The sequence below is a fragment of the Hippea sp. KM1 genome (genome assembly GCF_000526195.1).
Classification (GTDB): Bacteria; Campylobacterota_A; Desulfurellia; order Desulfurellales; family Hippeaceae; genus Hippea.
This window is the reverse complement of record NZ_JAFP01000001.1, coordinates 230686-288356: the sequence shown is the minus strand read 5'-3', so window position 1 is coordinate 288356 and position 57671 is coordinate 230686. Positions and strand designations below refer to the sequence as shown.

At 39.8% G+C, this 57671-nt stretch carries 57 protein-coding genes (2 of these 57 only partly in view); 20 read left to right on the top strand and 37 right to left on the bottom strand.

The genetic code is table 11. The features are described 5' to 3' along the window. Positions 1-1042, bottom strand: the 5' portion of a protein-coding gene (locus D891_RS0101500) for an acyl-CoA synthetase (RefSeq protein WP_025209278.1). It extends 638 nt beyond the left edge of the window; 1042 of the gene's 1680 nt are visible here — the first part of the coding sequence; it begins with the start codon at positions 1040-1042; its stop codon lies beyond the left edge, outside the window. Between the two features lie 119 nt (positions 1043-1161). Next, entirely contained in the window at positions 1162-2514 is a 1353-nt protein-coding gene (locus tag D891_RS0101495) for a pyridoxal phosphate-dependent aminotransferase (RefSeq protein WP_025209277.1), read from the bottom strand. Between the two features lie 289 nt (positions 2515-2803). Between D891_RS0101495 and D891_RS0101485 the strand changes: the two genes are divergently transcribed. Beyond that, positions 2804-4036, top strand: a complete 1233-nt coding sequence (locus D891_RS0101485; protein ID WP_025209276.1) for a hypothetical protein — start codon at positions 2804-2806, stop codon at positions 4034-4036. 49 nt (positions 4037-4085) lie between these two features. On the opposite strand, the gene speE is transcribed toward D891_RS0101485, so the two are convergent. From speE to D891_RS0101455, 6 genes are all read right to left on the bottom strand, one after another. Further along, positions 4086-4946 carry a polyamine aminopropyltransferase gene (gene speE, locus D891_RS0101480; RefSeq protein WP_025209275.1) on the bottom strand — a complete coding sequence of 287 codons (861 nt, stop codon included), beginning with the start codon at positions 4944-4946 and terminating at the stop codon, positions 4086-4088. A gap of 88 nt (positions 4947-5034) precedes the next feature. Further along, a complete protein-coding gene (locus D891_RS0101475; protein ID WP_025209274.1) occupies positions 5035-5607 on the bottom strand; it encodes a 2-oxoacid:acceptor oxidoreductase family protein in 573 nt (190 codons plus the stop codon). Positions 5608-5622: 15 nt separating this feature from the next. Further along, positions 5623-6570: a thiamine pyrophosphate-dependent enzyme gene (locus D891_RS0101470; protein ID WP_025209273.1), complete on the bottom strand. Its 948-nt coding sequence runs from the start codon at positions 6568-6570 to the stop codon at positions 5623-5625. Next, positions 6570-7766, bottom strand: coding sequence for a 2-oxoacid:acceptor oxidoreductase subunit alpha (locus D891_RS0101465; protein ID WP_025209272.1), 1197 nt, complete (start codon positions 7764-7766; stop codon positions 6570-6572). The genes D891_RS0101470 and D891_RS0101465 overlap by 1 nt, the downstream gene beginning before the upstream one ends. Positions 7767-7775: 9 nt before the next feature. Further along, the gene (locus D891_RS0101460; protein ID WP_025209271.1) at positions 7776-8048 is read right to left on the bottom strand and encodes a 4Fe-4S binding protein; all 273 of its coding nucleotides are present in this window, start codon (positions 8046-8048) and stop codon (positions 7776-7778) included. Positions 8049-8101: 53 nt separating this feature from the next. Next, a complete protein-coding gene (locus D891_RS0101455; protein WP_025209270.1) occupies positions 8102-10339 on the bottom strand; it encodes an NADP-dependent isocitrate dehydrogenase in 2238 nt (745 codons plus the stop codon). Positions 10340-10539: 200 nt separating this feature from the next. Between D891_RS0101455 and D891_RS0101450 the strand changes: the two genes are divergently transcribed. The 11 genes from D891_RS0101450 to D891_RS0101400 are packed head-to-tail and all read left to right on the top strand — an operon-like array spanning position 10540 to position 21855. Then, positions 10540-11166, top strand: coding sequence for a site-2 protease family protein (locus D891_RS0101450; protein ID WP_025209269.1), 627 nt, complete (start codon positions 10540-10542; stop codon positions 11164-11166). 9 nt (positions 11167-11175) lie between these two features. After that, positions 11176-12192 (top strand): AmmeMemoRadiSam system radical SAM enzyme, encoded by a 1017-nt coding sequence (amrS, locus tag D891_RS0101445; RefSeq protein WP_025209268.1) that lies wholly within the window; start codon positions 11176-11178, stop codon positions 12190-12192. Position 12193: 1 nt separating this feature from the next. Next, on the top strand, positions 12194-12709 hold the full coding sequence (locus D891_RS0101440) for a phosphoribosyltransferase (RefSeq protein WP_025209267.1): 516 nt from the start codon (positions 12194-12196) through the stop codon (positions 12707-12709). Positions 12710-12729: 20 nt separating this feature from the next. Further along, the gene (locus D891_RS0101435) at positions 12730-13722 is read left to right on the top strand and encodes a hypothetical protein (protein WP_025209266.1); all 993 of its coding nucleotides are present in this window, start codon (positions 12730-12732) and stop codon (positions 13720-13722) included. After that, a complete protein-coding gene (prfA, locus tag D891_RS0101430) occupies positions 13715-14779 on the top strand; it encodes a peptide chain release factor 1 (RefSeq protein WP_025209265.1) in 1065 nt (354 codons plus the stop codon). Before D891_RS0101435 ends, prfA begins: the two co-directional genes overlap by 8 nt. Before the next feature lie 7 nt (positions 14780-14786). Beyond that, positions 14787-15878, top strand: a complete 1092-nt coding sequence (gene ychF, locus D891_RS0101425) for a redox-regulated ATPase YchF (RefSeq protein ID WP_025209264.1) — start codon at positions 14787-14789, stop codon at positions 15876-15878. Next, the gene (locus tag D891_RS0101420) at positions 15875-16789 is read left to right on the top strand and encodes a bifunctional riboflavin kinase/FAD synthetase (protein ID WP_025209263.1); all 915 of its coding nucleotides are present in this window, start codon (positions 15875-15877) and stop codon (positions 16787-16789) included. Before ychF ends, D891_RS0101420 begins: the two co-directional genes overlap by 4 nt. Before the next feature lie 9 nt (positions 16790-16798). After that, positions 16799-18253 carry a menaquinone biosynthesis decarboxylase gene (locus D891_RS0101415; protein ID WP_025209262.1) on the top strand — a complete coding sequence of 485 codons (1455 nt, stop codon included), beginning with the start codon at positions 16799-16801 and terminating at the stop codon, positions 18251-18253. Further along, entirely contained in the window at positions 18250-18918 is a 669-nt protein-coding gene (locus D891_RS0101410) for a nitroreductase (protein ID WP_025209261.1), read from the top strand. Before D891_RS0101415 ends, D891_RS0101410 begins: the two co-directional genes overlap by 4 nt. After that, positions 18918-21068 (top strand): ATP-dependent DNA helicase RecG, encoded by a 2151-nt coding sequence (locus D891_RS0101405; protein ID WP_025209260.1) that lies wholly within the window; start codon positions 18918-18920, stop codon positions 21066-21068. Before D891_RS0101410 ends, D891_RS0101405 begins: the two co-directional genes overlap by 1 nt. A gap of 4 nt (positions 21069-21072) precedes the next feature. After that, positions 21073-21855, top strand: coding sequence for a nitrilase-related carbon-nitrogen hydrolase (locus tag D891_RS0101400; protein WP_029951887.1), 783 nt, complete (start codon positions 21073-21075; stop codon positions 21853-21855). On the opposite strand, the gene D891_RS0101395 is transcribed toward D891_RS0101400, so the two are convergent. The 5 genes from D891_RS0101395 to D891_RS0101375 are packed head-to-tail and all read right to left on the bottom strand — an operon-like array spanning position 21852 to position 25320. Further along, on the bottom strand, positions 21852-22181 hold the full coding sequence (locus D891_RS0101395) for a YgiT-type zinc finger protein (protein ID WP_025209258.1): 330 nt from the start codon (positions 22179-22181) through the stop codon (positions 21852-21854). The genes D891_RS0101400 and D891_RS0101395 overlap by 4 nt on opposite strands. A 57-nt stretch (positions 22182-22238) precedes the next feature. Next, positions 22239-23315, bottom strand: coding sequence for a CoA-transferase subunit beta (locus D891_RS0101390; protein WP_025209257.1), 1077 nt, complete (start codon positions 23313-23315; stop codon positions 22239-22241). A gap of 15 nt (positions 23316-23330) precedes the next feature. Beyond that, positions 23331-24563, bottom strand: a complete 1233-nt coding sequence (locus D891_RS09370) for a CoA-transferase (protein ID WP_025209256.1) — start codon at positions 24561-24563, stop codon at positions 23331-23333. After that, complete coding sequence (locus D891_RS0101380) at positions 24517-24948, bottom strand: hypothetical protein (protein WP_025209255.1); 432 nt, start codon at positions 24946-24948, stop codon at positions 24517-24519. Before D891_RS0101380 ends, D891_RS09370 begins: the two co-directional genes overlap by 47 nt. Next, complete coding sequence (locus tag D891_RS0101375; protein WP_025209254.1) at positions 24949-25320, bottom strand: hypothetical protein; 372 nt, start codon at positions 25318-25320, stop codon at positions 24949-24951. A gap of 484 nt (positions 25321-25804) precedes the next feature. Between D891_RS0101375 and D891_RS0101370 the strand changes: the two genes are divergently transcribed. Beyond that, complete coding sequence (locus D891_RS0101370) at positions 25805-27469, top strand: acyl CoA:acetate/3-ketoacid CoA transferase (protein ID WP_025209253.1); 1665 nt, start codon at positions 25805-25807, stop codon at positions 27467-27469. A 31-nt stretch (positions 27470-27500) separates the two neighbouring features. On the opposite strand, the gene D891_RS0101365 is transcribed toward D891_RS0101370, so the two are convergent. The 24 genes from D891_RS0101365 to rfbA form a co-directional block, all read right to left on the bottom strand. Beyond that, positions 27501-27836: a hypothetical protein gene (locus D891_RS0101365; protein WP_025209252.1), complete on the bottom strand. Its 336-nt coding sequence runs from the start codon at positions 27834-27836 to the stop codon at positions 27501-27503. 8 nt (positions 27837-27844) lie between these two features. Then, entirely contained in the window at positions 27845-28039 is a 195-nt protein-coding gene (locus D891_RS0101360; RefSeq protein WP_025209251.1) for a hypothetical protein, read from the bottom strand. Between the two features lie 114 nt (positions 28040-28153). Then, the gene (locus D891_RS0101355; protein ID WP_029951885.1) at positions 28154-29998 is read right to left on the bottom strand and encodes a polysaccharide biosynthesis protein; all 1845 of its coding nucleotides are present in this window, start codon (positions 29996-29998) and stop codon (positions 28154-28156) included. Continuing rightward, entirely contained in the window at positions 29998-31083 is a 1086-nt protein-coding gene (locus D891_RS0101350; protein WP_025209249.1) for a DegT/DnrJ/EryC1/StrS family aminotransferase, read from the bottom strand. The genes D891_RS0101355 and D891_RS0101350 overlap by 1 nt, the downstream gene beginning before the upstream one ends. Next, positions 31080-31712: an HAD family hydrolase gene (locus D891_RS0101345; RefSeq protein WP_025209248.1), complete on the bottom strand. Its 633-nt coding sequence runs from the start codon at positions 31710-31712 to the stop codon at positions 31080-31082. Before D891_RS0101345 ends, D891_RS0101350 begins: the two co-directional genes overlap by 4 nt. Beyond that, on the bottom strand, positions 31690-32637 hold the full coding sequence (locus D891_RS0101340; protein ID WP_025209247.1) for an ATP-grasp domain-containing protein: 948 nt from the start codon (positions 32635-32637) through the stop codon (positions 31690-31692). Before D891_RS0101340 ends, D891_RS0101345 begins: the two co-directional genes overlap by 23 nt. Positions 32638-32840: 203 nt before the next feature. Next, positions 32841-33098: a hypothetical protein gene (locus tag D891_RS0101330; protein WP_025209246.1), complete on the bottom strand. Its 258-nt coding sequence runs from the start codon at positions 33096-33098 to the stop codon at positions 32841-32843. Next, complete coding sequence (locus D891_RS0101325) at positions 33099-33704, bottom strand: sugar transferase (protein WP_025209245.1); 606 nt, start codon at positions 33702-33704, stop codon at positions 33099-33101. It abuts the gene before it with no gap. Positions 33705-33706: 2 nt separating this feature from the next. Then, positions 33707-34807: a N,N'-diacetylbacillosaminyl-diphospho-undecaprenol alpha-1,3-N-acetylgalactosaminyltransferase gene (pglA, locus tag D891_RS0101320; RefSeq protein ID WP_025209244.1), complete on the bottom strand. Its 1101-nt coding sequence runs from the start codon at positions 34805-34807 to the stop codon at positions 33707-33709. Then, complete coding sequence (gene asnB, locus D891_RS0101315; RefSeq protein ID WP_025209243.1) at positions 34804-36615, bottom strand: asparagine synthase (glutamine-hydrolyzing); 1812 nt, start codon at positions 36613-36615, stop codon at positions 34804-34806. The genes pglA and asnB (D891_RS0101315) overlap by 4 nt, the downstream gene beginning before the upstream one ends. Beyond that, positions 36591-38312, bottom strand: coding sequence for an ABC transporter ATP-binding protein/permease (locus tag D891_RS0101310; RefSeq protein WP_232227875.1), 1722 nt, complete (start codon positions 38310-38312; stop codon positions 36591-36593). Before D891_RS0101310 ends, asnB (D891_RS0101315) begins: the two co-directional genes overlap by 25 nt. Continuing rightward, positions 38305-39441: a glycosyltransferase gene (locus D891_RS0101305; protein WP_025209241.1), complete on the bottom strand. Its 1137-nt coding sequence runs from the start codon at positions 39439-39441 to the stop codon at positions 38305-38307. Before D891_RS0101305 ends, D891_RS0101310 begins: the two co-directional genes overlap by 8 nt. Further along, the gene (gene asnB, locus D891_RS0101300; RefSeq protein WP_025209240.1) at positions 39438-41225 is read right to left on the bottom strand and encodes an asparagine synthase (glutamine-hydrolyzing); all 1788 of its coding nucleotides are present in this window, start codon (positions 41223-41225) and stop codon (positions 39438-39440) included. Before asnB (D891_RS0101300) ends, D891_RS0101305 begins: the two co-directional genes overlap by 4 nt. Then, positions 41218-42156, bottom strand: a complete 939-nt coding sequence (locus tag D891_RS0101295; protein ID WP_025209239.1) for a glycosyltransferase — start codon at positions 42154-42156, stop codon at positions 41218-41220. The genes asnB (D891_RS0101300) and D891_RS0101295 overlap by 8 nt, the downstream gene beginning before the upstream one ends. 9 nt (positions 42157-42165) lie before the next feature. Then, on the bottom strand, positions 42166-43074 hold the full coding sequence (locus D891_RS0101290; RefSeq protein ID WP_025209238.1) for a glycosyltransferase family 2 protein: 909 nt from the start codon (positions 43072-43074) through the stop codon (positions 42166-42168). After that, positions 43071-44000: a glycosyltransferase gene (locus D891_RS09365; RefSeq protein WP_025209237.1), complete on the bottom strand. Its 930-nt coding sequence runs from the start codon at positions 43998-44000 to the stop codon at positions 43071-43073. Before D891_RS09365 ends, D891_RS0101290 begins: the two co-directional genes overlap by 4 nt. 2 nt (positions 44001-44002) lie before the next feature. Next, the gene (locus tag D891_RS0101280; protein WP_025209236.1) at positions 44003-45091 is read right to left on the bottom strand and encodes a DegT/DnrJ/EryC1/StrS family aminotransferase; all 1089 of its coding nucleotides are present in this window, start codon (positions 45089-45091) and stop codon (positions 44003-44005) included. A gap of 18 nt (positions 45092-45109) precedes the next feature. Further along, a complete protein-coding gene (locus tag D891_RS0101275; protein WP_025209235.1) occupies positions 45110-46192 on the bottom strand; it encodes an FkbM family methyltransferase in 1083 nt (360 codons plus the stop codon). Continuing rightward, positions 46183-47265: a Gfo/Idh/MocA family protein gene (locus tag D891_RS0101270; protein WP_025209234.1), complete on the bottom strand. Its 1083-nt coding sequence runs from the start codon at positions 47263-47265 to the stop codon at positions 46183-46185. Before D891_RS0101270 ends, D891_RS0101275 begins: the two co-directional genes overlap by 10 nt. Continuing rightward, positions 47262-48413, bottom strand: coding sequence for an ATP-grasp domain-containing protein (locus tag D891_RS0101265; protein WP_025209233.1), 1152 nt, complete (start codon positions 48411-48413; stop codon positions 47262-47264). Before D891_RS0101265 ends, D891_RS0101270 begins: the two co-directional genes overlap by 4 nt. After that, entirely contained in the window at positions 48410-48811 is a 402-nt protein-coding gene (locus D891_RS0101260; protein WP_025209232.1) for a sugar 3,4-ketoisomerase, read from the bottom strand. The genes D891_RS0101265 and D891_RS0101260 overlap by 4 nt, the downstream gene beginning before the upstream one ends. After that, positions 48771-49592 carry an N-acetylneuraminate synthase family protein gene (locus D891_RS09075; protein WP_025209231.1) on the bottom strand — a complete coding sequence of 274 codons (822 nt, stop codon included), beginning with the start codon at positions 49590-49592 and terminating at the stop codon, positions 48771-48773. Before D891_RS09075 ends, D891_RS0101260 begins: the two co-directional genes overlap by 41 nt. Continuing rightward, entirely contained in the window at positions 49582-50646 is a 1065-nt protein-coding gene (gene rfbB, locus D891_RS0101250; RefSeq protein WP_025209230.1) for a dTDP-glucose 4,6-dehydratase, read from the bottom strand. Before rfbB ends, D891_RS09075 begins: the two co-directional genes overlap by 11 nt. Then, positions 50643-51512 carry a glucose-1-phosphate thymidylyltransferase RfbA gene (rfbA, locus tag D891_RS0101245; protein WP_025209229.1) on the bottom strand — a complete coding sequence of 290 codons (870 nt, stop codon included), beginning with the start codon at positions 51510-51512 and terminating at the stop codon, positions 50643-50645. Before rfbA ends, rfbB begins: the two co-directional genes overlap by 4 nt. Before the next feature lie 595 nt (positions 51513-52107). Here rfbA and D891_RS0101240 point away from each other — a divergent pair. The 7 genes in view from D891_RS0101240 to trpA are tightly spaced (each overlapping or abutting the next) and all read left to right on the top strand, a layout consistent with a single transcriptional unit that may run on beyond the window. Continuing rightward, positions 52108-53487, top strand: coding sequence for an anthranilate synthase component I family protein (locus D891_RS0101240; RefSeq protein ID WP_029951877.1), 1380 nt, complete (start codon positions 52108-52110; stop codon positions 53485-53487). Continuing rightward, positions 53468-54040, top strand: a complete 573-nt coding sequence (locus D891_RS0101235) for an anthranilate synthase component II (protein ID WP_025209227.1) — start codon at positions 53468-53470, stop codon at positions 54038-54040. The genes D891_RS0101240 and D891_RS0101235 overlap by 20 nt, the downstream gene beginning before the upstream one ends. Beyond that, positions 54030-55022 carry an anthranilate phosphoribosyltransferase gene (gene trpD, locus D891_RS0101230; RefSeq protein ID WP_025209226.1) on the top strand — a complete coding sequence of 331 codons (993 nt, stop codon included), beginning with the start codon at positions 54030-54032 and terminating at the stop codon, positions 55020-55022. The genes D891_RS0101235 and trpD overlap by 11 nt, the downstream gene beginning before the upstream one ends. After that, entirely contained in the window at positions 55022-55756 is a 735-nt protein-coding gene (locus tag D891_RS0101225) for an indole-3-glycerol phosphate synthase TrpC (RefSeq protein ID WP_025209225.1), read from the top strand. Before trpD ends, D891_RS0101225 begins: the two co-directional genes overlap by 1 nt. Then, entirely contained in the window at positions 55753-56325 is a 573-nt protein-coding gene (locus D891_RS0101220; RefSeq protein WP_025209224.1) for a phosphoribosylanthranilate isomerase, read from the top strand. The genes D891_RS0101225 and D891_RS0101220 overlap by 4 nt, the downstream gene beginning before the upstream one ends. Continuing rightward, complete coding sequence (trpB, locus tag D891_RS0101215; RefSeq protein ID WP_025209223.1) at positions 56322-57482, top strand: tryptophan synthase subunit beta; 1161 nt, start codon at positions 56322-56324, stop codon at positions 57480-57482. The genes D891_RS0101220 and trpB overlap by 4 nt, the downstream gene beginning before the upstream one ends. Further along, positions 57475-57671, top strand: the 5' portion of a protein-coding gene (gene trpA / locus D891_RS0101210; protein WP_025209222.1) for a tryptophan synthase subunit alpha. 505 nt of this gene lie beyond the right edge of the window; 197 of the gene's 702 nt are visible here — the first part of the coding sequence; it begins with the start codon at positions 57475-57477; its stop codon lies off the right edge, out of view. The genes trpB and trpA overlap by 8 nt, the downstream gene beginning before the upstream one ends.

Sequence of the window (57671 nt, the reverse complement as noted above, 5' to 3'; positions counted from 1 at the left end):
TCAAAACGGTCTCCGTCTGACCATAACCATCGTAAATCAATGTGCCTGTTGCATTCTTCCACGCCTTTATCACCTCAGGGTTTATAGGCTCACCGGCGGATGTGCAATGTCTCAAGGATGAAAAGTCATACTGGCTCAAATCCTCCTGAATCAACATCCTGTAAACCGTCGGCGGAGCACAGAAGGATGTTATGCCCTGGGTGGTTAAAAGCTTCAGCGTTATCTTTGGGTCAAAGTGAGCACCCGCATTATGCATAAAGACAGCAGCGCCTATCTGCCACTGTCCGTATAGCTTGCCCCAGACGGCCTTTCCCCACCCTGTATCGGAAATCGTCCAGTGCAGGTCGGTGGGTTTTAGGTCGTGCCAGTATTTGGCCGTAACGATGTGGGCTAAGGCGTATGCCTGATCATGCATCACCATCTTGGGATACTTCGTTGTGCCGCTTGTGAAGTATATCAAAAGCGGATCGGTAGCCTTTGTCGGCTCAACATCGTCCCTTGAGAGTTTATCCGAGGCCATATCCATCTGATTCTCAAACGATAGCCACCCCTCAAGGTCTCCATCTATAATCATTTTGACCTTCAGGCTTGGGCAGTCGCCGTTTGAGCAGGCCTCTTCAACCTTCGAGGCATTGGAGGCGCTGGCTATAGCCATAACGGCCTCACCCTTCCTGATCCTGTATCTTATATCCTCAGCCATCAATATGTTTGGTGCAGGCAGGGCCACAGCACCCACCTTATTAAGCCCCAGCATAACCGCATACCACTCAACGATGCGGGGAACCATAACAAACACATTATCGCCCTTTTTGATGCCCAGCTTAAGCAGAACATTGGCAAACTTGTTGGACATCACCGATATATCCCAAAAGGTGTATTTCTTTATGTTCTTACCCGGGGTATCCGCCCATACAAGGGCCAGCTTTGTCCTGTCTTCGGCCCACTTATCCACAACATCAAACGCAAAGTTGTAATACTCGGGCACCTCAAGCTTAAAGTTCTTAACCTCTTCATCGTAATTCACCATGTTATGCCTTGTCATAATAAAGACCTCCCGTTTCTTTTAGGGGGAATACTTACCAGAAATATAAAAAAAAGTCAATATAGTTTACAAATTAACTTTATTTTTCCTCAACTATTTTTAATGTATATATTACAAAATTACCTTCTTCTTTTGGCCAGATACCCCTTCAACAATTCGGCAAAAAGCTCAGGCACAATCATCATCTTCTCCTCAGGCTCAACACAGGCTATCCTAACCTGCGTATGGCCCGGGTTTCTGCCCTCTATAACATTGTAAAAACCCCACATGGGGCTAACAAGCAGGGTGTATCGCTTACCGTCTATCTCAACCTCGCCCTCTTTTGCGCAATACATCACAAAATCCTCTGCCTCGAAATCCTCATCGACCATATCCCTAAGATCCACAACCATATAGATAGAGGCCTCAGGCTTTGACACAATGGCATCGGGCAGGCGCTTCTTTAGCTCTTCATACATATACTCAAGCAGCTTTTTATAGTAATCCCTCAACGAGGCAATCCATCCTTTTATATCCTCATAGCTCTCCTCATACAGACCCTCAACTATGTGCTGATCGATTATCGAGGGGCATAGATAGGTGGTATTGGCCGCAACAGCCCTATCCCTGAAAGACTCATTGTCGGTAACCAGGGCACCCATCCTCAAGCCACATGAGTTAAATGTCTTAGACAAACTCTCTATGCTTATCCTTATGCCTGCACTCTCAATCCCCGGCACATCCCTATCCGTCACCCGCCACACACTCGGCGGCTCATCGTCTGTATAGTAAAGCCCCCTGTATGCCTCATCGCTTATGATAAACATATCGTTCTCAAGGCAAATCCTGACATACTCGTTTATCGTCTTCTGCCTCATCAGTTGTCCCGAGGGGTTATCATACGGGATGATCAACAAAGCACCCGGCTTATACCTCCTGACAGCCTCCTCTATCTTCTCAACGGCGACATGGTTGAAGTTGCCGCTTCTGTCTAAGGCCCTTTCAACCGCAACAATCCTTCTGCCAAGCTCATCGGCCACCGCCTTGTAATTGGTGTATGTGGGATTCATAACAAGCAACGGCCTATCATCAGCACCGGCATCACCACACAAACCCAAGATAGCCGTCCTCATAGCCCCCGAGCCGCCATCCTGAATTATGGAATAGAGCCTGGGATTTACCCCCTCAGGCAGAAACGCCTTTATTATCTTTATAAAAACCTCATTGGCCTTCTGGGTTCCGGGTGTCTCACCGTATCTCCATATACCGTTGATCAACTCCTCATCTGTTGGATTCAAAAACCTCTGAAGCAATTTGGGGTGGGTTTTTAAAGAAACGCTGCCGATGGCAACATTAACGGCCTCTATAGGCTTTTTACCCTCTGCTATATCCCTCTTTAGCCTCTTTTCGAATACAGTCTGGGCAAGCCTTAAACCGGATGGCTTTACGCTGTTAAAAAAATTTGAGAATTTCTTGTCAGGATTCCCCAACATTATATATTACCTCCCCCTCATTTGTATAAGTGGGTGAATTTTATACATCATATAAATCCTGTCAAGACCAAAAAATCGAACTAATATGCCAGCTAAAAAATTAAATAAAATTAAAATTTTCTATTGACTTGCCGAGAAAAATATATAGAATAGGGAATGTGAATTTCTTAACTAAGGGGGTGGGAGTTAAAGAAAAAGTGAGAAAGGGGCTTGACAAACAAGAGGGTTGGGCTTATTATGTGGAAGCGATGCAGAAAATTTTGAAAAACTTTGTTAGGAGGTTTTAAACATGAAGAAAAGGTTGATTTCTTTGGTAGCAGCAGCAGCATTGGTAGGTGGTATAGCTACTGTATCTGCTCCTGTATCCGCACAGGCTGGCACAGTTGCCGTAAAGGGTGATACCCAGGTTCAGTTGTATGGAGCACTTAAATTCACAGCAGATTGGGCAAGCAGGACAAACGGTTTGACCGCAAACACGGCTTTCAAAAGCAGAAATAACAATGTAAGTGATAGGGCTCAGAATAAGCTGAACTTCCAAGGCTTCACAATGAATGGTGCAGGAACAAAGTTTGGCTTCAACTTCTCCAACAAGGATGCAAACCTATCTGGTAAATTGGAGATAGGAACAGGAACAGCTGGTGTAAACCTAAGACATGCTTATATTAAACACACATTTGACAACGGCCTCTATGTGTTAGTAGGTCAGACCGACAACACATTTGAAGCTAACTACACCTCTTTCAATATGCTACCTAACGGAATAGCGGGTCTCAACGGAGCAGCCCCAAGGTCTCCTCAGGTTGCTGTGGGTGGTAAATTCGACATAGCCGATACAGCAAGCCTTGATTTTAAGTTCGCCTTCATGAACTCTAACTATGCAACTTATGGAGCTGGTTTATCCCAAAATAGAAGAACATTCCCAACAATCGGTTTGAATGTGGGTGTAAACTTCGAGACCGGTTTTGGTGCACCAGCAAGGGTTTACGGTGGTGTTGTAACAGAGAATGATAAGATTCTAAATATAAACCCTGCAACATGGACAGAAACATCGAAAACAGGTGTGGGTTATACTTTTGGCATAGTTCTGCCCGTATCTATGGTAACCGTTCAGAGTGAGTATGCCCATGCAAAGGGCATGAACGCATTAGCTGGAGTCGCAACAACAGGAGCTTTATCAACTCCACCCTCTTACTGGTGGAACGGAACAACTAACAGCATAGAGACAACAAAATATACAGCTTGGAACTTGGAAGCTAAAATTACACCTATGGCTTGTGTTTCTGTGGCTGCAGGATATGGCCATCTAAAATTTAAAAATGGTGGATTCGCTGCAAATCAAATAAAGAAAAATTCGACTGTTTTCGTTAATGCATCTATAAAGACAACAAAATACACAACATTGATGCTTGAGTATGACCACATTAAGACAAAGGCATACGATCCAGCTGCAACAGCTGCCAACCCGATAACGACAAGTTATAGCGGCAACTCCTACTTCATGGCTTACACCTACAGCTTCTAATCAAGCAAAATCACAAAACCACAGCGGGGCAACTGCCCCGCTTTTTTTATTACCCTTTCAAAATTTCCTTCACATAATTGGGCAAAACGAATGCAGCCCTGTGGATTTCGGGGTTGTAATACTTCAAATCCAAACCCAATCCTTCAAACCTATCGCTATCAAACCTATCCCTTGGATGCTCACCCGACTTCCAGCCGATGGCAAAAACCCAGGTGCCTGAGGGGTATGTGGGAATGGCGGCCTGGTATATGGCAACATTGTCCACACCAAACGCCTTTCTCATGTTGTTTACCGAGCGCATCATCCATCGCTTATCGTAATAGGCGTTTTCGGCCTGAGCCACAACAATGCCACCCTCCCTTAAAATGTTTCTGACATTGGTGTAAAATTCAACATTGAACAGACCCTCAGCAGGTCCGAACGGATCGGTTGAATCCACTATAACCACATCGTAAAGTTCACTCTTGTTTTTAACAAACTCAATACCATCGCCAATAATCAGATTAACCCTGTCATTGTCAAAGCCAGAGCCAACAAATGGTGTATATTTCTTGCTATTTTCAACCACCACCTCGTCTATTTCAACATTGGTAATACTGTTTAGATATGTGTGTTTTGACACCTCCCTTGCCGTTCCACCATCACCACCGCCGATTATCAAAACATCTTTAGGCTCATGGGCGGCAAACAATGGCAGATGCGCTATCATCTCATGGTAAACAAACTCATCCCTCTCTGTGAACATAATCAAACCGTCAAGCAGCATCACCCTGCCAAAATCGTATGTCTCTAAAATATCAAGCCTCTGAAGCGGACTCTGCTGGGTGTTTAGAACCCTTTTCACCTTGAATGTAAAACCGCAGGTTCCCGTGTATTTCTCTGTAAACCACAACTCAGGAAAATAAGCCATACCTCAATCCTCCTTTTTAGACAAAAAAATAGGGGTTGCAGCCTTTTTAAGCCACAACCCCTTTTAGGTTAAATCCCAAAAACAGGATTTACTTCTTTGTTGGCCCCTCAGCCTTGAACTTCCTGCCCACCTCTAAGCCCATATCAAAGGCCTTCATGTTCATATCAAGGAATGCTGCAGGCACCTCTTCCTTAACCGTATCTCTGACTGCATCGATGGGCAAAACCTCTGTAAGACCCAGACAGATTCCAACGGCCAATATGTTCATCGTAACAACATTGCCTATCTCGTATTTGGCCGTCCTAACAAGCGGATACTCATAAACCTTGTATTTTTTGGCATCCTCATCCGGAACAACAACTAAACCGGAGTCAACCAAAACATAGGCACCCTCTTTCAAATCACCCTTGTATGCATCATAGGCCTTCTGATGGGTTGACAAGAAGAAGTCAACATTGGTTGACTCAGGGAATGTTATCGGCTCATCGGAAATAATAATGTCGGCCTTTGCTGCACCACCCCTAACCTGGGATGTATATGTAGGCACCTGCGTAGCATAGTATTTGGTTCTAAAAACGGCTGCATGGGCAAGAATGGTTCCTGCTGTGAGGGAACCCTGTCCACCTACTCCTCCAAATCTCAATTCATAATGAAATGCCATTTTCTTACCTCTTCCTTAAAGTTTTTTCCATTCTTTTAATGGTGTTTCAACATCGTATGGATACAGACCCTTCAACTCTTCCCTGGTTATTTTGTCTTTATCGGCATCGGTCAGTGTGCCCTTTGCGTATTTTGCCCAGTACTCATCGCTTGCCTGAGCCTTCTCAACAAGCTGCCTGTAAGACTCTGTAAGCTCCGGCTTGCTCTCATCCTTGTGCAATACGCCCGTTACGAATTTACCCTTAAGCTCCTCCTCGCTCATCTTCTTGGCCTTAGCTGAGCTTACAAGGAAGCTCTTCATATAATCCATCAACTTGGCAGGATCGCCCAATTTATTCCTTCTTCCGAAGTTAATAGGACATGGGCTGAAGACCTCTATAAGACTGAAGCCCTTATATGCAAGACCCTCTTTAATGAGCTTTGTAAGCCTTACAGGATCGCCTGCAAAGCCCCTTGCAACATAGCCTGCACCGGCGCCGATTGCCATCTTGCAGACATCGATTGTAGGCTCAAATGTTCCCCTTGGCGCCGTGGATGCCTTTGCTCCTGGGGGTGTTGTACAGGAGTGCTGGCCACCCGTCATTCCGTAAATCCAGTTGTTAATCAAAACAACCGTGATGTCCACATTTCTCCTGCATGCATGAAGCAGGTGGTTTCCACCGATGTGAACTATATCACCATCACCACCGAAAACAAACACATGCTTATCCGGATGGGACATCTTAACGCCGACTGCAACGGCTACAGCCCTTCCGTGAATGGTGTGAAGCGTATGGAAATCGACATATCCGGTAACCCTTGCTGCACATCCGATACCGGACACCATAGCACAGTCGTCCTTGCTCCAACCCAACTCATCAATGGCCTCTAAGTAGCACTTCAAAACGATACCATCGCCGCAACCTGGACACCAGTAAAGCGGCATCTTTTCCATTCTTAGATATTTTGTGTAATCAACAGCCATTATTCGCCTCCTCCAAACCTTCTAATCTCCTCATCGGTCATGACAATCTCGACCTTCTTCTCTGGATTCTTGATCTTCTCAAGAATCTGAGAAGGCCTAATCAGGGTTCCTGTGGCCTGATTGATGCCATAGATCGGTGCAGTATCGCCGACGATTCTTTGAACCTCAAGTATATACTGACCCAAATTCATCTCTGCCACGATAATATTCTTAACCTTGCTTGCAATATCCTTTATCTGCTGTTGTGGTGATGGCCAGATCGTCAAAGGCCTGAACATTCCAACCTTTATACCCTCTTTCCTTGCCTCATCAATGGCAACCCTTGCAGACTCAGCAGTGGAGCCAAATGCTATGATGCAGGTTTCAGCATCGTCCATCTTGTAATACTCATACTTCAATATCTCATCAAGGTGGTTGTTTATCTTGTTATGCATCCTGTTCAAAAGCCACTGAACATACTTAGGCACAACGGTCGGGAAGCCTGTTTTATCGTGGATCAAGCTGGACATGTGGTATCTATAGCTCTTGCCGTCCTTTGTCCACCATGGGGCAAGAGGCGGAATCTCGTAATTGTAATCGTAAGGATAATACTCATCCGGCTCAACCTCTGGAGCCTGCCTGTCGATGATCTCGACCTCTTCTGGATCGGGTATGTAAACCTTGGTGTGCAAGTGAGACAGAGAACCATCCGTTAAGATATAAACGGGCTGTCTGAACTTCTCTGCCAGATTGAATGCCCTGATCGTCTCAAAAACGGCCTCTTGAGCGTTACACGGAGCAACGGCTATTACGGGGTGATCACCGTGCGTTCCCCACCTTGACTGCATTATATCGCCCTGAGAAGGCCTTGTTGGAAGACCAGTTGAAGGACCGCCCCTCATAACATCGACAACCACAAGCGGAACCTCAAACATACAGGCCATACCGAAGGCTTCCTGCTTCAAAGACAAACCAGGACCGCTTGTACATGTCATAGCCTTAACGCCGCTTGCAGCTGCTCCTACACAGGCGTTAATAGAAGCTATCTCATCCTCCATCATTATGAAGGGCACGCCCCTTTCGGGCATTATCTTTGAAAGCCTTTCTGGAACCTCGCTGGAGGGTGTTATCGGATAACCCGCATAGAAACCCAATCCAGCAACAACAGCCGCCTCAGCTATGGCAGCGTTAGCATCCATAAATCCAATTCTTCCCATTGATTCCTCCTACTTACTTTTTGTAACCGTATTTCCCTTACTATCTGTAAACTCAAGCTCCACGCCAATGTCGGCAACAGTGATGGCAAAGTCTGGACAGATATCCTCGCACATCTTACACCTGATGCAATCCTCAGGCCTTGCAACCTTTGCAATGGTTCCCATCCAGACATGGAGATCTTCAACCATCTCCAAAACATTCTTTGGACAAACATTAACACACAAACCGCAACCCTTGCACAACTTTTCATTAATCTCAACCGGCATGCGTTTTTCAGCCATACAACCTCTCCTTCTTTAAAAGAATTAGGGGGCTTAAGCCCCCCATCCATTTTTTACAGTTTTGCAATGATGGAGTTGAGCGTCTCGCTACACCTCATTATCTTGTCAACCTTATCCTCATCCGGCCAGTAATAGCCGTCGATCTGGCAAGGCTTACCCTGAGCGGCATCGAAGTCGTTTATAATCTTCTCCTCGTTCTCCTTCATCTCCTTGGCTATTGGCTCGAAGATCTTCTTAAGCTCCTCATCCTCGTTCTGCTCAGCCAAAGCCTCAGCCCAATACATAGCAAAATAGAAGTGGTTGCCCCTTGTATCTAACTGATGAACCTTCCTGCCAGGCCATTTCTGATTCTCCAAGATCTTTGTCATGGCCTTATCGGCAGCATCGGACATCACCTTGGCCTTCTTGTTGTTATACCTTTCGGCTATATGCTCAAGTGAGGCAAAAATGGCGCCAAACTCACCTAAAGAATCCCATCTTAGGTGTCCCTCTTCAATGAGCTGCTGGGCGTGTTTTGGAGCAGAACCACCAGCACCGGTCTCAAACAGGCCACCACCTGCAAGCAGCGGAACGATGGAGAGCATCTTTGCCGATGTTCCAACCTCTAAGATCGGGAAGAGGTCTGTTAGGTAATCCCTCAAAACATTACCCGTAACGGATATTACATTCTCGCCCTTTCTGACCTTCTCCAAAGAGAACCTCATGGCCTCTTTAGGCGGCATAATCCTTATGTCAAGGCCATCGGTATCATGCTCTTTCAGATACTCCTTAACCTTCTTTATAAGCTGGGCATCGTGAGCCCTATTCTCATCAAGCCAGAATATAGCAGGATAACCGGTTGCCCTTGCCCTTCTTACAGCCAAACCAACCCAGTCTCTGATGGCCTCATCCTTAGCCTGGCAACCCCTCCAGATGTCGCCCTTCTCAACCTCATGCTCCATGAGAACATTGCCGTTCTCATCAACAACCCTGAACTTACCATTAGTCGGGGCCTCGAATGTCTTATCGTGTGAGCCGTACTCCTCAGCCTTCATGGCCATCAAACCGACATTGGAGACATCGCCCATTGTTGTTCTATCAAACTGGCCATTCCTCTTGCAGTCCTCAACGATCTCCTTATACATCGTTGCATAGGACCTATCCGGGATTATGGCCTTTGTATCCTGAAGCTCATCGTTCTTGTTCCACATCTTACCGCCATCCCTTATCATAGGCGGCATGGAGGCATCGATAATGATGAGGTTTGGAGCATGGAGGTTTGTTATGCCCTTCCTTGAGTCAACCATTGCAAGGTCAGGATTGCTCTCATAGACCTTCTGTATATCCTCTTCAATCTCTTTCCTTTTATCCTCTGGAAGTTTCTGGATTCTATCATAAATGTCTGTCAAACCGTTTCTTGGGTTAACGCCGAGCTCTTCAAATGTCTCCTTGTGTTTCTCAAATACATCCTTGAAGTATATCTCAACGGCATGACCGAACATTATAGGATCGGATACCTTCATCATTGTGGCCTTCAGGTGCAACGACAAAAGAACGCCCTTCTCTTTGGCATCCTTTATCTGCTGATCGAAGAACTCCCTGAGCCTTCTAACGCTCATGAATGTTCCATCGAAAACCTCACCCTTCAGCAGGTGGAGCTTCTTCATTGTCTGGGCGTTGCCGCTCTCATCAACAAACTGGATCTCAATATCCATCTCCTTCTCGGCTGTGAAGGACTTTTCATGCTCATAGAAATCACCGCCATCCATATGGGCAACATGGCTCTTTGAATCCTCTGGCCACGGTTTCAGCGGCAAACCCATTGAGTCTGGATATTTCTTTGCAAACTCCTTAACGGAGGTTGGAAGCCTTCTGTCTGAGTTGCCCTGCCTCAAAACGGGGTTAACGGCGCTACCCAAAACCTTTGCGTATCTCTCTTTTATCTCCTTCTCTTTTTCGTCCTTTGGCTCCTCAGGATAGTCAGGAACATTGTATCCCTTCTCCTGAAGCTCTTTAATCGCCTCTTTAAGCTGAACAACAGAGGCAGAGATGTTTGGAAGCTTTATGATGTTGGCTTCTGGTTTGTTGACCAACTCGCCCAAATAGGCCAGATCGTCGTTGATCCTCTGGTCTTCCTTCAAATACTCAGGGAATGTGGCTAAGATCCTTCCCGCTAAGGAGATATCCCTTACCTCCACATCAACATCTGCATGCTTAACGAAGCCCTTTACTATAGGCAACAACGAAAATGATGCCAAATAGGGAGCCTCGTCAGTCTTCGTCCATACGATTGTAGGTTTTCCTGTGGCCATCTTCCTACTCCTTTCTATAAAATTTTTTATTTTTCACTTTTTATAAAAGAGCCTCCCAAGCAGACACTCCCCAAACTCTGCGCAAGATATACACCAATTATCAAGTTGTGTCAAGAAATTATTGATTTTTCAAGGCTTTAAGCTTGACTTTTTTGCTCTCATAGGGCATTCTTTTTCTTAGCAAAGAAAGGGGGAGAAGGTTGATAGATCCCAATATCTTTTTGATGGTCATACCGTTTCTGGTTGCGGTGGTATTCCATGAGGTAAGCCACGGGTATGTGGCATACAAGTTAGGCGATAACACAGCCAAATTCGCAGGCAGGCTTACGCTAAACCCGATAGCACACATAGACCCTCTGGGAACGATTATCCTGCCGGCCGTTCTGATAATAGCCCACTCGCCCATACTATTTGGATGGGCAAAGCCCGTGCCTGTCAACTTCTTTAACCTCAGAAACCCCAAGAGGGATTCGGCAATCGTTGCAGCAGCAGGGCCTATAACGAACATCCTGCTTGCCATAGCCTTTGCCGTTATATACAGAATAGCGCTGTTTCTGCCCAATGGTTTCATAACCCAGCCGGTTGTGCTAACATGCCTATACGGCGTTCAGCTAAACTTGATCTTTGCCTTTTTCAATCTCATACCCATCCTGCCCCTTGATGGTGGCAGAATATTGGCATCGCTTCTGCCGCCCAAATGGGCTTATAGCTTTTCAAGATTGGAACCCTATGGCATGTATATAGTTATAGCGCTTCTGTTTCTTGGCATTTTCGATTTCATCTATACATTCTTCGTATTGCCGCTATCCACTATTCTGTTGTCTTAGGAGAAGGCGATGAAAGAGGCTTACCTTTACTCAAGGCTTGAGGATAATAAGGTTCAATGCAACCTCTGTTCATTCAGGTGTAAGTTGGCAGACGGCAAGATAGGCATCTGTGGCGTGAGAAAGAACGAGGGCGGAACGCTCTATTCGATGGTTTATTCCAAAACCATAGCAAAGGCTATCGATCCTATAGAGAAAAAACCCCTGTTCCACTTCCTGCCATCGAGCAAATCCTTCTCAATAGCAACCGTCGGGTGCAATTTTAACTGCCTACACTGCCAGAATGCAGATATAAGCCAATACCCCAAAGAGCACAACGGCGCTATTGTCGGCGAGGATTATCCGCCTGAGAGGGTTGTGGAGGATGCAATAAACGCAGGCTGCAAATCCATAGCATACACATACACCGAGCCAACGATCTTCTTTGAATACGCCATAGATACAGCAAGGATAGCCAAAGATAAGGGGCTAAAAAACATCTTCATAACAAACGGATACATGACAAAGGAAGCAATAGATTTGATGGATGGCTTAATAGATGCGGCCAATGTTGACCTTAAGGCGTTTAACGATGCCTTTTACATGCAGATATGCGGTGGTGCAAGGCTAAAGCCCGTTCTTGACAGCATAGAGTATATGAAGTCAAAGGGCATATGGGTTGAGGTCACCACGCTTGTCATACCCACGGCAAACGATGACCCGGCCGAGGCGATGCAGATAGCCGAACACATATACAACATAGACCCGTCAATCCCCTGGCATATAAGCAGGTTCTATCCGGCTTACAAGTTCAGCGATGTTATGCCGACACCGGTTGAGGTCATAAAGAACTTCAGGCAGATCGGCCTATCGATGGGCTTAAAATATGTCTATACAGGCAACATGCCGGGTGATGAGGGTGAGCACACATACTGCCCAAGCTGCGGTGAGCTTTTGATTGCAAGATACGGTTATGAGATTTTATCCTATACCATAAAAGACGGTAAATGCCCTAAATGCGGGGCAAAAATCGATATAGTGGAGAGCTAAGGTGAGGTTGTTATTTGCAGAGGAAGAGATAGAAGAGAGGATAGAGAAATTAGCAAGGTTATTGGACGAAAAGCTAAAGGATAAACAGGACAAAACAGTTATGCTGTATATAGAAAAGGGCGGCAAGCCGTTTTTTGAAAAGCTAACGCAAAAGATGAAGATACAGCCGATAAAGGACAGCATACGGGTAAAAAGCTATTCTGGCGACAAATCAACCGGCAAGATAGAATGGATCAAGAAGCCCTCTGTTGATTTAAAGGGCAAACACTGCATAATCGTGGACGATATATTAGACACAGGCAGAACGATAAAAGAGGTAAAGAATTACATGCTATCCAAGGGAGCGACAGCCTGTGAGATATGCGTGGCCGTAAACAAGCACGAGAGGCGAGAGGAAGAGATAGAGCCGGATTATTACCTGTTTGATTTAGACAAGGGCTTCATTATCGGCTTCGGCATGGATTACAACGAAAAATACAGGGAACTGCCCGCAATCTATCTAATGGGCGAATCATAGCATAAAAATCAAATGGCCATATGGAAAAGCTAAACAAGAGGTGTGTTGGACTATACTCCGGTGGGCTTGACAGTCTGCTTGCTATATTGATAGCAAGATCGCTAAACTTAGAGGTATACCCCTTGTTTGTCAAGACACCCTTCTATAACAAAGACACAGAAAAGCTAAAAGAACAACTAAACCGATTCGGCTTAAGGCTCACCATAGCAGAAGACAACAAGGCATACATAGAGATGCTTCTAAATCCCCGCTTTGGATACGGCAAAAACCTGAACCCGTGTATAGATTGCAAGGTATTCTTCTATAAAAAGGCCAAGGAATTTGCCGATAAAATCGGAGCAAGCTTCATTGTAACGGGTGAGGTATTGGGTCAAAGACCCATGAGCCAGAGGTCCTATACCGTCCTTCGAACGATAGAAAAGCATGCGGGTCTAATCGATCTGGTCTTAAGGCCGCTTTCTGCAAAATGCCTCCCGCAAACCATCATGGAAAAAGAGGGAATAGTAAACAGAGAAAGTCTATACTGCATACAGGGCAGAACGAGAAAGGCACAATTTGAACTTGCCAAGACCTTCGGCATTGAGGATTTTGAAAGCCCGGCCGGAGGGTGCCTATTAACAGATGCACAGTTCAGCGCAAGGCTGAAGGAGATATTCAAAAGAAAAGAGGAGTTAAACAACCCAACAGCCATAGAGCTTCTAAAAATAGGCAGGCATTTTAGGATTGACGGCTTTAAGTTTGTCGTATCACGAAACGCAAGCGAGACAAAAATATTAATTGAAAACTTTTCTGACCTGCCCCAGATAAGGTGTCTAAACAACCCCTGCGCTGTGGGTGTATTTTTAAAAGAACCCCACATAGACACAATTGTGACGGCGGCGGCTATCCTGAAGAGATACTCCAAAAAGGCCCAAAATCTCATCTTTAAGGGTTCAAGGGAGTTTATCATAGATGTCAAAGCGATGGATGATAAAAGAATAAACAACTATAGAGTCGGAGGAGACAATGCTTAAGGAAAAGCTCAAAGAGATAGAAAGCAAATACGCCCAGATAGAGGCCTCCCTTTCCGATCCCGATGTTGTAAACGACATAGAGAGGTATAAAAACCTAAGCGCTGAGCTAAAAAGGCTAACGCCTATCGTGGAAAAATCAAAGGAGTATCACGAGATACTCAAGCAGATAGAGGAAAACGAGGAACTCCTTGAAGATGAAGAGTTAAAGGAGCTGGCAAAGGAGGAGCTAAAGCAGCTAAAGGAGAAACTCCCACAACTTGAAAAACAGATAAAGCTTCTGCTTCTGCCAAAGGATGAGGCCGACGATAAAGATGTAATATTGGAGATAAGGGCAGGAACGGGTGGTGAAGAGGCCGCCTTATTTGCAGCAGACCTATTCAGGATGTATTCACGATATGCAGAGAACAAGGGCTTCAAGGTAGAGGTGTTGAGCAAAAGCCTATCCGATACCGGCGGCATAAAGGAGATAATAGCCGAAATAAAGGGCAAGGGCGCCTATCATCTGTTCAAGCACGAAAGCGGCACACACAGGGTTCAGAGGATACCTATAACCGAATCCCAGGGCAGAATCCATACATCGGCTGCCACCGTCGCCGTATTACCCGAGGCGGAGAATGTCGATGTCGAGATAAAGCCGGAGGATTTGAGGATAGATGTATTCAGGGCCAGCGGACACGGTGGTCAGCATGTAAACACGACCGACTCGGCCGTAAGGATAACACACCTGCCCACGGGCATGGTGGTAAGCTGCCAGGATGAGAAATCACAGCTTAAAAACAAGGAAAAGGCGCTAAAGATATTAAAATCGAGGCTCTATGACTTCTACAGGCGCAAAAAGGAAGAAGAGAGGGCCAAAGAGAGGAAAAGCCAGATAGGTTCAGGCGATAGATCCGAACGCATAAGGACATACAACTTCCCCCAGGGCAGGGTCACAGACCACAGGATAAACCTGACGCTTTATAAATTAGACAGCATCATGGAGGGGGAGCTTGACGAGCTGATAGAGGCATTAATCGTTGATGAGCAGGCAAGGAAACTAAAAGAAAGCGGAATGTGAGGTAAAAATGGGATTTAAATGCGGAATAGTGGGCCTTCCCAATGTCGGCAAATCAACAACATTCAACGCCCTAAGCAGGGGTAATGCAGAAAGCTCCAACTTCCCGTTCTGCACAATCGAGCCCAATGTGGGTATAGCCGAGGTCAAAGACGAAAGGCTATACAAGCTTGCAGAACTGGTAAAGCCCAAAAAGATAACGCCGGCCGTTGTTGAGTTTGTCGATATAGCAGGCCTTGTGAAGGGTGCAAGCGAGGGTGCAGGATTGGGCAATAAATTCTTATCGCACATAAGGGATGTGCAGGTTATCGTTCATGTGGTCAGGTGTTTTGAGGATGAGGACATCGTGCATTCGGTCGGTGAGGTTGACCCCAAAAGGGATATAGAGATCATCGATACGGAACTGATGCTTGCCGATTTACAAACCATAGAAAACAGGGAGAACAAGACGCTTAAGATAGCAAAAAGCGGTGATAAAAAGGCCAAAGCCGAGCTTGAGATATTAAATAGATTCAAAGGACTTCTTGAGAGTGGAAAACCCCTAAGGGGTGAGAGCCTGAATGAGGAGGAAAAAGAGCTTATAAAGGAGTTGAGGCTTTTAAGCGCAAAGCCTGTGATATATGTGGCCAATGTATCGGAGGATAGCCTAAACGGCAATGAATACTCAGAGGTTGTCAAACAGATAGCAAACAAGGAAAACGCACCCGTGATCGTTCTATCAAGCAAGGTTGAAGAGGAGTTATCCAGGCTGTCTGATCAGGAAAGGGTGGAATTCATGGAGATGCTGGGCCTAAAGGAGTCGGGGCTTGATAGGCTTGCAAAGGTGGGCTATAAAATGCTTGGCCTTATCACATTCTTCACCGCTGGCGAAAAAGAGGTCAGGGGCTGGACTATAAAGAAAGGCACAACGGCCAAGCAGGCTGCAGGTGTCATACACTCAGACATAGAAAGGGGCTTCATCAGGGCTGAGGTGATAAAATACGAAGACTACATAGCCGCAGGTGGCGAAAAACAGGCCAAAGAAAAGGGATTAATGAGGCTTGAGGGCAAGGATTACATCATGGAAGACGGGGATGTAGTCTATTTCAGGTTTAATGTATGAGGGTTATAAGGGATATATACGCAGAGTGTGATATAGAGGCAACGGCCATGGCATTGGGCAACTTTGACGGCATACACAATGGGCATCAGGCGCTCATAAACGAAACGGTCAAGTTGGGCAAAAAACTCAACCTAACACCAGCGGTATTCACATTCCACCCCCATCCTAAAAAGGTTATAGAGCACATAGATGAGCCGTTTTTGATTCAGAGATTCAAGGAAAAGGCCAAAATCATAGAGAGCTTTGGTATAGACATAATCGTCTGCGCCCATTTTACTGAAGTGTTTGCCCAGATGGAGCCGTATAACTTTGTAAAAGACATACTCATAGATAGAATGCATGCAAGGGCGATATGTGTGGGACACGACTATACATTTGGCAAGAAGGCCAGTGGAACAACAAAGACATTGAGGGAGCTATCCAATAGCTTGGGCTTTGAGCTTATCGTAATACCGCCGTTTAAGATAGACGGCATGATCGTAAGTTCAACAAAGATAAGGGAGTTTTTAAGGACGGGTCAGATCAGGCTGGCCAACGAGTTCTTGGGCAGAAATTACACCATATCCGGCATTGTGAGGGAGGGGGAAAGGCGCGGCTCATCCCTGGGTTTTCCTACGGCAAACATCTATCCCACCAACGAGATACTCCTAACAAACGGCGTATATGCTGCCTATGTTTATATAGACTCAAAGAAATACCCAGCAGCCGTCAATGTGGGCGTTAACCCCACATTCAAGGGCAAGCAAAAACACATAGAGGCCTTTGTATTCGACTTTGATGGTGATCTATACCACAAGAAAATAACAATCGAATTTATAGATTTTATAAGGCCTGAGAGAAGGTTTAAAAGAATAGCCGATCTGATAAGCCAGATAAAACAGGATATAAAACAGATAAAAACAATCCTTTAGGAGAGGGCGATGGTTTTTGAAAGCTTGGGCAACTACATAGAGGCGCTCAAAAAAAGAAAAGAGCTGTTGGTTATAAAGGATGAGGTCGACCCAATCTATGAGATGGGATACATAGCCGACAGGCTTATAAAAAGTGGGGGGCCAGCGGTTCTGTTTGAAAACCCCAAAGGCAGCAAAATACCGGTTGCCATGAACCTGTTTGGCACAAAAGAAAGAACCGAGTTTGCCTTAAATGTTGAAAGCTTGGATGAGCTTGGCAAGAGGGTTGAGGAGCTTGTAAACGCTGAGGTGCCTTACAATTTCTGGGATAAGCTAAGAAACATAGTAAAGCTTAAGGAGTTCAGCAAGTTTATACCACAAATCGTATCCAAAGCCCCATCGCAAGAGGTAATCATAGACAAGCCAGACCTAACCAAGCTGCCCATACTAAAGACATGGCCGCTGGATGGTGGGCGTTTTATCACACTGCCGCTTGTGTTTACAAAAAACCCCAAGACGGGCAAGCAAAACTGCGGCATGTACAGGATGCAGGTGTTCGACAAAAACACAACGGGCATGCACTGGCACATACACAAAGACGGAGCCCACCACTATAGGTGGTATAAAGAGAAAAACCAGAAGATGCCGGTCTGTGTTGCAATAGGTGCAGACCCCATAACCATATACACAGCAACAGCGCCGCTGCCTGAGGATATAGACGAGATGCTGTTTGCAGGTTTCTTGCGAAGGAAGCCGGTAAAGCTAACCAGGGCCACGCTTTCGGATATACTGGTGCCTGCAGAGGCAGAAATCATACTTGAGGGTTATGTCGATCCCAATGAGCCTTTGCATATAGAAGGTCCATTTGGCGACCACACAGGGTATTACTCCTTAGCCGATTACTATCCCGTATTCCACATAGAACGGATAACAATGAGAAAAAACCCCATATACCCTGCAACCATCGTGGGCAAACCCCCCATGGAGGATTGCTTTTTGGGCAAAGCCACAGAAAGGTTATTCCTGCCGATAATTAAGAAGATACTGCCGGAGATTGTCGATATAAACCTGCCCGTTGAGGGTATATTTCACAACTTTGCATTCGTCTCCATCGACAAACAGTTCCCAGGACACGCCTTCAAGGTCATAAACGCCCTGTGGGGATTGGGCATGATGAGCCTAACCAAGATAATTGTAATCTTCGATAAACATGTGGATGTTCAGGATATATCGGAGGTGATCTGGCGCCTGGGCAACAACATAGACCCCAAAAGGGACATCATATTCACAAAAGGGCCGTTGGATGTGTTGGAGCATGCATCGGATTTGCCGTTTTTTGGCTCAAAGATGGGTATAGATGCAACAAAGAAGTGGAAGAGCGAGGGCTTTGCAAGGGAATGGCCTGACGATATACAAATGAGCGAAGATGTTAAAATCAGGATGGATAAACTCCTAAACAAATACCTAAAAGGAGGTAGGCTATGAATGTTAGTGAGGCTATTAAGTGGCGATTCTCAACAAGGGCCTATTTAGACAAACCCGTAGGCAAAGAAACCGTTTATAAGATTTTGGACATAGCACGGTTTTCACCCTCAGGGCATAATATACAGCCCTGGGAGGTTGCCGTTGTGATGGGTAAAAAGAAGCAGGAGCTTGCAGAAAGGCTAATGGAGGCTGTAAAAAATAGAGAGCCGCGCAAATACGACTATGAGCATTACACCAAACAACTCCCGGAAAAACTCAAAGAGAGATTCAACACATGCAACGCCATTGTATTTGACGCAAAAAAGATCGACCCAAAGAAGGACAAAGACAAGCTCCTTGAGCATATCCTGCAGAATTTTAAGTTTTTCGATGCACCCGTTGAGTTAATAGTTATGACAGAAAGGGGAATAGGCGAGGCGGTATTTTTGGATTTGGGCATGTTTGCACAAAGCATAATGCTTGCCGCTTTGGAGTTTGGTCTTGCAAGCTGTCCTAAAACATCAATAGCCATGTATCCAGACATCATCAGAGAGGTTTTAGGTATTCCACAAAACAAGATGATAGTGTATGGCATATCGCTTGGCTATCCCGATCCCAGTGCCCCTATAAACAAGGTTAGAATGCCACGCGATAAAGTGGAGGATTTTGCCGTATTTTATGAGTAATGGAAAGGCAGACCCTTCTAAAAACACTCGATAGGTTAGAAAGCGAGTTATTCAAGGCTCTTTTTAATAAGGACTTTGAGACTGCAAAACGCATAATAAAAAAGGAAAACAGCCTCTTAAAGTTCAAAAAAACCGCAGATGCCCTTGTAAATGACATCTCAAAGCTAAAGCTATCCAAATCCGCACAAGAAAAACTAACCCGCAGAGGTATAACAACCGTAATGGATATATTGAGCCTTGAGCCCCTGCGGGTTGAGGACTATTCATTAAAAGACCCAAAATCCGTAAAAAACGGCGAATATTGCGCAATAAATGGCACTGTTCTATCAAAAAATAGGGGCTTGAGGGTCTTAAGTATTGTGCTGAATGCAAAAGGAATTCACATAAGGTGCAACTGGTTCAGGCTAACGCCGTATATAAAAAGGATGCTATCCTCAATAAAACTTGGCGATGAGGTGGTCTGTTTGGGCAAGGCAAACAGGGATGGATTTTTATTACAACTCAACCACCCAAAGCTAACAAAATTGGAAGAATTCAAGCCACAGAAGAAAATTATATACCCGAGCATGGGGCTAAAGAACTCCACTATAGAAAAGGCCAAAGAGAAAGCCATGCTAATGCTGCCAAAAAGACCCTTTGATTATCTGCCCTATTCCGTCATATCCAAAAACAGCCTGCCATTATTGGATGAGTTCTTCGAGCATTTAAAGTCAGATGGAGTAAATGAGCAGATTCAAAAGAGACAGAAATACGAGGAGATGTTCTTTCTGCTTTTGGGCCTGAAACTGCAGGAGAAACACTTAGCCCAAAAGACAGCACCATCAATAGAAACAGAGGCAGGCTTCTTGGATGAGGTTAAAAAACACCTGCCCTTTGAGCTAACAAACGGCCAGATCCAGGCTATAGATGAGATACTCAAAGACATGGCCCGCTCAAGACCCATGCTGAGGCTTCTGCAGGGCGATGTGGGTTGCGGCAAAACCGTTGTTGCCCTGATATGTGCACTCGCCGCACTAAAGGCCAACTATCAGGTGGCCATCATGGCGCCCACCCAGCCCTTAGCGGTTCAGTTCTTTTTGCAGGCAGAAAATCTCTTTAAACACTTCAATATAAAAACATCGCTGCTTATAAGCTCAACAAAACAGAAAGAGGCTATATACAAGGAAATAAAAGACGGCCAGATAGACTGCATCATCGGAACACACGCATTAATAGAGGAGCAGGTGGAGTTTAAGAATTTGGGCTTTATTGTCATAGATGAGCAGCACAGGTTTGGCGTTGAGCAGAGGAAGAGCCTATCATCAAAAGGCAAATTCCCCCATGTGCTTCTAATGAGCGCAACACCGATACCAAGAAGCCTCTCTATGGTCTTATACTCAAAAACAAGCCTATCAACGATCAAAGAAAAACCCAAAAACAGGGGAAACCTAAAAACCCTCCACTTTTATAAAGACAGAAGGGATGAGGCATACAGGATAGCCCTTGATGAGCTAAACAAAAAACACCAGGTCTATGTAATTGTCCCGCTGATCGATGAATCCGAACACTTTGAGGATTACAAAGCGGCCATAAGGCTATATGAAGAACTAAGAGATGGCATCTTTAGGGATTTCAGGGTTGAGCTATTGCACGGAAAAATAAAACCCGACAGAAAGGATGCAATCATAAAGGAATTCAGACAAGGAAAAATAGACTGCCTGGTTAGCACAACTGTCATAGAGGTGGGTATAGACTCACCCCTTGCCACGGTCATAATCATAGAAAATGCAGAGAGGTTCGGTCTTGCACAACTCCATCAATTAAGGGGCAGGGTCGGCAGAAGCTCTCTTGATGCCTATGCCATCCTGATAACAGATAACAACCTAAGCGATACGGCAAAGAAACGCATAGAGGCCCTGTTGAAGACAAACGATGGGTTTGAGCTTGCCCAGCTGGACTTTCAACTGAGGGGATCAGGTGAAATATTGGGAACAAGGCAGCACGGCAGAGACCTAAAATACACAAACATACTGACAGATACAAAGCTTATACAGGCCGTCAAAAACGACATAGAGATGTTGCTTGAAAAGCATTACCCCCTAAACGAGGGGCTTTTGGGTATGCTAAGATTCAAATGGAAGGAGAGGTTGAACTATATAAATGTGGGGTGAGAAAATGAGGGTTGGTATAATTCAGATGATGGTAGAAGCGGGCAATGTCAAATCCAATACAGACAGGGGCCTGTCGCTTATAAAAAAGGCAAAACAGCAAAAGGCAGAGCTAATCCTCTTGCCCGAGGTATGGACAACGGGCTTTGCTTTCAAAAAGCTAAAGGAGCTATCAAAAACAACGCCAGAGATAATAGAAGAGGTCAAAAAGCTATCTGCTAACACCTGCATATGCGGAACATACATAGTAGACAACCCCAACGACGATAAGGTTTACAACATATTCTATGCGATAAAAGACGGCCAGGTGATCTTTGAATACAAAAAGACCATGTTGTTTGGCCTAACCGGGGAAGACAAATACTTCACAAGTGGAAGCTTTAAGCAGAAAAACACATTCAACTTAGACGGTATAACGATAGGTGTTAGCATATGTTATGAGTTGAGATTCCCGGAGTTTTTCAGAAAATCGGCCTTTAACGGTGCTTACATCCACCTTCATCCGGCTATCTGGCCCAAAAGCAGGCTAAACCACTGGCAAACATTGACACAGGCAAGGGCTATAGAGAATCAGTTTTTCCTCCTAACATCAAACGGTGTTGGAATAAGCGGAAAATGGGAGCTGGCCGGCCATTCGGCCATAATAAACGGATGGGGGGAAATAATGGGTGGTCTTTTCGAAAAAGAAGACGCTTTCACACTCTCATTACCGATGAATGAGATAGACACTATAAGAAACCAATTAACTTCGCTTAAGGATTCATTAAAACAGTTTAAGGGTATGTTTTAGGTAAACACCTTCATAGGGGCATCTTCCCTCTTTTTAATCTCACCCCTTCTTATGGCATCCTCAATATCCTTCGCTGTCTTCTCCCTCATCTCCCTTAAATGCTCCTTCTCATCCCTTATCCTGCCTCTTTCCTTTGCAACCTTGAGCAACTTCTCACCGGTCTTTCTGCCTATATGCTTGACCGTCTCCTTTGGAACAAATACAGCCCCGCATTCTGGGCATCTGTAAACCTCTATATCCTTAACCGTTATCATCTCTCCCTTTACAGGCCTCCTAAACGGGGTTACGACCCTCCTCATCTCTCTTCCACAAAATTTACACCTCATACGCTCCCTCCTAAAAATCATAAAAGGGAGGGCAACCCCTCCCCCATCACTCCTTTATCAGGTCTTAATCTTAACCCTCCAGGGCTTGCCGTGCTCTTTCTCATACTCTATCTCTCTTAAGGTCTTCCTGCTGAGATAGATCCTCGTCGGATCAACGATCATCCTCAAAACCTTAAGCTGCTCAATGGATGGTGTTGGTGTCTCTGGTATATCGTCGGTCGGCTTTAAGACCTTGCCGCTTCTATCCTTCAACTCCCAACCTGTGTTGTCTATAACATCCTTCAAGCTAACGCCTGGATGGACACTCCTTAACCTCATATCGTATGTTCCATCCTCAGGATAGTTCTCCATGACGCACACATCGGAGGCCATAATTCCCTTACCGCCCCTTGGTGCACCGTAATCCCATCTCGTCTCACCCTCAGGACCCCTCGCTGCTGCCATCGTTGTCAGATAGCACACATGCGGTGGGAATCTTCTCTTCTCCTGAACCATGATGGCCAATGTAAAGTCTGACTGCTGACCGATCGGGTTAGCACCACCAGAACCCGTAAACCTAACGGGTGGACCTAACTTAACATCATCAAGCCTTTCAGCCTGGCTTCTTTCACCCTTCTTTATAATGGAAGGCCAATAACCATCCCTTCCGACCTTTTCCTTATCCCAGATGGCCGTGGAGTTGATATTTCCATACTCGTCATACTCCGCACCGCCTAAAACACCGCCTGTAACATAACCCCTCTGCTCGTATGTTCCAAAGGCATCAGCCATAGAGAGGGCTGTTGAGGACATGTATGTTCCCCTGATGTCTGCAACGGAGATTGGAACATGCTCAAATTTCGGATCGAGCATTCCAGCCTCCATAACGGTGATAGCAGCGGGGTTTACTGTATGCTGAGCCTCAGCCATCGTAAGAACGGGCAGACCCGTTCCGACAAACATGGAGGCTCCGTATGGAATCATCGTGGAGCCGGCTATTGCCAAAAGCTCTATTGTCGTAAACTCATCCGGAGGCAGGTCGTATTCCTTGCAATATGCCTCGTATTCTGCATCGCTAATGCCTGAAGAAAACCCCTTGACCAATTCTATAACTTCGTCAACCGTTGGTATTTTAACAGGAACTTTTACAGCCATTTTTACCTCCCTTATTTACTTTCCAATAGGTCTGTAAAGATCTGGTTTATAACCGTATTTTGCATCTGCCCTTAACTCATACAGCCTTGCAAAACCGGTTGCACCGCTTGGGCACTCGTATTTGGCCTCGATGTTTCCAAACTTGAAGTAATCCGTTCCGACCTTATTCTGCAAGAAGTCCCACTCATCCTTACCGACTATGTTGTGCCAGTATTCGGCCAATGCCTTCTTACCGTCGTTTGTGCCTGCAGCCCTATTGGCTTTGATATAGAACATCCACCACATCCAGTCATAGTCATAGTAATATGTTGAACCGGTTGGATAGCATCCCCATGGAGCCTCAAGGATAGCATCAACATGTGTAAATGGTATGTGGTTCTCAGAAGGTCTTAGTCTCAACTCTTCCTCAGGAACGATCTTCTCAGCAGAAACCACCAGATACTTTGCAGAGATGGACTGCTCAACATCGGGAACGAGCAATCCCTCAATCCTTGCTGTTCCTTTCTCTCCAACCCTCTGGACATGTGTGGTGGTTACATATGGAATGGCGGGAGGATAAAGTATTGCAATTGGGCCCTTCTGTTGTGTATACTTATTGACCCTCTTGCGCAGTGCTTCGTAGTATATTCCGTCTTCCTCGGCGGCGGTCTTATTCATTGTGCTGTCAGGCTCGTCGCCGGGGGAGTATTTATTGTTGGGGTCATACTGGTGAGGCCTCAAACCCCATGCATCAAATGGATCCTGAATGATTGCGTGTCTCTTTGGAGGAATATCCGGATGGATCCACAAACCGTTATCGTCCTTACCCCTCAGACCTGCCTCCTCAAAGGTGTCATACTCCAAAAGATCAGAACCAAGCTCTGTCATTCCAGAGACGAACTGCATACCGTATTTTCCTGCGATAGTCCTCAAAGCCCAGGAGTAATTGGTGTGATCCATAACGGCCTCGATCTGACCATCTTCAAGCCCCTTTCTGACCTCATAGGAAACAGGCTGAATCGTCTCAAGGCCTAAGTATGTCATCTCAACCCAGGCAAGCTGACCTGCACCACCCATCATCATGATAGGTGTAGCACCTGCGTTTGTCTGAACATAGAGATCAGGAATGTTCTGCCTGATAACCTCCCTTGGGATGGAGACATTTGTTCTTGTGTATCCAAATCCGCCAACGCACCAGGCCCTCTTGGGTTTGATGAACCTCTTAACGATTTCCTGAACTGACATTATCTTGCTTTTTTCCTCTGCCATAGCCCCCTCCAAATTCTTCTAAAAATTTTTCTAATTTTTTGAGTTCCTCCTCCGGATCCGGTTCTTCATTACCCAGATCCGCATACTCAATCGGCACACCCAAAACATCGGAGAGCTTCTCTATAAATTCCACAACCTTTTCATACTTTAAACCGGTAATGTAAAAATCGACTGAGTAATCCTTGTTAAAGTAAACCGTAGGATACATATCGTCAAAATCCAGGATGTCTCTGCCGCTTTCATTGTGCGGCACAAGCCTAAAACTTGAACCTCCCGTCTTTGTAATCTTACCTAAACCCTTGACCTTCTCTATTATCTCTTCGAATGTTATGAATTCTCCACCGCCAATAATGCGACCCGGTAATACACTGAAATCGCCCGACATTTACTCAAGCTCCCTCTTCTTTGCCCAGAGTGTCCTCAATGTGTCTTCGATCTTATTCTCTGCAAATTCCAACATCTCCTTGGCGTTTTTGATGTAATCAAGCTTGATCCTTAACTCATTCTCCATAATCTCAGCGGTCTTTCTCTCATGAAGCTGGCCGACAAGCTTGTTCAAGCGGGTAATGGCGGCAGGCACCTTCTTGAACTGCCACATCCAGGTCTCAAAATAGTAATTGGACATGGCCAATTCCCATACCTCGCTGGTCAAAGCCTTCCAGACTTCCAGACTCTCCCTTGAGGTGGGTCTCTCTTGAGGCTCGGCTTTGGAGGGCTTTTCCCAGCGTTCTCTAAAGGACTTTGGATAAGCTATCACCCCTCTCACCTCCTTCTTCTATAATTTCTTATTGTCAGTTGCATTTTAATATAGCAAATCTTAAATGTCAAGAAATTTTTTAATTAATTAACTAAATTTTTCGGGCTTTTCTTATAACTTTTTTCCTTTAGATATAATATTTTTTACATAAAATACCCCCTATTTAGTTTACTTAATTTTATAATATTGGTTAATTAAATTCAAATATTTGCAACACTAAATCAATTTGCAGCATTAAAATTAAAAAGATTGAACTTTATCTGTAGTTAATTAAGAAAATCTATCGGTTTCATTTTTGCAGATAAGAATTTTTGAAAAAATGGCTTTGCAACAGGCCTTTTTAGTTGCAGTTTTAATAAATAAAGTTTTACTTATTAAAATAGTTAATAAACTTTTTTTAAAGAATCCTAATTTAGAGATTGACTTTTTAGAAATAATTTTATATATTTTAGCCATGTAAGAATATCTTTTTAGGAGGTTGTGTATGAGAAATAAGGTAGTGGACGCAAGGGAAGCGTTGAGCGTAATTAAAGACGGCGATGTGGTGGCCATTTCAGGATTTAACCTAACCACATCCCCAGAGTATCTAATATTAGAGCTTTATGAGATGTACAAAGAAACTGGCCATCCAAACAACCTGTTCATCATCTCCGACACATTGCCAGCAGTTCCAGATAGGGGCTTGGATAAGGTATTTGCAGAGCTTTATGAGGATAAGAACCAGAACTTCATTAGAGGCGTTTTGATGCCATTCATCGGCTGGTCTCCAGCATTGATGAAGATGACACTTGAAAACAGGATAGAGGTTTACTCCTACGCTATCGGAACAACATCCTACTGGTTCAGGGAGATCGCAAGCGGTAGGCCCGGCTTGATTACAAAGGTTGGTCTTGGCACATTCTTAGACCCAAGGATCGACGGTGGTGCATCCAACGAGATAGCAAAAGAGAAGAAGACCTGCAAGGTCGAGTTGATGGAGATAAACGGTGAGGAGTGGTTGCTCTATACAGCTCCAACACCAGATGTAACGCTCATCAGGGGAACAACGGCAGATACAGACGGTAATGTATCCATGGAGGAAGAGGGCTTCTATGGCACGGTTCTTAACATGGCACAGGCTGCAAAGGCCCAGCCCAACCCAGGAAAGACAATCGTTCAGGTTAAGTATGTTGCAAGAAAAGACACAATACCCACAAGGGATGTTGTCGTTCCTGCACCATTAATAGATTATGTTGTTGTTTCTCCAGATGCAGACAAATACCACAGGGTATCCGGAAGCTATGTTGTTGACCCAAGACTGGCAGGAACGGTTAAGGCACAGAAAACTAAAGAGCTTGAAAGCCTCTTGCCAACACCTGACAAGATAAGAGACAGAATCGCAGCCGGTAGGGTCTTGATAGAGACAATGAGGCTTGTTGCTCAGCTTAAGAAACCGCTCTTTGGAAACTTGGGTATTGGAATACCTGTTTTCGTATCCTGGCTGGCAGGCGAGTTTGGATACAGCGACTTCTTGGCCCTAACTGTTGAGCCTGGTCCTGTTGGTGGTGTTGCTTTAGTTGGACAGGACTTCGGTGTTGCTATTTCACCAAACGCCATCATCCCAATGCCCGATATGTTCACAAACTATGAGGGTGGTATTATCGACTTTGCATCCTTGGGCTTCATGGAGATCGACCCGAAGGGTAATGTTAACCCATCCTACAGCCCGGTAAGGGTATCCGGTCCTGGTGGATTCCCTGTAATTAGTGCTGGTTCCCCAAGGACATTCTTTGCTGGTGGCTTCACAGCAGGAAAGGGCATCGATATAGACGCAGACAACGGTAAGCTCATCATCAACAGCGACGGTAATATATTGAAGTTCAATCAGGAGATCGTAAAGATCGTCTTCAGTGGTCCTCAGGCTGTAAAGAGCGGTAAGAGGATCCTCTATGTAACAGAGAGGGCTGTATTTGAGCTAACAGAGAACGGCTTAAGACTCAAAGAGGTTGCACCTGGTGTTGATATAGAGAAAGACATACTCGCTAAGATGAACTTCAAACCAGAGGTTCCAGAGAATGTCGAGACGATGCCTGAGGTATTGTTCTACAAAGACCTGGGCGTCTTGAAAGAGTACATCGACAGCATCCTCAAAGAGGGTGGAATCATCTAAAACAATTCAGGGAGGCTTAAGCCTCCCTTTTTTAATATCCAGATATTTTTGTCTCCAACTTCGCTTCGTAAACCTCTGCTCCCTTATCTGTTGCATACATCAAAAAGACATCGATTTCAGGCGATGAGCTGCCCAATCTCTTGGATTCTGACACAATCAACACATCGCCTTCCTCTAACTTAGGCAAAAGCTCCTTGCCAAGCTGCCTGTTCTTCCAGCTGATATAGGGCTTAACCTCCTCCTCTAAGTATTCAATCTCGCCGGAATCAACTCCGTATTTTGTTTTTACAAACTTATCTATAGCAGCCTTTTGAACAACCCTATCCGCTTCGGAATCATACTGAATGTATCCGTAAATCCTTCCCATATACCCTCCTAAACCAACTGAATTATATCGACCTCTTCGTTTATTATAACCTCGCTGGCCTCTGGCAATTTCTTATATTTCCTCTCAATCTGCCTCTTTGCCTCTTTTTTATCCTTCGCCCTGACTATGTTTGTGGTAACGAGCTTCCTCTCATCCCTGTATATCACAAGAGCCAAAACCTTATAGGTATGCATCTGCCCCATCTCCCACTCCTTATCAACTTTTAAATCCTTCTTAATTTATATATAAAAAAATTTAACCTTATTCAACAATAATCCTTGCGCATTTAGACAGGCTAAAGACGGTTGAGAGGTAAATCAAGACTGATCATAAGAAGGAATATATTTTTTCAATACCTTTTTTATCTCTGACTTATCAACTCCCCTCAGAGCCTCTTTAATTTCTGAAACAATATCCTCTATCTGCTTATTGGAAAAATCCGATTTTATTCTGGCTACATATATTTTCTCATGATAAGTCTTATCCACGCCCTCCTCTGCCGTCAAAAGCTCTTCAAATAACTTCTCTCCAGGTCGAACACCCGTAAAAACAATATCTATGTCCTTATAAGGTTCAAGTCCTTCAAGTTTTATTAACCTCTCTGCAAGCTCCACAATCTTTATCGGCTCACCCATATCCAAAACAAAAACCTCACCGCCCTCACCCATATATGCAGCCTGCAAAACCAGTGAAACCGCCTCTGGTATACTCATGAAGTATCGCTTCATATCTGGGTGTGTGATTGTTATTGGGCCACCTTTTTTGATCTGTTCAATAAATAAGGGGATTGCCGAACCCCTGCTTCCAAGCACATTGCCAAACCTAACCGATATGAATTTGGCTTTACCCCTTTCGTTGTATGCCCGGCAGAGAATCTCGGCTATCCGTTTTGTCGCTCCCATTACATTTTTGGGGTTAACCGCCTTATCGGTTGATATGTTTATAAATTTCTCAACACCTGCCTCAAGCGACGATTCTATTAGATTAAGCGTGCCCAATATGTTTGTCTCTATAGCCTCTTCGGGAAACATCTCCATCATAGGCACATGCTTGTATGCTGCAGCGTGGAATACAATTTGTGGTTTATATATATTAAATACCTTTAAAAGCTTCTCTTTGTTTCTAATATCACCAACCACAGGCAAAAACGGTTTATCCTTAAATTTCAACATCAAAGAGTGGAGTTCGGTCTCATCGATTTCAAAGCCTATAACGCTTTTTGGATTATATGAAAGCAACTGATTAACAATCTCCGACCCAATAGAACCACCAGCCCCACTTACCAAAATTACCTTGTTCTCCAAAAATGATCTAATTCCTGTTGTATCAATTATTACCATTTCCCTTGCAAGCAAATCCTCAATGGATATATCCTTCAAATCCTTCAAAGACACATCCTTGTTGGGCAGCTTATCAAGACTCGGAACGATCTTTATATCTTTTACACCAGAGTTTGAGAGCCTATCGTATAGCTCTTTTACTTTGTTGTGCTGAAGTGTTGCAATAGCTATAACGGCACTTTTTATGTTATACCTATCAACTGCTTTCTCAATATCGTCTAATGTCCCAACCACCTTTACATTATGAATAAGAGTGTTATGCTTTTCCTTATCATCGTCCAAAATTGCAACGGGTTTGTATTTAGTCTTAGGCGTCATATTTATTTCCCTTATGATTTTTTCGCCGGTGTATCCTGCACCTATAATTAGAGTATTCTTTGCGTTGCTGTTTTTTGGAGGGTTAATAACCTCAAAATAGACCCTTCTTGCAGCCCTTAGAAGCAACACAAGAAAGCTTGAGATGAGAAAATCTATAATAACTGATGATTTTGGAAGGCAAAGAGCAGAATAAAACCTTTGTGCACCTAAGTTTAGCAAATACAACACAAAAAAGGCTATAAACAAACCCTTTATAATCTTATAAAATTCACCGATACTGACAAATCGCCAGTTGAGTTTGTAGATGTCAAAAATCCAAAGCAATGATATCTTTATCAGTATTGTAGGCAAAAGCCAGTAAAAGTAGTTGCTTATAAAATTGGCAGGTATTTCAAAGTTAAACCTCAAAAGGAGAGAAAAATAGAGACTAAAGGCAAAAAATACGGTATCGCTTAACAGAAAAAAGATTAATCTCTTGGTCTGTGTTGGTTTAAGTAAATCCATTATCCTTTCCTTATTATCCTGCAAATTTCAATTATTTGCTCATCCTTCAAAGCCGTACCGCTTGGCAGACACAGGCCTTTCTTAAATAGAGCCTCAGATGCGCCGTTTATGTATGCCTTTGCATTTCTAAAAACAGGCTGTGTGTGCATAGGCTTCCACAGAGGCCTTGATTCTATATTGTGTTTTTTTAGCGTCTCTGAAACCTTCAGAGGGTTTTTATCTTTAAAAATTAAAGTTGTAAGCCACCTGTTGCCTCTTGAGTTTTCAATCTCTGGCATAAAATCGGCTATATCTCCAAGTTCCCTTTTGTAAATATCAAAGATTTCCCTTTTTCTTTTTACTCTTTCTTCCAAAACCTCCATCTGAGCTACACCAATTGCAGCCAAGACATTGCTCATCCTGTAATTATAGCCAAAGGTTTCATGCTCATACCACGGGTAATTCTCCTTTGCCTGCGTTGATAGAAATCTTGCCTGTCTTATCCATTCTCCGTTAGAGCTCACAAGCATTCCACCCGAGCTCGTTGTGATAATCTTATTGCCGTTAAAACTGTATATGCCAAAATCGCCAAATGTGCCTGCATGTTTTTTCTTGTATGTAGCACCAAGGGCTTCAGCGGCATCTTCTATCAAATAAAAACCGTATTTTCTTGATAAAAACAGCAAATCCTCAATCTTTGCCATTTGACCGTAAAGGTGCGTAACAATCAGAGCTTTGGGTTTTTCTTTTTTTGCAGCCTCCTCAACAAGGCCTGGGTCTATATTCCAGCTCTCGTCGCTGTCAATAAAAACAGGCTCAGCATTTTGAAAGAGTATGGGCGTAATTGAGCCTATAAATGTAAATGTTGAGGCTAAAACCTTATCTCCATTCTTAATTCCCAAAATCCTCAGAGCAAGATGGATTGCGCTTGTGCCATTGACAACGGCGCAAGTATACTTTGCCTTTGTAAAATCACAAATAGACTGTTCAAACCTCTCTATAAACTCACCAACCGGCGCAATATAATTGCTCTCAAAAACCTCTTTTATATAATCAAGCTCTTTCCCCGACATATGGGGTGGGGAGAGAAAGATCTTACTGTTCATTTTAGACCCAATATTTCTACTGCATCCATCAGATTGCTAATTTCTGGTATCTGCAATGCACATTTTATTTTATTGTACACTCCATTTTTATTTTTGTATCTTACAGCCTTCCATCCGAGCTTTAAAGGAGCTATAAAATCTTTTTGTGGGTTATCCGCTATATAACAAAAATATTTTTCTTTTGAGAAATGAGACATAACAATATGAAATGGCCTTAAATCCGGTTTTTTTGTATGGTAATAATCAGTAAAAACAACAAAGTCTATTAACTTATCCAAGCCCAAAGCCGTGAACTTATTTTTTTGTGTTATATAGTGGCCATCTGTTATAATTGCAGTAGATATTTTTTTTTCTTTTAAATAATGCAATACCGCTCTCGCATCATTATTAAGCTCTATATTTGGTGTATGAAATCTATATATTTCTATCAGTTTTTCTTTTTTTTCTTTTATTTTAAAGACAGAAAGTAAATTATCTATATTCTTTCCACTACCTTTCTTCATAAAATCTTCCCACAAAAAGTCGAAATATTTCCTATCCCCTAAGTAAGATGCTATTTCCGCAAAACCGCTTCTTACGAAGTTTATTTCATCGTATAAAGTATCATCAAGATCGAATACCACCACCATCAACTAATACCTCTGCATCATAGCGGAGCATTATTAGGTTATTTTTCCAATTCTCTGAATATTCCAAATTCTCACCCAAATAATCTTTTATAAGGTATTTCGCAAAATCCGATCCTGCCAAATATGAAAGCGGATAACCGCCTCCAAACCTAGGGTTGATTTCTATAAAAAATAGCTCACCCTCTTTTTTAAACAACTGCACAGTTATAGCCCCGTATACTCCGTTTAAGTGTTTAAAGAGCTTTTTAATTTGTCCGATAATATGAGCATCCTTTACTGTTTTTCCCTTGCTAACTTCTCCCGACCTTACTTCTATTCTCAGTCTTGGAACTATAGAAATTACCTTACCTTCTCTATTAACAAATACATCAACAGTATATTCTTCCCCCTCTATATATTCCTGAAAAACATATAAGGGGTTCTTTTTCTTTAATATTATAGCCTCTTCATAGCTCTCAACTTTTGTTGCCCCTACTGAGGAAGAAGAATTTTCAAGTTTCGCAAATAAAGGATAAGTAGCATCCTTCAAATTATCGATTACCCGAGGTGTTTTTAGTTTGATTTTTTTGAAAAAATATTCTGTTTTTCTTTTTGAGTAAAACATCTCGCATATATTTAGAGATGAGATAGCTATCAGTATATTGTTTTTTTTAAAATCTGTTTTAGCTTTTGATAAAATAATTAATTCTGGATCAATTGTCGGAATTACTATATTTATGTTATTTTTCAAACAATAATCCAACAATATCTCAATATAATTTTTATCATTTACTTTTGGCACCCTAAAATACCCGTCGCTAACCTGGCAAGCTGCACTCATTTCTGGATTCATATCACATGTATATACCTTAGCGTATTTTTGAAAGTTTCTTACCAGACTAACCCTTCTTCCAGCACTTGTAATCAAAACATTAATTTCCTTCATCAAAGCCTTAACCTACTCCCTTTTTCACTTTCATCTCTTTTACATACAACTTTACCATGCCCACTTGCTCCATAGATGTATAAAATTTTACTGCCTTCTATCATTTATAAACATCACCCCTACTACTCGCCTTTATAACCTTAACTCTTATTCCTATATCCTGCTTTTGCAAAAACTTCACTACTTGTTTACTGTATTTTACACTATACATCCAGTATCTTTTTCACTTCCTCTTCATCCAAAAAATCTTCTCTTTCAGCCTCTGATATAGCCTTCACATCCTCATCCATCGGTATTACAAATTCTTCATTTCCTTTCACTACAATCAAATCCCCCAACTCATCAAAGTAGCTAAAGGATTTATTCCTTTTTTTGGCCAAATCGTGCAAAAACTCCTTTACATCATCAAACAGCTCATCATCCACCTTGAACACCTTAGCTCCCTTCTCAATAACTATCATTCAATTCCTCCCATTGAACTTCTCCATAGTGGCTCTGCCCTTTTGAGAAATACCTTCTCTTTTCAGTACTTTCCATATTGTCAGCAATATAATTTTTAAGTCAAGCCAAAAAGAGAGGTTTTCAACATAGTAAACATCGTATTCAAACTTTTCTTTCCAGCTCAATGCGTTTCTTCCCATAACCTGAGCAAGACCGGTAATACCCGGTTTTACATCATGCCTTTTTCTTTGTCTTTCGTTATATAAAGGTAAATACTCAACGAGCAAAGGTCGAGGTCCAACAAAACTCATATCACCCTTCAAGACATTAAACAACTGCGGCAGCTCATCCAAACTCAAGCTCCTTATAATCCTACCAACACCTTTTAGCCTCTTCTCATCGGGAAGCAAATTGCCATTTTCATCTCTTTCGTTCGTCATTGTGCGAAACTTATAAATCTTGAATACCTTCTCTTTATACCCAGGCCTTTCCTGAATAAACAATATCGGCCTTCCATCCCATATATAAATCGAAACGACAACGCATAGCATTACAGGGGAAAATATAGTTATACCAATCAAAGCCAAAACCTTATCCAACAGCGGTTTGAAAAAATTTTTATACATAGTTAATCCAAAATTTCATTATACAATCTCAAATATTGCTCAACAACGATCTTAACATCAAACTCTTTCAATACCTTTTCTCTCCCTCTTTTGCCAAACTCTTTCCTAATTTCAGGATTATCTATTAGAAATTCAATTTTTTCAGCCAGTGCCTTGCTATCCTTAACAGGCACTAAAAAGCCATTTACGCCATTATCCACAACCTCCTTGCAACCAACCGTGTCTGTGGTGACAATGGGCTTTTCCATTGACGCTGCCTCTAATAAAGTTCTTGGGATGCCCTCTCTATAGCTGGGCAGAACGAATATATCGCAAATTGACAGAAGCTCTTTTATATCACTTCTAAAGCCTAAGTAATTAATATTTTTCCAGCCTGGTATAAACGCATTCTTGTTGCCCCTGTCTATTTCTCCTGCATATAGAAAGTAAGCCCTATCTTTCAACAACTCGGCAGCTTTTATATACTCTTCAACGCCTTTATCTCTAATAACCCTTGCAACCATTAGAACAACAGGTTTATCGCCCAACCCCAATTCCTTTATTAATTTTTTGTTTTTTGGCATGGGCTCGAAGGCTTTTGTATCTATTCCGCTCCCTTTTATCAAAACAGCTTTCTCTTCTGGTATTATACCCTTATTAACAAAGTGATCCAAATCGTCTCTATTTTGAAAGACAATCCTTTTTGTCCTGCTTGAGGTGCATTTATACAGCGCCTCTATCAATACCCTCACACCAACAGACTTGATGTCATCATGAATAAAAAAACTCCCCAAACCTGTGATAGTGTTAACTATATTCTTAGCACCCGTGAGATTCCCGTATATGTTTGGTTTATGCATAAAAGTGTGCAGTATATCGGGCGAAATATCATGAACTATGCTTCTAATGAGCTTTAGGGTCTTCAACTCTTTAAAAGGATTCAGACTCTGCCTTTCTATCTCATAATTTACAGGTGTAATGCCGCATTCTAAGAATTTTTCCAAAAACTCACCCTTTGGCGCTATTGCATAAACCCTATGCCCCTTTTTAACCAACTCCTTCATAATGGGCAGTCTAAAAAGATATAGATTCAAATCTAAATGCGACAGAAAGGCTATTTTCATAAATTATTCTTCCATACCTCAAGGCAAAACATAGACCACAACATCTTGGCTCTTTTTTCCTCTGAGACCCTTATCCTGTTCTCCAGCAATCTATCGATAAAGCTCCTATTTATGAAATTCTCCGAATAGCATCCTTTTTGCAAATAATCAAAAATAGCCTCTTTAAGTTCACTATTCACCCATTTTTTTAGAGGAACCTCAAATCCCCTTTTTGGCTGTTTAATCAATTTCTTGTGAAGGTATTTTTCTGCTAATCTCCTTAAAATATATTTCGTGGTTGCCCCTCTGACTTTCAGGTTGTCCTCCAACAAAGGAGCAAACTCCAATATGCCTTTGCCAAGAAAAGGGCTTCTTGCCTCCAAAGAGTTGGCCATCGTCGCAATGTCCATTTTAATCAACAGATCCGAAAATAGTATAAGCTCAAAATCCAAATATAGAAACTTGGATAGATCCGTTAGCATGTTATCATTGAGCACTTTTTTAACAAACCCATTAAGTCTGTTAAGTTGAAATGCGTCTTTAAACTCATACACATCCTCAAATACATCCGTGGTTGCCGATAAATAAAGATCAAGCCCTTCCTTGTTAGACATGCTTGCCAACCTATACAGGTAATTGTAATGCGACTGCTTTTCTTTTGGCGGAGGGAGCATTCTAAATAAAAAAGCCAATCTTTTAAAACGCCTCAGCAACCTATTTGCAATAGGAACATAACGCCTATATCCCCCAAACAACTCATCTGCTCCATCCCCGTTTAAAACAACCGTGATGTGTTTTTTTGCCTCTCTACTTACATAATAACTCGGTATAGCCGATGAATCCATAAAAGGCATTCCGTAATTGGATAGAATCTTCTCTATATCGTTTTTTAGATCCATTGTGATTTCAATCTCTGTATGGTCGGTTGAGTACATCTGTGAAGTCAATTTAGCAAGATTGGATTCATCGTAAGCCCCTTCGAATTTTACAGTAAAGGTCTTTAACCTCTTTGTAAACTCAGAAGCTATTGCAACAACCAAAGAGCTGTCTATGCCCCCACTTAAAAACGCTCCAACCTCAAGATCCGACGCAAGCATCCTATCTCTTATGCTTTCTGTCAATTTTTCATCCAAAGCCTCCAAGATTTCATCTTCCTTTTTATTAAGCCTATCTTGTCTGTAATATTTCTCAATATCAAAATATCTCTTTGTTTTTATAGTGTTATCGCTAAGATCATAAATCAAAAAAGATCCGTTCTTTAGTTTTTTAACATCTCTAAACGGTGTATACTCAAAAGGAAAAAAACCAGTCCTTAAATATGTATAGATAGATTCTTCATTCGGATAAATACCCTCCAAAAACCCAAAAGCCTTAAGCTCACTGGCAAAAAAGAGCTTATCGCCCTTTTTATAATAAAAAAGGGGTTTTTTACCCGCCCTATCTTTTGCTAAAAACAGCTTGTTTTCTTTTTTATCAAATATACAGAAGGCAAACATGCCATCAATCTTGTCAAACATTTTCTCTTTATATTTAATGTATAGATAGAGCAGGGTTTCTGTATCGCAATTTGTCTTAAATTTGAATTCCTGCAAATAGTGTTTTCTCAACTCTAAATGGTTATAAATTTCCCCATTAAAAACAATCAAAAAATCCTTATATTCAAAGGGTTGCCTTCCCTGCTTAATATCTTGAATTGCAAGCCTTGTGTGAAAAAGAAATAGGTTTTTACTCTCCCATCTCCCCCAATCATCAGGCCCTCTGTGTTTTAAAGAGTTCAGCAAAAAATTATAATCAGCTTTTATATTCACCCCGCCTGCAATTCCACACATCTTTTAATCTCTCCATTCCTAACTTCCACAATCCTATCGCACCTATCCAGGGTTGAAGTTCTATGAGCGACAATTATCATCGTTTTGCTTTTGCCTATCCTGTATATCTCATCCATAATCTTTGCCTCTGTTTGGGAATCAAGAGAACTCGTTGCTTCATCCAACACCAATATTTCTGGATCACCATAGAGAGCTCTTGCAATTGCAACCCTTTGTTTCTGTCCTCCGCTAAGCATAACTCCGTTTTCCCCAACTCTGGTATATATACCATTGTGATTTTTCTCTAAAAAATCCAAAATATTGGCCATATCCAAGACCTTTCTAACTTTTTCCTCATCTATCTCCTCTCCAAAGGCAACATTCTCAGCTACCGTCCCATCAAATAGATATATAGTTTGAGGGATGTAACCTATCTTTTTCCTCCAGGATTTAACATTTTTCTCACTCAATTTTCTATTATCAACCAATATTTCTCCTTTTGCTGGTTTGTAAAGCCCTATAATTAGATCGACTAAAGTGGATTTGCCACTTCCGCTTTTGCCCATTACTCCTATTTTTTCACCCTTCTTTATAGTTAAGTTTATACCCTTTAATACAGGCTTATTTTTTTGGTATTCAAACCACACATCCTTTAACTTTATTTCTCTTCCAAATTCTATCTTTTCATCCTTTAGTGCCTCAGGCTCATACAATAAATCAGCATGAGTTATGTCTAAAGATTTTAGATAGAATAAAACCTGATTGTATGAGGTATAAATTCTATTTACACTCGGCATCAACCGGTATAATCCCAAAACAAACATACTCAGGATAGGCAACGCAGCCTTTATATCACTTTTGTACTTATACACCAAATACACCACTATGAGTGAAATTAAACCAAAACCTATAGCCTCCAGGAACAGTCTTGGCACCTGCACCAATGTCTGATTGAGTATGTTAACCTTAGCAAAACCATAACTGGCCTCTGAGAATTTCTTCAATATATCTTTATCGTTCCCTTTAAGCTTGATTATCTTAAAGTTACCAAAGGATGAGGTCATTATCTCATAAAACCTTTGCTGCATCTCGTTTCTTATCTCTCCTGCCTTTTTTATCTTGGTTGATACAAAGGTTTTCAAAATAAATACATTTATTCCAAGAAAAGTTGTTAATAGTAAAGTCATCTTCCAATTTACATATACCAACATACTGTATATAAAGATAACGACGAATATTTCGCTCATCATGAATAGAATGTTTGATATAAGTTGAACAAGGTTTTGAGCCTCGTTCACTATAGTTTTTATAAAATGAGAGGAGTTTTTGTTAACAAAATCCACATAATGCATGCCTAAATACTTCTCAAACAATTTATACGCTATAAGGTGATATCTACCCTGAGAAAACCTGCTTAGAAGGTAAAAATACAACAGATTAAATACGCTTCTAAAAATATAAAAAAATACAAGAAATAAACCAAAGGCTATAACAAAACTCACAGGCGATGAAAAACCAAAGATGTTGTATACTCCTTTTAGGTATTTATTCGAAAATATATTATTAAAATTGGTGGCAACACCTATAAAGGGCATAATTATGCCAACCCCTACAACCTCAACAGCAGAAACAGCAACAGAAAACATCAAAAGGAATGCAAGAAATTCTTTATCTCGTCTGGACAATATAACCCTTAATTTCTTAAATATATTAAGCACTTTCCAAAACCTTCTCCCACTTCTCCATAATCTTTTCTATATCAAAATCCATCGCCCTTTTTTTTGCTTTTTGAGCGTATTTTTCTCTTATATCATGGTTCTTCATGATTAGCTCCATTGCCTTTTGCATTCTATCTGCATTATTTACAGGAACAAGTATTCCGTATTCTGCTAACTCCACATCTTTTGCTTGCATCTTAAAATCTGTGTTAGGAGCAAGTATTTCCCTGGGACCACTTCTGCAGTCTGTTGAAATCACAGGAAGACCACAAGCCAAGGCCTCTAAAATTGCGTTGGGGAAGCCCTCATGATTTGAGGAAAAAACAAAACAGTCGGCCTGTTTTAAAAACTCAAACGGATTTTTTTGCCTTCCCAAGAGTTTTACCTTCTCTTCTAAGCCTATTTTACTAATTTGATCATTTAGAAACTCTTTAAGTTCACCATCGCCAATTATCCACAACTTGGCATTTAAACCCTCAATTGCCTTCAGCAGAAGGATATGGTTTTTACCTTTGTCAAGTCTACCAACCGTTATAAAAATAAACCCTTTACTTGAACTTTTTGACTTGTTGCATTCCCTTTTTAAGGCCTTGCTGTCAATGAAATTATATATGGTCTTTATGTTTGCCTTTATATTAAAAATATCTTTAAGATCATAAGCGTTGCCCTTGGAATTTGATATTATCATATCAGCAAGGTTATACAATCTTAAAAGCAACTTATTTACAACAGACAAAAGGTCTCCATATCCATATTGTAAAGAGGGCGTTGCCCTCTCGGTAATTATCGTTTTTGCTCTACCTCCAAACAACTTCGCCATTGCATTTATGTAATTAGGCCTTGAGAGAAAACTCAAAGATATTTTGATCTTATTCTTTCTTAAAAAATTTCTGTATTTCCATGCCAGAAAAGGCAGTTTTATGAATTTTTTAAATCCACTTTCATTTGGATCGGAATCTTCCAAATAGAATATATTTACATCCTTAGGTATTTCATAGAATATAGTACTATTCATCAAGACCAGAGTTATGTCATATTTATTTTTTAGATGCCTTAACAGCATAGACACAACACGCTCAGCGCCACCACTCGAAAGAGAATATATAAACAGGGAGATTCTCCTTCTCATTTAACCCTCATCAAATTCCAGAATAGATATTCATAATTATATCCTCTTTGGTGTTTTTCAAATAAGTTCAATAAGCTCTTTTTGTTGAATATAGAGCCATCCAAAGACTTTATTTTTTCAAACAAAAGCTCTTTAAGTTCATTTCTAAACCATATCTTAAGGGGAACACTAAATCCGTGCTTGGGTCTATCTACAATATCCTTTGGGATGTATTTATATAGAATTTTTCTTAAAATAGATTTTCTTCCTTTGGTTAGCTTGACCTGCTCAGGCAATTTATACGCTATCTCTACAATCCTATGATCAAGAATTGGCACCCTTGCCTCAAGTGAATAGGCCATCGTTGCCCTATCAACCTTAACGAGTATATCATCGGGTAAATACCTATAAAAATCCAATCTGCTTAAATCATCAATTGTTTTCAAATTGTTACTATACTCCAATATGCCTTTAAAAGAAATATCAAGGCCATTTAACATATCCTTATTAAAAACCATGTCTAACTGCCACGGTTTTATAGCAAAATAGAGAACAGAATATAGGTTTTCGTATGTGGGGTTTTTTACAGGCAATGCCATTTTTTCTAATTTGTCATTTGGTAAAATAGAAAAAATCCTTGATATAAGCGTCTTAAAAGGCATATGTCTCAACAGAAGATAATACTTCTTTGTAAAAAAGTACCTATCGTATCCCAAAAACAATTCATCTCCACCATCACCACTTAAAGCAACTGTGACCCTCTTCTTGGTTGTCCTACTAAGAAGCAACATTGGAAGAGCAGAGGCATCTCCAAAGGGCTCATTATAATAATAATCCAAATCATCCATTAAATCTAACACATCTTTTGCATCAAAAAAATATTCATAATGTTCGCTTCCTATAATTTGAGCTATTTTTTTTGCATACTCCGCCTCATTGTATCCCTCTTCTTTAAATCCTATAGTAAAGGTTTTAATCTGTTTATTGCTAACTTCGGCCATAATGGCACTTACCAAAGAACTATCAATGCCCCCGCTTAAAAAGGAGCCAACTTCCACATCTGCTAAAAGCCTCTTTTTTACACTATCTTTTAATAAATGCTCGACTTCTTCAACCGCCTCGTCAAAGCCAATATCAATTTTCCCTTTTGGTAAATTCCAATATCTTTTTATCTTTATATTTTCTCCATCAAAAATTAAATAATGAGCTGGTTTTAGCTTATAGATGTTTTTATAATAGCTCTTGTCGTTGGGTGTGTAACCCAAGCTGACAAATTTAACCAAACTATCTATGTCAGGTGTTTTCAGCTCATCTCTAATACCCTTCAGCTCGCTACTAAAAACAAATTCCCCATGTTGAAAAGTCCAGTATAAGGGCTTTATTCCAACCCTATCCCTTATAAGGTAAAGCATTTGCTCTTGTTTATCAAAAAGGGCTATAGCAAACATGCCATTGAGTTTGCTGATAGCTTTTTCTACACCCCATTCGGTAAAAGCCCATAGGAGCGTCTCTGTGTCTGAATGTGTCCGAAAACCTCTAAAGCTAAGTTCCCATCTTATCTCAAAATGATTATAAATCTCCCCATTAAAAACAATTACAAACCTCTCATTTTCCATTGGTTGATTGGCATTGGGATTAAGGTCTTGAATGGCAAGACGATTATGAGCTAAAAAAAGTTTTTTATTTTTAAAATCATACTCTTTAACACAACTTGCATCAGGACCTCTGTGGGATAATCTTTTATTGTATTTTTCAATCTCGTTTAAAGAAAGTTTTGTATTAAAATAGCCAAGTATATTACACATTTAATGACTTTTTAAATTTTCTTTTTAGTTTTTCTAAAGTAGAAAAATCCATACATTTATTTAGAAAATAAAAGAGTACATTTTTTGGAATTTTTTTTATTTTAATACTTGCCTCTAAATTTTTTTTAGCTTCTAAATATTTCTCCATTCTAAAATATTGCATACTTTTTTCAAACAAGATATTAGCTAATCTATATTTAATTTCATTCACGTATTCAGGATATTCTTGTATTAGAATACCACAAGTTAAAATATGATCATCTAATGTTTCAATTGTTCTAAGTAAGGTTATATTATTTGAGTGCCTCCTATATTTGCCCAACACTTCATTTATATAATAAAATTCTCCTTCTCTAATAACATCAATCAAAAATTTCCAATCAGAAGCTATTTTAATTCTATCATCAAAAAAATAAGAAGGAATATTTTCTCTTCTTATCATAACAGAACAAGCTCCCACAAAAGTTCCATACTTTATTAATTCTTTAACTGCTCCTCTTTTAGGAGTATACTGGTTAATTTCGCTAAAAAGCATCTTTTTATTGCTATTTTCAAAAATTACTTCTAAATCATGATAACAAATATTTATATTCGGATTTTTCTCTAACACTTCTACCTGTTTTTCTATTTTTGCAGGAAGCATCAAATCATCTGTTGCTACTAATGCTATATATTTACCTCTACATGCTTTCAATACATTAATTGAATTTTGAGTGATCCCTAAATTTTTTTCATTTAAAATAAGTTTAATTTTGTTAGGATATTTTTTTTTATATTTAAGTAAAATTTCTTGAGAACCATCTATTGAAGCATCATCTCCTATTACAATTTCAATATTTTTGTATGTTTGAGACAATACACTATCAAAATATTCATCTAAAAATTCTTTATGATTATAACAAGCAGAAGAAACACTAACTAATGGTCTCATCAATTGCCTTTATCTTAAAGAATTAGAAAAATATTTATCTTTATACAAAATTGCGGGGATATAAAAAAGAAAATACATCATTTTACTAAAAAGATTTTCGATACTTTTAAAACCTTTTGAATTATTATAACTTGAAAATATTATATATTTTATTAAGTGTTTAAAATAAAATTTAGGATTATAAAGTAATTGTTTAGTTACATAATTATTAATAAAAAACAAACTTTCATATTCAAATCCTTTTGAATATTTAGAACGAATATTTTTGCTTAAAGAATTTTCTATAATATAATAAATCCCCAATCTTTCATTTAAAAAATATGATTTCAAGCCAAATAATTCTAATCCTATTTTATTCCAAAAAAAACCCTCTGGAATATATCTTATTTCATCAATAACAGAAGGAACTACATAATGTTTTTTTAATATATCACTTTTCCAAACACCTCTAACTTCTCCTATTTTTGAATAATCCCATCTAAAAGCTTCTTTATGAAAAACACATCCTTCTTTTGGAAACTCTTTCCCAACATCTTCTCCAAACTGATTTTTACATAAAAAATTAACACTTACACATTCTTTATTGTTTATAAAAATATCATAAACTTTTTCCAATAAAATTTTTTCACTTGAATCATCATGTCCTATTCCATAAATAAATTCACCACAAGCTAATTCAATAGCTTTTCTTATGTTTTTAATTAACATTTGATTTTTTTCATTTCTATAATATCTTATTTTAAAATCTGCTTTTTTTATTAGATTCTTAACTAACTCTTTACTATTATCACTCGAACAATCATCAATAATAATCCACTCAAATTTATTATGAGAAAAAGTTTGATTCATTAAAGCTTCAAAAGGCCTATTTATAAATTTTGAGCAATTGTAACAAATTGTATAAACACTAAAAATCATTTTTTACTTCTTAAAATAAATTTTATTCCACCAAAAAATTTTTTACCAATAAATTTAATCCCATCTAAATTTAAATAAGCTAAACTCATCCATATAAACCTTATTCCATCTGCTTTTTGATCATGAATAAAAATCTTGTAAATTCCCGTAATAAAAAACTGTTTAAAAATAGCAACATTTCTATATTTTTTAGGAATATATTTATATATAACATCTAAAACTACAAAAATATAATCATAATTTTTTGAAACATTAGTATCATGCCTCCTATATCTCCATAAAAATTCATTAAGATACCCTAATTTATAGCCATTATTAAAAAATCTAAGCATTAAACTATAATCATCACTTATAGAAGTTAGATCCATTTTTAACCTATAAATAACAGGAAACTTAAAAACCATAGACTGAATTAAAGGACCACCTACAATATCCATATAATAAAAATTTTTAATTTTTTCTATATCTTCTATTGCATATAAATTTTTATTAAACAAATTATCCATCTCAATGGGGGCTAAAATTTTACTTTTTTCATTTATATATTTACCTTTACTACTAACTCCATCTAAATCATATTTTTTTAAAAAATCAATTTGTTTTTCAATTTTATCTTTTTCAAATATATCATCACTTGCTATACAAGCAAAAAATTCAGGATCAAACTTTTCTTTTATAAACTCCAAACCTCTATTAAAACTTCTATTTACATGCATATTTATTTCATTAAAAATATAAAAGATTTTATTGGGATATTTAGCCGCATATTCTTTAATAATTTTTCTACTATCATCTGTTGAAAAGTCATCAACTATAACTAATTTTAAATTTTTATAAGTTTGATTAATGACAGATTCAATTGACTCTCTTATATATTTTTCGTGATTATAACTTGTCATCAATACAACACACAAATCTTTTTGCATTATTAAACCTTATTTATTAAATCAGTTATTCTTTTTGCTTCTTCTAAACTCATAATCCCACTTATAGGCAAACTCAAAATTTCATTTGATAACTTTTCAGTAATAGGAAAACTTAAACTGTTCCATTCTTTATAGGCTTTTTGTTTATGTGGTGGTATTGGATAGTGAATAAGCGCTTGAATATTATTTTCGGCTAAATATTTTTGTAATTTACCTCTTTCTTTCGTTCTTATAACAAACAAATGCCAAACACTATCTGTAACTATTTTTGGTAATACAATTTTTTCATTTTTTATGTTTTCTAAATAATATTTTGCTATCTCTTTTCTTTTTTTATTTTCTTTATCCAAATACTTTAATTTTACTCTAAGCATTGCTGCTTGTATTTCATCAAGTCTACTATTATAGCCTTTATAAATATAATGATATTTTTTATCACTTCCATAATTTCTTAACGCTTTTATAACTTCGGCCAGTCTTTCATCATTTGTAGTAACTGCTCCACCATCTCCTAACGCTCCAAGGTTTTTAGCTGGATAAAAACTAAATCCACTTGCATCTCCTAAATTACCTACTTTTTTATTTTTATAATACGCTCCATGAGCTTGTGCTGAATCTTCAATAATTTTTAAATTATATTTTTTTGCAATTTTGTGAATTTTACCCATTTCACACACTTGACCATACAAATGCACTGCCATTATAGCTTTTGTTTTCGGAGTTATTTTCTCTTCTATTTTATCAGGATCTATTAAATATGTATCAATCCTTGGCTCTATTAAAAGAGGATTTAACCCTTCTTCACTTATTGCTAAAATAGAAGCAATATAAGTATTTGCAGGAACTATTATATCATCCCCTTCTTTAAAAACTCCTAACTCTTTATATCCTCTTATAATAAGTTTTAAAGCATCAAGTCCACTTCCTACACCTATTGCATATTTTGTATCACAATATTTAGCAAATTCTTCTTCAAATTTTCCTACTTCTTCTCCTAAAATATACCAACCTTTATCTATAACTTTCTCAACGACTTTGAGAATAGCATTTTTGTATTGCATATTAACTTTTTTTAAATCCAAAAACAACATACAATACAATCACTTTCTTTATTTTTTTGGAATAAAATACATAATAGTCTCATAGATACTTTCTGTATAATGTCTTAAATATATATTATAATCATCTCTGGTATTCAAAACTATTTGTGGAATTCTCCAGAAACTATTAGGAGAATGATAAACAGAAACAGCTAATTTAGGATAGTATTTTTTTATAGTATAATGCATTCCATCTAATGCCTCTTCTTCGCTTCCCTCTATATCTAATTTTATGTATGTAACTTTATCATTAATGATGCTATCAAACTTGTCCACATCTATTATTTCACCTCCCTCTTCACTCACATGAGATGATGACCCTTCTTTTTTAAACTTTAATTTCATCTTTTTACTATATAAACCAACACCATAAAAATTGATGTTTTTATAATTTTTCAGCAAGAGCATAGCTTTTTCCAAATTGCCCTTATCTGGTTCAAAAAAATATACCTTTTTATAGCTGGGACATTTTTCTATAAACAATTTAGTTGTTAGCCCATCAAATCCACCCCCATCAACAAAAATTTCTTTGTTTAAACTTAAAAAATCTTCAAAATATTGCTTATATTCACAACTTTTAAATCCTTCCAGAAAACTTAAATCATAAAAATATCTAAAATTTATTAGCTTTTTATAAATAATTTTAGACCTTTCATCTTTTAACATACCGTACACTTCCTCAAATCTTTCATGGTTTTTATCATATTCTTGAGGAAAATTTTCATTAAAAGGAAGATCGGTTAATTTTGCCGTACCATACCTTAGAAAATCTACATAATGCAACACATGCTCAAAACCTTTTTTTCGCAACTTACTTAAAGATGTTAGAATTTTCCCAGATGAAGCCACTAATATTACAGAATTTCTTTCTATTTGGTTTAAATTAAATATAGGTATATTTTTGTAAAATTTCTCACTTGTAAATTCATCTATAATTCCTTTTATTTTTGACTTAAACAGTTTTATAAGTGCATCAGTTAGGATATTAATACCAAAAATATAAAACTTACCATTTTTTTCTGTAATTTCATCTACTAGAATCATCTTATTCAAATAACCTTTATTATCTATGGTCGGTTTTATTAACAACATATTTCTCCCTCTTTGATCATTGTTAAAAATTCCATCCCTTTTTCGCAGTCAGCAAAATCAAATACAAAGACAGAAGAAAAACTTTCTCTGTTCTTTAAAATTTCCGCTATATCGTAATAATAATTTGCAAATGCCTCTATATATCCATCTGGATGTCCAACTTTAAATCTATTATATCTTTCTTTTCTTGCCTCTATTACAAAATCACTTCCTCGATCAAGTTTTAACTTATTGCCACTATCGTCACAGTAATAAAGATACTCAGGCTCAAGTTGATGCCATCTCAAGCTTCCTTTTTCTCCGTAAACCTCTACTTCTAAACCATTAGTGTGCCCAAGGGCAACTTTACTAAACCATATATTAACTACTATATCATCTTTCAAAAGCAAAATAGAGCTAACACTATCTATAACCCCCCATTGACTGAAACTCTTATTAAGACTTTTAACGCTTTTTATTTTTACATCAGAATTCAATATAAAACTTAATATACTATACAAGTGAATACCAAGATCTAAATAAATAGTAGGAATCTCATAATCTTTTCTTCTCCAGTCTTGAGGCGCTAACTTTTTATTGTTTGCCTTTTTTAAAAAACCTTCCTGAGGCATAAATAAGTTAATATTAAGCACTTTTCCAATCTTATCATTTAAAACCCACTCTCTTAATTCCCTAAGCATAGGATACCCCGTGTAATTGTATGTTACAAACAAATTTCTCTTTATGTATCCTTTTAAAGTTTTAATTTCACTTAAAGATGTTGCTATTGTCTTCTCTGATACTATAACTATTTCTTCATTTAAATTTAAGCATTCCTCTATATCATATACATGTCTATTCGTAGGTGTTAAAATACATACAACATCCAATCTTTCGTTTCTAATCATATCTTTTATAGTAGGATAAAATTTCCTTACATTATAAATTTCAGCACTTTTTTTATTGCTTTCCTTAAATCTACTGAAAACACCAGCAACAACCTCAAACCTGTCGTCCATTTCTATTGCTATCTTATGCACTCTACCAACCACAGAATTTATGCCTCCACCTACAAATCCAACTTTATACTTCATGGCTTTACTCCTTCATAATAATCAATATTTACTATATCTTTTATTGTGTTTTCTATGCTGGTATTAGATGTTTCTTTAAAGATTATCCCAATTTTATCAAAAGGAGCCTTTTTTATAGTATATCCGCTTTCTTTTAAAGGAAAAAACTCTATATTTCTTTCTTTAAAAGTTAGAGATTTTAATGTCGACACTTTATTTACCGTTATAGTATGTCTAATAATATTCTTTCTAAATTTTTCCTCGCAACAAAATTCTTTTCCAAGAAAAGCATTAACATAATTTTCAATATATCTGAATCCTGTAGTCTTTTCTATTAAGAGATTGTACAAATCCCCAGGACATCTTCTCATCGCTTCAATTATGAAAAAATCATTATTGTTTATCACCAATTGTACATGAAAAAGACCTCTACTAAGTCCTAAAATATCGATGATTTTCTCTATATACTCATTTATTTTTTTCTTTATGCTGTGCGGCAAACGGTTATCGACGTAGGAAAAATCTACTTGATACGGATATGTTAGGCAAAATTCTCTAACAAAAAACCCTTTTTTTACTTTATGCTTTTCTATAAAGACAGAATAACTATAAAGACTTCCTTCCACAAACTCCTCTATAACTACATGATCACCTTTAGTTTCTTTCTTGCGTATTTCTTTTTTAAATTCTTCATAATTGCAAATTCTTTTTATTCCTATACCACTGAATTTTCTAGATGGTTTAATAAGTATGGGATAATTTTCAAATTCTTCATTAATATCTTCTTTTTCATAATATTTAGGAGAAGATATGTTGTTTTTGACTAAAAATTCTCTGAATAAATGCTTAGTGTGCAATAACATTGTTGTGTCATAGTCATCAAACCCATTAAATACTCTCCCTAATTTTTCATTTACATAAGAAGAGCTATTATAAGAGTAATCATTGCATGTAGGCACTATAAAATCAGGTTCGTAATCTAAGCATATATTTAACAACTCCTTTTCATTGGAATAATCAACAAAGTAGCTTTTATCTGAAAATAAATGCCCTGGATCATTCTCGTATTTTCCTACAACTGCAATTTCATTACTACCTTCTCTTCTTAAATATTCCAATATAGGCAAGCTACCATAGCTACTGCCAACAACTAAAATCTTTTTCTTCATACTTTTATTGTTTTTAAAAACTCCCCATAATCTCTTATGTAATCATTTTCATCATAATAATCATTTGCTAGAACCAGTAATATACAATCTTCACTAAAATCATACATCTCTCGCCATATCATTTTATCAATGAATAAACCTTTATTTGGTCTATCTAAAATAATATCCCTAACCTTTTCTTTTCCATTATCAAGCAAAAACTTACAACTGCCTTTTATACAAATAGCAACCTGCTGCAATTTCTTGTGTACGTGAAAACCTCTCGGAGCATTTCTTTTTAGATTAAAAATATAGTAAATCCTTTTTATCTCAAACGGAATATCTTTTAATCCCTCAATAGCTATCAAATTACCCCTTTCATCTCCATTTATGTCGAGTTCTATAAATCTGATCTTCATTTGCTTTTACCTCTAAACTATTTTCAATTTTCTTACCTAAAACCTTTGCAATTTTTTTAACTTCCTCTACAATATAACAAAACTCTTTTATATTTAATTTATTCAAATAATCATTGTAAAGTTTATTTTCTCCACATTTAACATCCAATATTAAACCATCAGCCCCAGCTGCCACAGCTGCTTTTGACAAGGATAAAACACTCTCTTTTCCATCAGATCCATAAATTGGATCCACAAAGATTAGTAAGTTAACCATTTCTTTTAAAACAGGAATAGCTGAAATATCCAAAGTAGCAATCGAATTTACAGAAGAAAATGTCCTTATCCCTCCCTCACAAAGTATTATATTTGAATTTCCTCCTTTTTCTATGTATTTTGCGCTCTTTAGAAGTTCGCTCAATGTCATAGATAATCCCCTCTTTAAAAGCACAGGTTTATTTGCCTTACTCACCTCTCTTAAAAGAGGTAAGTTTTGAGAACTCTCTGTATCTATCAACAGAATATCAGCATATTTAGAAACTATAAATACATCTCTAGTATCCGATACCTCTACCATCAAAGAAAGCCCTGTTTCCTCTAAAACTTTCTTAATTTCCTTTAATCTTCCAAATACATCCTTCCGAGAATCCAAAATACACTCATAATATTTAGGAAATCTTATCGCAATTATATGGGCATTACATTTTTTTATTCTTTTTACCAAATCCAACATGCAACTAAAATCGTCTTTTACCCAAATTCCTGCAATTATAGTCAGAGATCTATCTATTTTATTTGGCATTTATATGTGTTGTATTTGAGATATTTCCATTATCTTCCTTTATTATCTTTTTTAGATACCACTTAACAGTTTTAACAATGCCACTTTCAAAATTTTCCTTTGCCTTCCATCCCAATTCAGATTTTATCTTGCTTGCATCTATTGCGTATCTTCTGTCATGTCCAGGTCTATCATCAACAAAAGTAATCAACTCTTTATAGCTTCTTCCATTTCTTCTTGGCTTTAATTTATCCAAAACTTCACAAATTTTGTTGGCAATTTCTATATTAGTCTTTTCATTTCTTCCGCCAATATTGTACACCTCACCTGGTTTTCCTTTATGGAACACCAAATCAATCCCCCTGCAGTGATCTAAAACATAAAGCCAGTCTCTAATATTCCTACCGTCCCCATATATCGGTATCGGATCTTCGTTTAAAGCGCTCCTTATAATCGTAGGAATCAGCTTTTCATTGTGTTGCTTTGGCCCATAATTGTTCGAACAGTTTGTAATTACTGTATTCAATCCATACGTCTTAAAATAACTTCTAACTATCATATCCGCACTCGCCTTACTTGCCGAGTAGGGAGAATTGGGTGCATAAGGTGTATTTTCAGTAAAAAAGCCTGTTTCCCCCAAACTACCATATACTTCATCTGTGGATATATGATGGAATCTGCATCCTTCATAATCGTTTTTATATCTAAAAGGCGATTCCATCCAAAAATTCCTTGCCACATCTATCAATGTATATGTTCCATAAACATTAGTCTCTATAAATACACCCGGATTAGCTATAGAGTTATCAACATGGCTTTCTGCCGCAAAATGAATTACACCCATTATATTGTATTCTTTGAAAACATATTCTACCAATTCTCGATTACATATATTCCCTTTTATAAATTTGTATCTTGGATGATTTTCCACTTCCCTTAAATTTTCTAAATTACCAGCATAGGTCAAAGTATCCAAATTCATTATATTATATTCTGGATATTTTTCTAAAAAATATGGAATAAAGTTGCTTCCTATAAATCCCGCACCACCGGTAACTAATATGGTTTTCACTATAGCTCCTCTAATATTTCTTCCAAATACTTCCCATAAACAGAATTGCTTAAATGTTGAATCTTTACTCTAAGTTTTTCCTTAGATATCCATTTATTTCTCAGCGCAATCTCTTCCAAACAGGCTATTTTATAACCCTGCCTTTTTTCTATTGTTGCAACAAAATGACTCGCATTTAAGAGGCTATCATGAGTCCCCGCATCAAACCACGCAAAACCTCTCCCTAATAGTTTTACCCTTAGTTTATTTCTTTTTAAATATTCCAAATTTACCGAAGTTATTTCTAACTCCCCCCTATCCGATGGCTTTATATTTTTCGCTATTTCAATCACTTCATTATCGTAAAAATAGAGTCCAACGACAGCATAATTTGATTTTGGATTTTTTGGTTTCTCCTCCAGGGATACTACATTCATTTCTTCATCAAATTCTACTACTCCGAATCTCTCAGGATCGTGAACCTTATAGCCAAAAATAATGGCTCCGTTTTTTAATTTAGTAGAATCTTGCAAGATTTGGGTAAGTCCCTGTCCAAAAAATATGTTATCCCCCAAGATTAAACAAACACTATCATCTCCAATAAATTCTTCTCCGATTATAAATGCCTCCGCTATACCATTTGGTCTAAGTTGCTCTTCATAACTTATTTTTACACCCCAATCACTTCCATCCTTAAGTAATCTCTTAAACAAAGGTAAATCCCTTGATGTAGTTATAATTAAAATATCCCTAATACCCGCTAACATCAAAACCGATAAAGGGTAATAAACCATAGGCTTGTCATATATAGGTAACAACTGCTTACTTACAATTTCTGTTACGGGATATAATCTTGTTCCCGAACCTCCTGCTAAGATAATTCCTTTCATTTAAACTACACACCTACATCGCAACATATCTTTGATAATATATCAAATTATTTTTATTTTCAATTCTTTACCACTATAAAGATATATACCGACCCACTTGTCAAGTCAATTCCTATCACTCTTCTTTTGTTTCTAACATACACCCATACAACTCAAAAGACGTCTTATACTAACTCTCATCAAACCTGAGGAGAAGTCACCTAAAAAGCTAACAAATTCATTCATTTTGTCCCCTCACATCTAATTTATAATAGACCTGAATTTTCATCTGTCAATCTTTTTATCTAAGCCATCCATAACACAAATCCCAAACACAACATTTGACAAAACCTATAGATTTTGGTAGAAGGATAGTGCTATGAGTTGTGATGGTTTGTTTTTTGAGACCAAGATAAGCAAGCAGCTAAATAACTGGTGGTGGGGTAGCGATATGTAGCTGCCCTGCTGATCGTTAACGGTTAGCCGCTTATTCTTGGCGGGCTTGCTGGCAGGGTAGCCAGGAGGCTTGCTAAGGGTAAGCGGCTTTTTTATTTGGCCGCAAACCTTAGCAAGAAGCTTTAAGGTTTGCGGCCTTTTTTATTTTGTGGAGGTTTCTATGGAGGCGTTTTTGAAGGCGTTTGATGAGGGTTTTGATGTAATTGTTCTGTATGAGGAGATAGAGGGCGACATGGACACGCCCGTATCCATCCTAAACAAGCTGTTAGATGAGGAGAATGTCTTTCTCCTTGAGTCGGCTAAAGAGGATAAAACCTACAGCCGCTTTTCCTTTATCGGTATAGCGAAGGATGTATTCAAGATAACAAAGGCCTCAGACCTAAATTTTGAGCAGAAAAAGGTCTTCCCTGTTGGCAACTTTGGCGATTTCAAGGGCGGCTATGTGGGCTATTTGGCCTTTGAGGCCACAGAGCTTTTTGACATCCTAAGAAAACCCCTAAAGAAAAAGCCCGCTGAATTTGGCAGATTCTTCTTAGTCGATGAATTCTTGGTCTATGACAACTATACAAACAGGCTGTATGTGGCACTATCCTATAACTTTAACAGAAGCCTGACGGCAAAGGACAACCTAACAATAGCAAAAGACAGACTGAGAAGCTTTAAGGATTTCATACTATCCAAAAAACCGCAAAACCCCAAGAGGCCGCAAAAATCCAAGGTTATCTTGAGCATGTTTTCAAAAGATGAATTTATAAACATCGTCAAAAAAACCAAAGGGCTTATAGAAGACGGTGAGGCCATACAGGTTGTCTTAAGCAACTTCTTCCTCGTCGAAGGCATAGAACCGTTTGAATTCTACAGAAACTTACGCAGGATAAACCCATCCCCCTATATGTTCTTTTTCAAATCCAAAGAGCTCTGCCTAAGCGGTTCATCGCCAGAAATCCATGTGCGCTTGAGGGATAGAAAGGCAACCATCAGGCCAATTGCAGGAACAAAACCCAAAACAGAAGACTTAAAGCGAATAAAGGAGGAGCTTTTAGGCGATGAGAAGGAGATGGCAGAGCATCTAATGCTTGTGGATTTGGCACGAAACGATCTGGCCAGAATCTCAAAGCCGCCCGCTGTAACGGTAACATCATTTGCCAGACCGGAGGTCTATTCCCATGTCGTTCATTTGACCTCCAATGTCGAGGCGGACTTAGATGAATCCATTACACCATACGATGTTATAGCAAACACCTTCCCTGCAGGCACACTGAGCGGAGCACCAAAGGTAAGGGCTATTGAGATAATCGATGAGTTTGAAAGGCACCCAAGGGGTGCATACGGCGGATGTGTCGGCTATGTGGGCTTTGATGGCAACTTAGACATGGCCATAACCATAAGAACGGCCATTTTCAATGGCGATGTTTGCAGGCTGCAGGCGGGTGCGGGCATAGTCTATGACAGCAACCCAGAAAGCGAATACTTCGAAACAATAAACAAGCTCAAAGCACTTCTAAAGGCGGGAGGTTTAGATGATAGCTTTGATAGATAATTACGATTCCTTCACCTATAACTTAGCCCATTACATAGGCCTGTTTGATGATGTTGCGGTTATAAGAAACACAGAAGGGATTGATAGAATCAAAAGACTGAAAGACCTAAAAGGCATAGCCATATCGCCAGGCCCATCGCATCCCAAAAACTCCCTTTTGAGCCTTGATGCAATCGATGCCTTCAAGGGGAAGCTGCCCATCTTCGGTGTCTGTTTGGGTATGCAGGCAATAGGCCTCTATTTCGGTTTTTCCATAGAAAAGGCAAAAAGAATCATGCACGGAAAAACCGATACGATTATACATTCCGATTCAGAGATATTCAAAACAATCAAGAGGGAGTTTACAGGCGTAAGGTATCACTCCTTGGTCGTAAGAGGGAAGGTTGATGGGTTTGAGACAGTAGCAACATCTGCAACCGATAACGAGGTAATGGCCATAGAAAACAAGGCCTTGAGGATTTACGGTGTTCAATTTCACCCTGAGTCATACTTAAGTCAGTTCGGCCTGCAGATAGTAAAGAACTTTGTTAAGGGGGTTTGCCATGTTGACTGAGGCAATCGGCAGATTGAAAAAGGGGGAGGATATAGGATTAGAACTATCAAAGGCGGTTTTTGATGGAATGCTAAACGGAAAGCTAAACGAGGATGGGGTTAAGGAGTTCTTGATGCTCTTATCCGACAAGGGTGAGTCGGCAGAGGAGATTGCAGGGGCTGTTATGTCTTTAAAGCAGCATGCTGTAAAACTGGAAAGCCTTAAAAAGACCTTAGACACCTGTGGAACGGGAGGCGATGGCAAAAACACATTCAACATATCAACCGCAGCGGCAATCGTATGCAGCCTGTTTGTGCCTGTGGCCAAGCACGGCAACAGGGCCATAAGCTCAAAATCCGGCTCATACGACATACTCAAAGAGCTCGGCGTAGCAGCCGATTTAGGCAAAAAAGAGGCAGAGGTTTTTTTAGATAGACACAACTTCGTCTTCTTGTTTGCACCCAACTTCCACCCGGCTATGAAACATGTAGCAAACATAAGAAGAAAACTTTCAAAACGCACGATCTTCAACCTGATAGGCCCGCTTTCCAACCCATCTGACACATATGCCCAACTGATTGGCGTCTTCTCAAGGGCCTTCTTGGGTGTTATGTTCGATGCTTCAAGAATCCTAAACATGGACAATGTCGCCTTTGTCTCATCGTTTGATGGGCTTGATGAGGTAAGCGGCTCATCCAAAACCAAATGCTTCATAAGAAAAAACGGCATAGAGGAGATGTTTATATTCGACCCGAAAGAGCTAAACATAGAGGTAGGTTTAGACGACATCAAGGGCTTTGATGCAAAAACAAACGCCAATCTATTGATAGAGGTGTTTGAGGGCAAACACGATAAGCTTTCGGATGCCATAGCCTTGAATGCGGGGTTTTCCTTATACATTGCCGATGTTGCAGATTCCATCGAGGATGGCTTTAAGCTTGCAAAAGAAAGCATAAAAAACGGCAAGGCCAAAGAAAAACTGGACTCCTTAAGGAGTAAGTGATGGGTATTCTTGAGGATATACTAAGCAAAAAGAAAAGGGAAATAGAAAAGCTCAAACCCTCAGGCAAAAGGGAAAGGCCCATCTTTAGATTAAACGATTTTTTCAAAAAGGGCCAGACCAACATCATAGCCGAGATAAAATCCTCCTCACCCTCTGCCGGTAAGATAAGAACAATAGACCTAAATGAGATAACCGCATCCTATTCCAAATACGCAAAGGCCGTAAGCGTTCTGACCGATGAGGCGTTCTTTGGAGGCGGTTTTGAGCTTTTAAAAAAGGTGGCAAGCTCTCTGGATATGCCTGTTCTTTGCAAGGATTTTATAATAGACAAAAGACAGATAGAGGCAGCATACATAAACGGGGCAGACCTTGTTCTTCTAATCGCAAGGATTTTGGATGATGAAAAATTAGAAGAGCTGTACAACTATGCCCATTCATTGGGCCTGGAATGCCTAATTGAGGTTCACGCAGAAGAAGAGCTAAACAGGATAAGAAGCCTAAAGCCCAACATCGTGGGCGTAAACTCACGGGATTTAGACAACCTCAAAATAGACCTATTCAGGGCAAAAAAGATTCTATCGCAGATAGACTTTGATGCAATCAGGATTGCAGAAAGCGGCATAAAAATTAGAGCAGACATAGAGTTCTTTGAGGGGTATTGCGACGGTTTTTTAATCGGTGAGACCCTGCTTAAGGCTAAAAACATAGACAAAGCCTTTGAGGAGCTGCTATGAAGGTTAAGTTCTGCGGCATGACCAATTATGAGGATGTAAAGGCCTCCATAGAGCTTGGCGTGGATTTTGTCGGGTTTGTGTTCTATCCAAAAAGCAAGCGATTTATAGATTTTGAGAGTGCAAGACAAATAGTAAAAAGAATTAAAGACAAGGTAAAAACCGTCGGCATATTCGTCAACCAAAATGAAGCTCAAATCAAGGAGGCCGTTGAGTTTGTTGGGCTTGACTATACCCAGGTGTATGCAGATATAGGGCTAAAAAACACCATCAGGGTTTACAGGATAAAAGACAGCCTGCCAGAGGTCAAACAAGAGGGACTTTTATTGTTCGATGCATACACAGAACAGATAGGAGGGGCGGCCAAAAGCTTCAACTGGGAGATACTCAAAAACTTCAAATACAAAGACAGGCTGTTTGTGGCAGGCGGCATAAATGCGGAGAATGTTTCAAGGATAAAAAGCTTGGGTGTATTTGGCGTTGACCTGGTAAGCGGTGTGGAAGCCTATCCGGGCAAAAAGGACATATCGAAAATGAGGGAATTTTTAGAGATCGTAAGGAGCAAAAGATGAAAGGATATTACGGTCAATACGGCGGTCAATTTGTGGCCGAAACGCTCATACCCGCATTGGATGAGCTTGAAGAGGCCTTTAAGGCCTTCAAAAAAAACAAAGCGGCAAAAGAGGAACTAAACCGATACCTAAAGGATTATGCAGGAAGGCCAACACCACTCTATCTTGCAAAAAACCTAAGCAACCAGCTGAACATCAACATCTATCTAAAAAGGGAAGACCTGCTCCATTCAGGGGCACACAAGATAAACAACACCTTGGGCCAGATAATACTGGCAAAGTTCATGGGTAAAAAGAGGATCATAGCAGAAACAGGAGCCGGCCAGCACGGCGTTGCAACGGCCACAGCAGCAGCCCTGATGGGTTTAGAATGTGTGATTTATATGGGAGAAAAGGATGCTGAAAGGCAAAGGCCAAACCTATTAAGGATGAAGCTATTGGGGGCTGAGGTAAGGATAGTAAAAAAAGGCAGCAGAACCCTAAAAAGCGCCATCAATGAGGCATTAAGGGATTGGGTTAAAAACATAAGAACAACCCACTATTTAATAGGCAGCGTTGTTGGGCCTTATCCGTTTCCCCAGATTGTGGCCTATTTTCAATCGGTCATAGGCAGGGAGGCAAGAAAACAGATACTCTCAAAACAAAAATCCTTACCCGATGCCGTTATAGCCTGCGTTGGCGGTGGGAGCAATGCAATTGGCATATTCAGCGGCTTTTTGAAGGATAAAACCGTAAAGCTATACGGCGTTGAGGCAGGCGGAGAGGGCTTGGAGTTAGGCAAGCACTCAGCAGCCCTAACCAAAGGAAGACCAGGCATAATGCATGGGGCATTAAGCTATCTTCTGCAGGATGATGATGGGCAGGTTTCTTTAGTTCATTCCATTTCAGCAGGCCTTGATTATCCGGGCGTTGGGCCTGTTCACAGCTTTTTGAAGGATTCAGGCAGGGTCAAATACGGTGTATGTTTCGATGATGAGGCTCTTGAGGCGTTTAAAATGTTGAGCCAGCTTGAGGGCATCATACCGGCGCTTGAAAGCTCTCATGCCTTAGGGTATCTAATAAAAAACAAGGAAGACTTTGCAAGAAAAACCGTCATAGTGAATCTTTCCGGCAGGGGCGATAAGGATTTACCTATCCTGGAGGGGATCTATGTGTAGGTTAGGGATATATCTGGTGTGTAATTATCCAGACAGGGAGGGGTTCTTAAGGGCCGTTGAGCTGTGCAACAGATACGGGGTTGATTTTTTAGAGATAGGCCTGCCCTTTTCAGACCCAACGGCCGATGGCGATGTAATCGAGAAAGCGTCAATGGAGGTTTTAAAAAGATACAGGATGGCGGATTTTTT

What these genes read in the sequence shown, in the direction of transcription:
- D891_RS0101495 (WP_025209277.1), bottom strand. Translation starts at nt 2,514, where the DNA reads ATGTTGGGGAATCCTGACAAGAAATTCTCAAATTTTTTTAACAGCGTA.
- D891_RS0101485 (WP_025209276.1), top strand. Translation starts at nt 2,804, where the DNA reads ATGAAGAAAAGGTTGATTTCTTTGGTAGCAGCAGCAGCATTGGTAGGT.
- speE (WP_025209275.1), bottom strand. Translation starts at nt 4,946, where the DNA reads ATGGCTTATTTTCCTGAGTTGTGGTTTACAGAGAAATACACGGGAACC.
- D891_RS0101475 (WP_025209274.1), bottom strand. Translation starts at nt 5,607, where the DNA reads ATGGCATTTCATTATGAATTGAGATTTGGAGGAGTAGGTGGACAGGGT.
- D891_RS0101470 (WP_025209273.1), bottom strand. Translation starts at nt 6,570, where the DNA reads ATGGCTGTTGATTACACAAAATATCTAAGAATGGAAAAGATGCCGCTT.
- D891_RS0101465 (WP_025209272.1), bottom strand. Translation starts at nt 7,766, where the DNA reads ATGGGAAGAATTGGATTTATGGATGCTAACGCTGCCATAGCTGAGGCG.
- D891_RS0101460 (WP_025209271.1), bottom strand. Translation starts at nt 8,048, where the DNA reads ATGGCTGAAAAACGCATGCCGGTTGAGATTAATGAAAAGTTGTGCAAG.
- D891_RS0101455 (WP_025209270.1), bottom strand. Translation starts at nt 10,339, where the DNA reads ATGGCCACAGGAAAACCTACAATCGTATGGACGAAGACTGACGAGGCT.
- amrS (WP_025209268.1), top strand. Translation starts at nt 11,176, where the DNA reads ATGAAAGAGGCTTACCTTTACTCAAGGCTTGAGGATAATAAGGTTCAA.
- D891_RS0101435 (WP_025209266.1), top strand. Translation starts at nt 12,730, where the DNA reads ATGGAAAAGCTAAACAAGAGGTGTGTTGGACTATACTCCGGTGGGCTT.
- prfA (WP_025209265.1), top strand. Translation starts at nt 13,715, where the DNA reads ATGCTTAAGGAAAAGCTCAAAGAGATAGAAAGCAAATACGCCCAGATA.
- ychF (WP_025209264.1), top strand. Translation starts at nt 14,787, where the DNA reads ATGGGATTTAAATGCGGAATAGTGGGCCTTCCCAATGTCGGCAAATCA.
- D891_RS0101420 (WP_025209263.1), top strand. Translation starts at nt 15,875, where the DNA reads ATGAGGGTTATAAGGGATATATACGCAGAGTGTGATATAGAGGCAACG.
- D891_RS0101415 (WP_025209262.1), top strand. Translation starts at nt 16,799, where the DNA reads ATGGTTTTTGAAAGCTTGGGCAACTACATAGAGGCGCTCAAAAAAAGA.
- D891_RS0101410 (WP_025209261.1), top strand. Translation starts at nt 18,250, where the DNA reads ATGAATGTTAGTGAGGCTATTAAGTGGCGATTCTCAACAAGGGCCTAT.
- D891_RS0101405 (WP_025209260.1), top strand. Translation starts at nt 18,918, where the DNA reads ATGGAAAGGCAGACCCTTCTAAAAACACTCGATAGGTTAGAAAGCGAG.
- D891_RS0101400 (WP_029951887.1), top strand. Translation starts at nt 21,073, where the DNA reads ATGAGGGTTGGTATAATTCAGATGATGGTAGAAGCGGGCAATGTCAAA.
- D891_RS0101395 (WP_025209258.1), bottom strand. Translation starts at nt 22,181, where the DNA reads ATGAGGTGTAAATTTTGTGGAAGAGAGATGAGGAGGGTCGTAACCCCG.
- D891_RS0101390 (WP_025209257.1), bottom strand. Translation starts at nt 23,315, where the DNA reads ATGGCTGTAAAAGTTCCTGTTAAAATACCAACGGTTGACGAAGTTATA.
- D891_RS09370 (WP_025209256.1), bottom strand. Translation starts at nt 24,563, where the DNA reads ATGGCAGAGGAAAAAAGCAAGATAATGTCAGTTCAGGAAATCGTTAAG.
- D891_RS0101380 (WP_025209255.1), bottom strand. Translation starts at nt 24,948, where the DNA reads ATGTCGGGCGATTTCAGTGTATTACCGGGTCGCATTATTGGCGGTGGA.
- D891_RS0101370 (WP_025209253.1), top strand. Translation starts at nt 25,805, where the DNA reads ATGAGAAATAAGGTAGTGGACGCAAGGGAAGCGTTGAGCGTAATTAAA.
- D891_RS0101365 (WP_025209252.1), bottom strand. Translation starts at nt 27,836, where the DNA reads ATGGGAAGGATTTACGGATACATTCAGTATGATTCCGAAGCGGATAGG.
- D891_RS0101360 (WP_025209251.1), bottom strand. Translation starts at nt 28,039, where the DNA reads ATGGGGCAGATGCATACCTATAAGGTTTTGGCTCTTGTGATATACAGG.
- D891_RS0101355 (WP_029951885.1), bottom strand. Translation starts at nt 29,998, where the DNA reads ATGGATTTACTTAAACCAACACAGACCAAGAGATTAATCTTTTTTCTG.
- D891_RS0101350 (WP_025209249.1), bottom strand. Translation starts at nt 31,083, where the DNA reads ATGAACAGTAAGATCTTTCTCTCCCCACCCCATATGTCGGGGAAAGAG.
- D891_RS0101345 (WP_025209248.1), bottom strand. Translation starts at nt 31,712, where the DNA reads ATGGTGGTGGTATTCGATCTTGATGATACTTTATACGATGAAATAAAC.
- D891_RS0101340 (WP_025209247.1), bottom strand. Translation starts at nt 32,637, where the DNA reads ATGAAGGAAATTAATGTTTTGATTACAAGTGCTGGAAGAAGGGTTAGT.
- D891_RS0101330 (WP_025209246.1), bottom strand. Translation starts at nt 33,098, where the DNA reads ATGATAGTTATTGAGAAGGGAGCTAAGGTGTTCAAGGTGGATGATGAG.
- D891_RS0101325 (WP_025209245.1), bottom strand. Translation starts at nt 33,704, where the DNA reads ATGTATAAAAATTTTTTCAAACCGCTGTTGGATAAGGTTTTGGCTTTG.
- pglA (WP_025209244.1), bottom strand. Translation starts at nt 34,807, where the DNA reads ATGAAAATAGCCTTTCTGTCGCATTTAGATTTGAATCTATATCTTTTT.
- asnB (WP_025209243.1), bottom strand. Translation starts at nt 36,615, where the DNA reads ATGTGTGGAATTGCAGGCGGGGTGAATATAAAAGCTGATTATAATTTT.
- D891_RS0101305 (WP_025209241.1), bottom strand. Translation starts at nt 39,441, where the DNA reads ATGAGAAGGAGAATCTCCCTGTTTATATATTCTCTTTCGAGTGGTGGC.
- asnB (WP_025209240.1), bottom strand. Translation starts at nt 41,225, where the DNA reads ATGTGTAATATACTTGGCTATTTTAATACAAAACTTTCTTTAAACGAG.
- D891_RS0101295 (WP_025209239.1), bottom strand. Translation starts at nt 42,156, where the DNA reads ATGAGACCATTAGTTAGTGTTTCTTCTGCTTGTTATAATCATAAAGAA.
- D891_RS0101290 (WP_025209238.1), bottom strand. Translation starts at nt 43,074, where the DNA reads ATGATTTTTAGTGTTTATACAATTTGTTACAATTGCTCAAAATTTATA.
- D891_RS09365 (WP_025209237.1), bottom strand. Translation starts at nt 44,000, where the DNA reads ATGCAAAAAGATTTGTGTGTTGTATTGATGACAAGTTATAATCACGAA.
- D891_RS0101280 (WP_025209236.1), bottom strand. Translation starts at nt 45,091, where the DNA reads ATGTTGTTTTTGGATTTAAAAAAAGTTAATATGCAATACAAAAATGCT.
- D891_RS0101275 (WP_025209235.1), bottom strand. Translation starts at nt 46,192, where the DNA reads ATGTTGTTAATAAAACCGACCATAGATAATAAAGGTTATTTGAATAAG.
- D891_RS0101270 (WP_025209234.1), bottom strand. Translation starts at nt 47,265, where the DNA reads ATGAAGTATAAAGTTGGATTTGTAGGTGGAGGCATAAATTCTGTGGTT.
- D891_RS0101265 (WP_025209233.1), bottom strand. Translation starts at nt 48,413, where the DNA reads ATGAAGAAAAAGATTTTAGTTGTTGGCAGTAGCTATGGTAGCTTGCCT.
- D891_RS0101260 (WP_025209232.1), bottom strand. Translation starts at nt 48,811, where the DNA reads ATGAAGATCAGATTTATAGAACTCGACATAAATGGAGATGAAAGGGGT.
- D891_RS09075 (WP_025209231.1), bottom strand. Translation starts at nt 49,592, where the DNA reads ATGCCAAATAAAATAGATAGATCTCTGACTATAATTGCAGGAATTTGG.
- rfbA (WP_025209229.1), bottom strand. Translation starts at nt 51,512, where the DNA reads ATGAAAGGAATTATCTTAGCAGGAGGTTCGGGAACAAGATTATATCCC.
- D891_RS0101240 (WP_029951877.1), top strand. Translation starts at nt 52,108, where the DNA reads ATGGAGGCGTTTTTGAAGGCGTTTGATGAGGGTTTTGATGTAATTGTT.
- D891_RS0101235 (WP_025209227.1), top strand. Translation starts at nt 53,468, where the DNA reads ATGATAGCTTTGATAGATAATTACGATTCCTTCACCTATAACTTAGCC.
- trpD (WP_025209226.1), top strand. Translation starts at nt 54,030, where the DNA reads ATGTTGACTGAGGCAATCGGCAGATTGAAAAAGGGGGAGGATATAGGA.
- D891_RS0101225 (WP_025209225.1), top strand. Translation starts at nt 55,022, where the DNA reads ATGGGTATTCTTGAGGATATACTAAGCAAAAAGAAAAGGGAAATAGAA.
- D891_RS0101220 (WP_025209224.1), top strand. Translation starts at nt 55,753, where the DNA reads ATGAAGGTTAAGTTCTGCGGCATGACCAATTATGAGGATGTAAAGGCC.
- trpB (WP_025209223.1), top strand. Translation starts at nt 56,322, where the DNA reads ATGAAAGGATATTACGGTCAATACGGCGGTCAATTTGTGGCCGAAACG.